Raw genomic sequence first — 57671 nt, forward strand, 5'->3', positions numbered from 1 at the left:
GGCACCTGGAGAAGAACGTCGGCCTGGGCGAGGCCCGCAACATCGGGCTCGAAATGGCACAGGGCGAGTACGTCTGGTTCGTCGACGGCGACGACTGGCTGCCCGACGGCTCGATCCAGGCGATCACGCGGCGGCTTCGCGAGACCCGGCCGGACATGCTCGGCTTCGACCACTCGCGGGTCTACTGGGACGGCCGGGTGACGCGCAGCGCCCATCGCAAGGTGTTCAAGAACCTGCCGGAGTCGGGCGTCTTCACAATGCGCGAGCGGCCGAGCGTGATGGACTTCCTGATGATCGTCTGTAACAAGGCGATCCGGCGGGAGTTCCTGCTCGACCTGGGCCTGCGGTTCGGCGGCGGTTACTACGAGGACATCAACGTCACCTACCCGGTCCTCATGGCCGCCGAGCGCATCACCCTGCTCGACCGGGTCTGCTACTTCTACCGCCAGCGGCGGCGCGGCTCGATCACCAAGACCGTCGGCGAGCGGCACTTCGAGGTCTTCCCGCAGTACGACAAGATCTTCGCCTTCATGGACGAGCGCGGCGCCGAGGTCGACGAGTTCCGCAAGGCGATGTTCAACCGGATGTTCTGGCACCTGTTCATCATCTTCGGCCACGCCGACCGGGTGCACCGCCGCGACCGGCGCGAGTTCTTCAACCGGATGGTGGAGGGTCACCGCAAGTACCGGCCCGCGGGCTACCGGCCTCCGGGCGGCGTGCAGGGCGTGCGGCTCCGGCTGGTCGAGCGGGGCTCGTACCCTCTGTTCGTCGCGTTCCGCCGGTTCAACCTCGTCCGCGTCAGCCTCGGCAAGGCCTCTGCCGCCGTCCGCAGGACGCCCAGGCGGGTGGTCGCCGACGCCAAGGCCCGGTACCGCAGGCTCTACTACCGGATCCAGTGCCGCCTGCCCATGGACCAGAAGCTGGCGGTCTACAGCGCCTACTGGAACCGCGGCTACGCCTGCAACCCGGCCGCCATCCACGAGAAGGCCCGCGAGCTCGCCCCCGACGTACGGGGCGTGTGGGTGGTCAAGAAGAGCGGGGTGAAGACGCTCCCGCCCGGCGTCGACCACGTCGTGGCCGGCTCCCTGCCCTACTACCGGCTGATGGCCCGGGCGAAGTACTTCGTCAACAACGCCAACTTCCCGAACTTCCTCATCAAGCGTCCAGGGGCCGTGCACCTGCAGACGATGCACGGCACGCCGCTCAAGGCGATGGGCCTGGACCAGATCAAGTATCCGGTCGCCGCGAAGGGCACGGACTTCGACGACTTCCTGCGGCGCTCGGACCGCTGGGACTACCTCATCTCGTCGAACCCGCTGTCCAGCGAGGCGTGGCAGCGCGCGGTCCCCTGCGACTACGAGCTGCTGGAGATCGGGTATCCGCGCAACGACCGGCTGGTCAACGCCACTGACCAGGAGGTTGCGGGGCTGCGCGCGGACCTCGGCATCCCCGAGGGTTCCACCGCGATCCTGTACGCCCCGACGCACCGGGACTACCAGCACGGATTCGAGCCGATGCTCGACATCGGCCGGGTGATGACCGGGCTGGGACCCGATCATGTGCTGTTGCTCCGCGCTCACTACTTCTACAACGTCAAGGACGCCGCCGAGCGGTACGGATGGCCGGCCGACCGGATCATCGACGTCTCCGCCCACCCCACGGTCGAAGACCTCTGCCTCGCCTCGGACGCCCTGATCACCGACTATTCGTCGATCATGTTCGACTACGCGAACCTGGACGACCGGCCCATCGTGATCTACGCGAACGACTGGGACACCTACCGGCGGACGCGGGGCGTCTACTTCGACCTGCCCGCTGCCCCGCCCGGCGCGGTCGCGACCGACGAGAACGAGCTCATCGAGGTGTTCCGGAACAGGACCGCCTGGGACGGCGAGGCCGCCAAGCACCGTGCCGAGTTCCGCCGGCGGTACTGCCCGTGGGACGACGGCCAGGCCGCGGAGCGCGCCGTACGGCGGGTCTTCCTGGGGCGATAGCCCCCGCCCTCGCGTGATCGTGGCATTCAGAGATCGACAGGAGTTTGGTTTGCCAGAAGGGAACGCTTTGACCCCGGTGCCGGACGTCAGCGTGGTCGTGATCGTCTACAACGACGCCGCCCGGCTGCCGGCCGCCGTGCGCTCGGTGCTGGACCAGACCTTGCGCAACCTCGAGGTGATCATCGTCGATGACGCGAGCACGGATGGAACGCCCCGTGTCGCCGACGAGCTCGGCGCGGCCCACCCCGACCGCGTGCGCGTCATCCATCTGCCGGAGAACTCCGGTGGGTGCAGCCGTCCGCGCAACGTCGGCATCGACCACGCGCGCGGCACGTACATCATGTTCCTCGACAGCGACGACACCTTCGACCGGCATGCCTGCAAGACACTGCTCGGCACGGCGGAGGAGACCGGCGCCGAGCTGGTCGCCGGCCTGACCGTCCGCGAGATGGTCGACACCGGCAAGGAGGTCCGCTGGTTCCCCGGGCTCTACCAGCGCAGCGCGACATACGCGTCCATCAAGGACCATCCAGACCAGCTGCAGGACATGCTGTCGACGAACAAGCTCTACCGCCTCGACCTGCTCAACCGGCACAAGCTGCGGTTCCCCGAAGGGCTGCTCTACGAGGACATCCTGTTCATCGCGCATGCCTATCTCGTCGCGAACCGGATCGCGATCGTGCCGCACCGGATCTACAACTGGCGGATCGAGCGCAAGAAGGGCAACCTGTCGATCTCGAACCGCCGGGGCGATCTGCGGAACATCTCGGATCGGCTGGAGATCCACCGGCGGATCGACGCGGTCTACCGCGAGCACGGCGCCGACGACCTGAAGCTCCGCAAGGACACCCGGTTCCTCGACCACGACCTGCTGATGCACATACGGGATCTCCCCGGTCAGAACGACGAGTACCGGCAGAGATTCCAGAGCATCGTGCGGGACTATCTCGTCGACCTGGACCCGCGTGCCTATGCCGACAGCCAGAAGTTCAAGGCGATCGCCGGCTACCTGCTGCGGGAGGGGAACATCGCCGAAGCGCTGGCGGCGGCCGACTACACCCCCCCGAAGGGGCAGCGGCCGAAGCTCTCCACCCCGCTGGTGGAACGCGACGGCCGCGTCTACTGGTGTGATCGCCATCTCGACACCGAGGAGGGGCGCCGCGTTCTCGACGTCACCGACCTCGGCGTCCACGAACAGCCGCTGTCGAAGCTGGAGCCGGCCAACGACCTCACGGCGGTCGAGGCGGACGGCGCCCGGCTGCGTCTCGCCGGCGCGATGATCAATCCGATCGGCCGGATCCGTCCCGACGCCGGGCTGAAGTGCGAGCTGGAGTTCTACGACCGGCGGCGGCCCCGGCGCTCGGTCAGGGTCGAGGCCCGCGCCACGCACCTGGGCGACCGGATCGGCTGGGAGGCCGAGTTCGAGCCCCGCCGGTCGCTGCGCCCGCTCGGCTACGTCGATCGGGTCTGGGACGTACGGGTCCATCTCACCGTCGGCGGCGAAAAGATCACGACCCGGCTCGGCACGCACGACGTCGCCCACGGCGGGGTCGCGGTGCCGCTGCGGCCCCGGCTGAGCAGGCTCGCCTCCGACCACCTCGAGTCGTACGTCACCGAGCGTTCGGAACTGGCGTTCCAGCTCGTCGAGCGCGGCCGGCCCGCGCGGGCGACCCGGGCGGTCACCCAGTGGCTCACCGGTACCTCGGTCGGCCGCAGGGTGTGGAGCGGCATCGCCGGGGCCGAGCGCATGGCGCTCAAGGCGGCCGGTCACCGGCGGACCAAGGTGTTCGTGTACGGCGCGCTGCTCCGGCGGCTGCCCATCCGCAAGCGGTCCGTCGTCTTCGAGAGCGATCTCGGCCGCGGGTACGCCGGCAATCCGAAGTACATCCACGAGGAGCTGCGCCGTTCCGGCGCGCCCTACAAGGCCATCTGGTCCTACAGCGGCAGTACCCGCGGCTTCCCGAAGGGCACGAAGCTGGTCAAGCGGGACTCCTGGGCCTACTACCGCGCGCTTGCCCGGGCGGAGTTCTGGGTCGACGACGAGGGCGGCTTCCCGGCCGAGCTGGCCAAGCGCCCACGCACGACCTATGTGCAGACCTGGCACGGCTCGGCCTTCAAGCACCTGGGGCTGGACCGGCCGGACGTCAAGGCGGCCTCCCGCGGCGAGCAGCGGCGCGTGGTGGGCGAGGCGGACCGCTTCGACCACATCCTCGTCCGGTCCGAGCACGATGTCAGCGCACTCACCAGCGCGTTCAACCTGCGCGCCGAGCCGTTGCGCGGCGGCTACCCGCGCAACGACGCGCTCGTGACCGGGGGCGACCCCAAGGAACTGGCGTCACTGCGGCGCGAGCTGAAGCTGGAAGACGACCGTCGGGTCGTGCTGTACGCCCCGACCTACCGCGAGGGCCCCAACGGCAAGCCGGCAGCGCGGTTCGAGATGCCGTTCGACCTGGAGCGGTTCGCCCGCGAGTTCGGCGACACCCATGTCCTGCTGCTCCGCCCCCACCCCCAGACCGCCATCGTGTTGCCGCCCGAGCTGCGGCACGCGGTGCGCAACGTGGGATCCCCCTACGACATCACCTCCCTCATGCTGATCTCCGACGCGCTGATCACGGACTACTCCCCAGTGATGTTCGACTTCGCACTGCTGGGCCGCCCGATGGTCTTCTACACCCCCGACCTCGACGACCACGTCCAGAAGGGACGCGGCTCCTACCTGAACCTGGCCGAGCGGGCGCCGGGCCCGGTCATCCGGGACGAGGACGCGCTCTTCGACGTACTCCGCGATCTCGACGGGGTGACGGAGCGGTACGCGTCCGAGCTGGGCGAGTTCGTCCAGCGGTTCGGCGAGTACGACAGCGGTACCGCGGCCAAGTCGGTCGTCGAGCGGCTGTTCACCACGGGGAGGACCCGATGAGCGAGCAGCGCGACATCCTCCTGGTGTGCGACACCATCGGAGGCCCGGTCGACGGGCGGCACGAGCTGAGCCGCCTCGGCGAGCTGTTCGCCGGGGCCGGCCACCGGGTCCGGCTGATCGCCGTCCGGGCCGGCGGGGACCGGCCGGACCTGCCCTTCGAGACGACCGTGCTGACCGCCCGGCTGCGGTTCGGGGCCCGTGGGCGGGTGACCTCCCGGCTCGGTGAGCTCTTCCGGTCCGCCAGGCCCGGCGGCGTGGTGATCGCGACCGATGCGGCCGCCATGCAGTGGGTCGGCCGGGCCGACACCGCCGGGCTGAAGGTCGTCGGAGTCCACCGGGAGCCCTTCGCGGTTTCGGACGGCAAGCCCGAGCAGGCCCTCGTACGGGACTTCGCGCGCGCGGACCGGTTCGTGGCGCTCACCCGGGAGGACGCCGACCGCTGGGCCCGCGCCGGCCTGTCCAACGCCGACGTCATCCCCGATTGGTTCGACACCCCGCCGGACGCGTCGGCCTCGCTCACCGGGCAGGTCGTGCTCGGGCCGAGCCGGCTGACCCATGACAAGGGCGCGGATCTGCTGCTCGAATCGTGGGCGATGGTGGCGCGGCGGCAGCCGTCGTGGCGGCTGCGGTTCCACGGCGCCGGTCCGGACGAGCCGGAACTGCGCCGCCTGGCGACGAAGCTCGGGGTGGACGGCAGCGTCGAGTTCCTCCCGCCGGAGCAGGACCCCGCCGCCGCGTTCTCGCAGGCTTCGATCTTCGCCCTGCCGTCCCGGGCGGAGGTCTTCCCCGAAGCCCTGCTCGCGGCGATGGGGCACGGCCTGCCGGTCGTCGCCTTCGACGGCTCCCCGGCGGTACGGGAGGTGCTCACGGACGACGTGGACGGCCTGCTCGTCGACCCGGGGCACACCGAGCGGTTCGCCCTGGCGCTCGAGCGGCTCATGACCGATGACGGGCTGCGCGACAAGCTCGGTCGAGGAGGCCGCGAATCCGCCCGGCGCTTCGCCTCCGAGAACGTCGCCGCCCGCTGGGACCGGCTGTTCACCCTGCTCTATCGCTGATCTCAATCGTTAGTCGGAAAGGCTCACATGTCACCTCGGGTCAGCATCATCGTTCCGATTCGGGCGAGCGAACCTCATCTGCGGGAGTGCCTCGACTCCCTCGAGGCGCAGACGCTCACCGACATCGAAGTCGTCCTCGTCGACTGCGGCTTGGACGACCGGCTCCAGGACGTCGCGGACGACCGCTTCCGCGTGACGAAGGCCGAGGGGGCCTCCGCAGGCGCCGCCCGTGACACCGGGGCCGGCATCGCCACGGGTGAGTTCCTCATGTTCGCGGACGCGGACGGGGTGCTCGCCGAGGACGCCTGCGAGCGGCTGGCCGGCACCCTCGCCGCGACCGGCTCGGACTTCGCCGCCGGCAACGTCCACGTGCTCACCGACCGTGGGCCGCGCCAGTCCAAGGGGCACGGCCGGGCACTCGGCCGTACGCGTAAGCGCACGCACATCAGCCGGGACCAGGACCTGTTCACCGACTCCACGGTCGCGGGCAAGCTGTTCCGCAGGACCTTCTGGGACCGGCACGGCTTCGGCTTCGGCGACGGCGGGGGACACGGCGATCTCGCGGTGACGCTTCCCGCCCATTTTCAGGCGTCCTCCGTGGACGTGCTGCACGAGCCGGTCTGCTTCGAGCGCCCCGAGACGGCGAAGCCGCCGTTCGACGACGCCGCCGCCACCGAGGCGTTCGCCGCCGCGGTCAAGGCGCGGGCCTTCATCGCCGCACACGGCGGGGCCGGGCGGCGCAAGCACCTGCGGCACTACGACGAGATCGCCCTGGGCGACCGCCTGAAGTCCTTCCTCGACGCCATGCCCGACGCCGACGAGGCGCTGCGGAGCCGCGTCGTCGAGCTCGCGGCGGGTTTCGTCGCCGAGACCGGCCTCTCGGCACTCGACCCGCTGCCCGCCCTGACCCGGCTCAAGTGGTATCTCGCGCACCGGGGCTTCGTGACGGAGCTGGTCAAGGTCGTGCGGTTCGAGCGCGGCAAGACCAACGTCGAGATCGTGCGGCGGCGCGGCCGCCGCTACGCGCGGTACCCGTACTTCAGCCACGAGAAGATGGCGATCCCGCGCAGCGTCTACCGGGCCGGGGCGGAGCTCGACCTGCGCACCAAGATCCATGACGTGAGCTGGCGGGACGGGAAGCTGCAGATCGCTGGCGAGGCGCACATCCACTCGTTCAGCGAGCGGCGCCGGTGGCTGTCGCTGAAGCTGTTCGTGCTGCGGCAGAGCGGTTCGCGCCGCACCCTGGTGGTGCCCGCCCTGAGCAAGCGCAGGCCCGGCGCGGCCAAGGGCAACGACCCCTACGAGTGGGCCGGCTTCTCGTTCGCCATCGACCCGAAGCGGCTACGGGCGAAGGGCGGCTGGCGGGACGGCACCTGGAACATCGTGGGCGGTGTCGTCAACACGGGCGTCTTCCGCCGGGCCCGGCTGCGCGGCGGCAGCACGGGCGGCGCCGCCCACCCGCCGTACCACTATGTCGACGACGACGTACGGGTGCTCCCCGAGGTCGCCGGCGGCCGCCTGCGACTGCGGGTCGAGACCGTGCGGGCCAAGGCCGTCACCTGCCGTGCGGACGGTGCGGAACTCGTCATCGAGGGCCGGCTCGCCGCGATGGCGGCCGAGCCGTCGGCGCTGCGCCTGACCGCCGGCCGCGACGCCGAGCCCATCACCGTCCCGCTGACCGTCACCGGCAAGAGCGGCGACGGGACCGCCTTCGAGGCGCGGATCCGGCCGGTCGAGCTGCCCGTCGAGGACACCGCGACCGAGACCGCCGCCGCATGGAACATCGCCGTCGTGGCCGGGAAGGAGACGGCCCGGCTGGTCATGGCCGAAGGGCTGGACGACGCCCGGTCGCTCGACGGTGACCGCGAGTTCGTCGCGGGCCGCACGTGGGACGGCTACCTCCGGCTCTCGGCGCATCCGGTCCGGCCGGTCATGAGCACCTGCGAGTGGCGGCCGGACGGCACCCTCGTGCTGTCCGGTGAGCACTCCGCGCTGGACTCCCGGTCCGCCGACATCGTTCTGCGGCTGCGCGGGAGAAGCCAGCAGCACGCCTTCCCCGTCACGGTCGACGGCAACCGCTTCCGGGCCGAGATCAGCGTGGCGGCGGTGACGTCGATGGCCGGTACCCTGCCGCTGCGGGCCGGCACCTGGGACGTACTGTTCCGGCGCACGGACGTCGACGGCGAGGCGCGGGCGGTCGAACTGGGCCGCGCGGCCGCCGAGCGGTTCCCGTCCCACGTCGAGGTCGACGGCCGCCGTTACACCCTCGACCACCACCGCTACGAGCAGGCGCTCATCACCGTGGGCTCCAACGTCCGGCCGGACGAGGCGCACGGGCAGCGCAAGCTGTGGGCGGAGGCCCGCGACCGCGCGGCCCGCGAAGGGCTCAAGGACGCGGTGATGTTCATCAGCTACAACGGCAAGCAGTTCTCCGACAGCCCCCGCGCCATCCACACCGAGCTGATGCGCAGAGGCTCCACGCTGGAGCAGCTGTGGGAGGTCAACGACGGGCAGGCCGCGGTGCCGGACACCGTACGGCCGATCCGCCGGCGCGGCGCGGAGTGGTACGACGCGCTGGCGAGCAGCCGCTACATCGTGACCAACGTGCGGATGCCGGAGTTCTTCACCCGGCGCGCCGACCAGATTCTCATCCAGGCCTGGCACGGCACGCCGCTCAAGAAGGTCGGCCGGGACGTCAAGGAGGTCCACTTCTCCTACGCGCCGGGCATGGCGACGGTGAAGAAGAAGGAGAAGAAGAGCGAGCCCAAGCTGGCGGAGTGGAGTCATCTGATCTCGCCGAACCGGTTCAGCACCGAGATCCTCGGCCGGGCGTTCAAGGGCTCCTACGAGGAGATCCTCGAGGTCGGGTTCCCGCGCAACGACATCCTGTACAGCCCCGAGGCCGACAAGATCGTGGCCGAGGTGCGTGCGCGGATCGGCATCCCCGACGGCAAGCGGGTGATCCTGTACGGCCCGACCTGGCGGGACGACCAGTACTACGGGCGCGGCCGGTACAAGTTCGACCTCCAGCTCGACCTGGACGAGGCCAAGCGGCGGCTGGGCGACGACCACGTGCTGCTGATCCGCCCGCACTCGAACGTCGTCGACGCCGTGCCGCGCGCCGGCGACGGGTTCGTCTACGACGTCGCGGCCTACCCCGACGTCAACGACCTGTTCCTGATCGCGGACGTGCTCATCACCGACTACTCGTCGCTGATGTTCGACTATGCCAACACCGGGCGCCCGATGCTGTTCTTCACCTATGACCTGGAGCACTACCGGGACACGCTGCGCGGCTTCTACATCGACTTCGAGAAGGAGTCGCCCGGCCCGCTGCTGCGGACCTCCGAGGAGGTCATCGACGCGCTGGTGAACATCGACCAGATCGCTCAGGAGTACAAGGAGGCGTACGACAGGTTCGCCGAGCGGTTCTGCGACCTCGACGACGGCGGCGCCGCGGGCCGGGCTATCGACCAGGTCTTCGAGAAGGGCTGACGGCCGCCGGGGTGGCCGCACGGACGGCGTCGAGGTAGCCGCTGATCGCGTCACGGTTCCTGGTGAGACAGCGGATGCGCGCGTCCATCTGCTCGCGGTGGCGTTCGAGGGCCGCGACCAGCTCGGGCGTCGCGTCCGCGACGTGGATCGTGCACGGGTCGTCGAGGCAGGGCAGGATCTGCTTGATGATCTTGGTGGGTACCCCGGCGTCGAGCAGCCCGCGGATCTGCGTGACCCGGTCGACGAGGCCCTCGGCGTAGTCGCGGTAGCCGTTCGCCGACCGGCCGGGCGCGAGCAGCCCCTGCTCCTCGTAGTACCGGAGCAGGCGCGGGGGCACGCCCGTACGCTCGGCGAGCTCTCCGATCCGCACGGTGACCCCTCTCGTCGCGGCTTTCCCTCACACTAGTGTGAACGTTCGAGCATGGCCTCATGACCGTACGGAGACCGCCCGCACCCGCCGCCACGCTCGCCGTGCTCTCGCTGGCGCAGTTCCTCATCGCCCTCGACTACTCGATCATCTACATCGCCTTGCCGAGCATCGCCGGGGAACTGCGGCTCGATCCGGCGCTCGCCCAGTGGATCGTCAGCGCGTACGCGGTCCTGTTCGCGGGGTTCCTCGTCGTCGGCGGCCGCCTGACGGACCGGGTCGGGGCGGGCCGCATGTTCATCGTCGCCGTCATCGCGTTCGGGGCGGCCGGCGCGATCGGCGGTGCGGCCGGTGACGGGACGGTCCTCCTCGCCGCGCGCGGCGCACAGGGCCTCGGCGCCGCCCTGCTGCAACCCGCCGTCCTCGGGCTCATCGGCACGACGTTCCCCGCCGGGCCGCGGCGCGGGCGGGCGCTGGCGGTCTGGGGCTCGGTCGGGGCGTCCGGGCTCGCCGCCGGTGCGATCCTCGGGGGGCTGCTCACCACGGCGTCATGGCGGCTCACCTTCTTCGTCAACGTCCCGCTCACGCTCCTGTGCGCGCTGGGTGCGGCGGTCTGGATCGGCTCTCAGCGCGACCGTACGCCGGCGGGCCGCATCCCCGTGCTCGCCTCGGTCCTCGGCACCGGCACCGTGCTCACCCTGGCGCTCGGGCTCACCCTCGGCGCCGACCGGGGATGGCGCTCCGCGCTGACGCTCGGCTGCCTGGGACTCGCGCTGGTCCTGTTCCTCTGTTTCGTCCGGAACGAACGCCGGTCACGCAACGTCCTGATCGAGCCCGTCCTGCGGCGCACGCCCTCGCTGCGGGCCGGCGCGGCGGCGACCGCGCTCTACATGGCGAGCGTCGGGTCGGAGTTCTACCTCCTCACCCTCCTGCTGCAGTCCGCGAAGGGCTATCCGCCGCTGCGCGCGGGGCTCGCCTTTCTTCCGCTGGCCCTCATGGTGACCGCGGGCAGTACGGCGGCGGGCCGGGCGATGCGGCGATTCGGCGCGGCGTCCGTGCTCGTGGCCGGGTTCGTCATCGCCACGTCGGGCCTGCTCTGGCTCTCGCTCACGCTGAGCGGCGACACGTACGCCGTCGACCTGCTGCCCGGGGTGCTGCTCAGCGGATTCGGGCACGGGGTCGTCTACACGTCCATGTTCGTCATCGGCACCCATGACGTGCCGGCGACGCACCAGGGCACGGCGGGCGCGCTGCTGACCACGTCGCAGTACCTCTCCGGTGCGCTCACCGTCGCCGTGCTGACGCTCGCGCTCGGCCCGTCGCCCGGCCACGGGAACTTCCGGGTCGCCTTCCTGCTCACCACGGCGGCGGCCGCGGCGGGAGCCGTTCTGGTCATGTTGTGGCGCGGTCGCCTCGGGACCCGGCCGGACGCGGGCTCCGCCTCCGGCCGGGTCCCGAGGCCCGGCACGCGCCTCGGGTTCAGGTCATGACTTGGCGTCTCTCCTGCTCAGCAGCCGGCCGACGGGCGGCTCCACCAGCCAGCGCGTGGCGCGGCGTACCGGCTCGGTGGCCAGGACGACCGACAGGCCCACCGCCGCGATGGTCGTCAGCACGAGACCGGCACGTGACTGCACCACGGGCTCGTCGATGAGCTTGGTGTAGTCGAACACCTTGAGTACCAAGGCGTGCAGCAGGAAGACGTACATCGTGCGCGTGCCGAGTTCGGTGAACCACGTCCGGCGCTTCGGGACCAGCGCGAGGAAGGCCGCGCCCAGCGCGACGGCCAGCGCGAAGACCGCAAGCCGTGCGGCCACCCCCATCGGCAGCGACAGCTTCATCTGCTGATAGGTCTCGCACCAGTAGAAGAACGACATCAGCCGGCTGTCGACGGACGAGCTCGTCCCGAAATAGAACACCAGGAACATGCCGAGCAGCACCGGCGCGCCCATCCACCACCGGGCCCGGCGGCGCAGCCGGTCGAACAGGTCGGTGTTCACGGTGAGGCCGAGAACGAAGAACGGCAGCAGGATGATCGTGTGCCCGACGTTCTTGTCCGAGCTGAGCTCCCAGCCGCCCACGACGAGCGCGACCACCACCGAGGTGGTGATGGGGTAGCGCAGATGCCGCCACAGCGGAGCCGACAGCCGCCAGCACACCAGCGCGGCCAGGAACCAGGTGACGTAGTGCGGCTCCAGCCACTGGTCGGCGGGGAAGGGCTTGTCCGCCACGAAATAGAGGTTGGCCCGGGACAGCAGCGTGAAGATCACATACGGCGCGATGACCGTCGGGACCAGGCTGCGCAGCTTGTCGCTCGACCGGACGTAGCCGCGGGAGAAGTACCCGGTGATGAACGTGAACAGCGGCATGTGGAAGGCGTAGATGACCATGTAGGCCGAGTGTTCGACCTGGCTTCCCTGCAGCTGCGCCCAGAGATGACCGACCACCACGAGGACGATCGTCATGAACTTGGCGTTGTCGAAGAAGGCGTCCCGTTGCTTGACCGGCGCCGGTGCCGTGGGAGCCGCGGGAGCCGGAGCGGTGTCCGGCGCCTGAGGTCCGTGGAGGGTGTGCGTCATGGTTCCGTCGGGGGTGCGAGGCTCATTGGACGAGGCTCATTGGACAGGGGGCTCAACTGATGGCGGGCGTCCTTTCGGGCCCGAAGTGCGACCATACCGATTCACGGTCGCCGGCACCGGCGGGATGCCATAAGGTCACCCGGCCCGGCCGCCCCGCGTTCGCCGTCAGCGCTTTGCCCTTGGATGGCGCAGCGGGGTGAACGCCCAGGTCATCCGGGGCTCGAGGGCCCACTGCATGACCCGGACGACCGGCTTGGTGCACAGCAGCGTGCCGACCACCGCGCCGCCGGCCGCGAGCGCGATGACGCCGGGGACGGTATGGATCCAGTCCAGGTCGTACCAGCTGGCGAACTTCATCAGCCGGGTGCCGAACCCGTGCAGCAGGTAGGCGTAGAGCGTGGTGGTGCCGAGCGCGGTGAACCACGTGCGCCGGCGGGGCACCACGGCGAGGAACGAGGCGACCAGGACGGTCGCGACGACGAGCATGGTGAACCGCATGAGGGTGCCCGTCACCAGGTCGACGTTCAACTTCGCGTGGCTGCTGCGCCAGTAGACCCACTCGGTGGCCATGTGCCGGTCGACGACGAACGACGCGGCGAACCCGCCGGCCAGGACGAGCGCGCCGAGCACCCGGGCGGCGGGCCGCTTGAGCAGTTCGAAGTGCTCGGGCCGGAGCAGCAGCCCGAGCACGTAGAACGGCACCAGCCCGAAGACCCGGTGCATGTCGAGCTGGTTCGAGAGCGGGCCCATGTAGGACATCAGCGAGATGGCCACCGCGACCCCGAGCGGCCAGCGGATCTGCTGCCAGACGGGCGTCGACAGCCGCCACATGAACAACGCCATGAGGAACCACGTCAGGAAGTACGGGTCCAGCAGCGTGATCTGCAGGCGGTTCTGGCCGACCAGCCAGTCGTAGGTCGAGTAGGCGACCTCGAACACCACGTAGGGCACGCCCAGGTTGGTGATGAGCTTGCGCGCCTTGCCCCCGGAGAAGGTGAAGTTCCGGGAGAAGTAGCCGGTGATGACGATGAACACCGGCATGTGGAACATGTAGATGAACAGGTACGCGGCGTGCGCCAGGTGCACGTCGTAAAGGCCCTCGATGGCATGGCCCGACACCACGAGCAGGATCGCGAGGAACTTCGCGTTGTCGAAGAACGGGTCTCGCGTCCTGCTCCGCGGCGCGGTCTCGGGAGCCGGCCGGGCCTGGGTGCCCACCGGTTCCCGCCCGTGCGGATCGGAGCCCGGATCCGCCGAGGAGGGCTGGACGGTGGTCTGAGTCATCGGGCGGCGGTCACTCAGGCCTGCTTGCAGATGTTCTGGTTCGCGCGGATCTCACCCTGCAGCTTGGGGATCGAGGTCGCCTTGCGCTTCACGGCGCTGAGGTCCGGGCCGATGATCAGATCGACGACGCCCGGCGTGCCGCCCTGCCTGGGCTTGGCGGTGACGGAGGCGCCGGTGAGCACGCCGGTCAGGGTGGCCGCCTGCTGATCGGCGCCGGCGCCGTACAGCACCTTGGTGGCGTTGACCGGCTGGGGGGCGGTGCCGACCGTGACGACCTGGAAGCCCTGGCCTTGCAGTTGTTCGGCGTAGCGCTGCGCGTGGCCCTGGATGGAGGTGCCGTTGTAGACCCGGACCCGTACCTGGCTCGCCGGCACCTTGGGGGCGGAGGTGCTCTTCTTGGGCTCCTCCTTGATCTCGCGGTCGGCGCGGATCGCGGCGAAGAAGTCGTTCGCGGCCGGCTGCGCGAGCGCCACCCGGTTGGGGTCGGGCGCGTAGGCGCCGTTGGGCACCGTGACGAACCGCAGTTTGCCGGCCGTCATGCCCTGCATGCTGCCGGCGATCTGCCGCATGACGCCGATCGACAGGGCCTTGTCTGTGGTGAGCGACTTGGTGCCCGCGTTGAGCAGGCTGGTCAGCTTGACGGGGTTGCCGAGGACGCCGCCGCTCAGCGCCTTGTTGGCGACCGATCCGAGGAACTGCTGCTGGCGCTTGATCCGGTCCAGGTCGGAGCCGTTGCCCAGGCCCTTGCGGCTGCGGACGTAGGCGAGGGCCTGCTCGCCCTTGACGTTGTGCCGGCCCCTCTTCAGGTACAGCTTGGCCTGCGGGTCGCTGACGTCCTTGGGCAGGCAGATCGGGACGCCGCCCATCGCGTTGACGATGCCCTTGAACCCGGCGAAGTCGACCTGCGCGAAGTGGTCGATCTTGATGTTGGTCAGCGCCTCGATGGTGGCGATCGTGCACGTGGCACCACCCCAGGTGAAGGCCTCGTTGATCATGGCCACGCTGGCCGGGGCCGTGCGCGTGCCGTCCTTGCGCTTGCAGGACGGTCTCGGCACCATGAGGTCGCGCGGGAAGCTGATGCCGACCGCCCCGGTGCCGCCCGGTGACAGGTGCAGCAGGATGGTGGTGTCGGCCCGCGCCGGCTCGTTCTTCATGGCCCGGCCGTACTTGGCGTTGTCGCCCGAGCGGGTGTCGGAGCCCAGCAGCAGGATGTTCAGCGCCGTGTTGAGCTTCTTGGGCCGGGGGCCGACCGCCGCGTCGACGTCCTCGTGCGTGATGTTGCCGTTCAGCTTCCGGTATCCGGCGTACGCGGTGAGGCTGGTGGCGACCATGAGCACGGAGAGTGCGATGGAAACCCAGCCGAGGATGCGCCAGCTACGCCGACGCGCCGGCGGGGACTGCTCCCCGTAGTCGGCGTCGTCGACGTACTCCATGTACATCGGATTGCTGCTCATGGGCTCCACAGGCTATTCACAGAAGGCGGCGTACGGGCCCGGTTCCTGGATCCCATCCGGGTACTCCGGCCACAGCGGTCACGTGCTCCAAAGAGATTCGTCGATCTAGGGCGGCTTTGTCGAGGTTTCGTAGAATTATGACCGAACTGTTAGCAGTGAGAGGTGCCAACAGTGTGACCAGGACGCCCTCCAGTGTGATAAAGGGCAGGTCGGTCAGGATCCGGCTCCCCGCGTCCAGTTGCCAGGTCAGAGCCATCTCGCGGCCGCGGTCCACGAGTTCGGCCGCGGTGAATGTGGTGTTGCTCACAACCAGTGCCGGTTCGTTGGGATTTGTGACTGCGTACGGTACGAAGTCGTCACCGTACGTACGGATATCGGCGGCGTAGTCGACCACACCGGCGGGCGCGGCGGCGAGCGGGGCGCCGAGCGAGTGCAGCGAGAGGCCGACGACTTCGCGCGCGCCGGTCTCGGCCGGCACCTGGGGCAGCAGCGCCTCGGCCGCCACGACGACGTCCGCGTCCACGTCGCCGAGGCCGGCCGCCTCGACCGGGACTGCGACCACCCCGGCCGACCAGCACGCCATCAGCCACACCGCCGTCTGCCAGTGCGGCGGCAGGGCGAGGGCCACGCGGTCGCCGGGCTCGGCATCCAGCCCGTCGACGAGCAGGTTGGCGGTCTTCGCCACCCAGTTGGCGAACGTTCGCCCGGACAGTTCGATCCGCTCGCCGGTCGCGTCGTCGTAGAAGGTGACCAGCGGCCGGGTCGGGTCGGCGGCGACCACCGATGCGAGCAGGTCCGCAGGAGTCGGTTCTGGCATAGGCAGAGCGTAGGGCCAACTCGGCGGCTTTGACGCGGCGCGGAGCGGCGACGGCGACGGCGACGGCACAAGCACATCGCCGGGACCGCTACGGTCGGCGGGGACGGTGACGCTACGCTCCGCTGCGGATGGTCTTGCACGGATGCGTGGTCGTGCTTGGTCACTGTGTACATAGGCGCAGGCTACGGACCGGGGTGGTACATGAGCGCGAGCAACGTCCTCGCGCGCCTCACGGTCGCCCCGGCGCTGCTGCTCGTCGCGTGGCTGGTGGCGGCCCTCCCGCTGCTGCTGACGGGGACCTTCACCATCGGCCCCGCACTCCTGCTGTTCGTGCTGGCCGCCGCCGTCCTCCTCACGCTCGGATTCCGGGGGGTGCGCGCTCGAGCGGAGGTCGCGCGGCCGGAGGCGTCGTGGTGGGCGGTCGCCGGCGTGGTCGCGGTGACGTTGGCCTTTCTCGTCCTGCAGCTGGCGATGTGCTCGGAGCAGATCATCGTCCGGCGCGACCCGGCGTCGTACGTGCAGTTCGCCGCCTGGCTGACCGACCACGGCTCGCTGCCGGTCCGGCAGTGGCGGTGGGCGTTCGGCGGTGGCGATCCATCCCTCACCTACCAGAGCCCGGCGTTCTACCAGCGCGGTGACGCGATCATCCCGCAGTTCATGGCGGGGCTCCCGTTGATCCTGGCCCTGGGCGGCTGGATCGGCGGGATGTACGCCATGGTCGCGATGGCTCCCGTCCTCGGAGCGTGCGCCGTGCTGTCCTTCGCCGGGCTGGTCGCCCGGCTGGTCGGCGCGCGCTGGGCGCCGCTGGGGGCGCTGGCCCTGGCGCTCACGCTTCCCATGCAGTGGGTGTCCCGGTCGACCTACAGCGAACTGCCCGCCCTGGTGCTGCTGCTCGGCGGGCTGGCGCTGCTGCACGACGTCCGCGAGGTGCGTTCGGGGGCGGCCAGGATCGGCGCCCTGCTGGCCGGGCTCGCGCTCGGGCTGACCGTGCTGGTCCGCATCGACGGGCTTCGGGACGTGCTGCCGGTCGTGGTCTTCGCCGGACTGCTGACGGCCCGCCGCCGCCCTACCGGGCTCTGGCTGTTCGCCGGGCTGGCGCTGGGCGTGGGCGCGGGGCTGCTCGAGGGCTTCGTGCTGTCCGGCCCGTACCTGAAGTACCTGCACGCGTCCCTGAACCCGCTGCTGCTGCTGAGCGGCGCCGTGGTGCTCGGCACGGTGGTCATGGTGGGGCTGCTGCGCGCGCCCTTCTCCGCGGTCCGGCTGCGGCGGGTGGGCGTGCGGCTGTCCTCGGGACGGTTGCCCGACGTGGCCGCGGTGCTCACCGTGCTGGTGATGATCGGTTTCGCGGTCCGCCCGTACCTCCAGACCGTCGTGAGAGTGCCGGCCAACGCCGACGACCGGATGAACGCCTCGTTCATCCTGCTGGCCCAGCGGGCGAACGGGCTGCCCGCCGAGATGGGCAGGGTGTACTACGAGAACTCCCTCTACTGGGTCGCGTGGTACATCGGCGTGCCCGCGCTGCTGCTCGCGACCGCGGGCGCCGCGCTGCTCACCCGCCGGATGGCGCGCCGCCGCTCGGCGGAATGGCTCCTGCCGTACGCGGTGATCGCCTGGACGACGGTGACCACGCTGTGGCGGCCGGGCATCACCCCGGACCACCCGTGGGCCTCGCGGCGGCTGATCTCGATCGTCATCCCCGGGCTGTTGCTGCTGGCGCTGTGGGCGCTCGCCTGGGCGGTGCGGCGGATCCCGCGGCTGGGGTACGGCCGGGGCGTGACCGGGGCGGTCGCCCTGGCGGGCGTGCCGTTCCTGCTCGTGCCGATCGGCGTCACCTCGGCCGGGCTGCTGTTCACCCGCACTGAACAGGGCGAGGTGGCCGCCGTGCGCTCCCTCTGCGCACGGCTCGGCCGGGACGCGTCGGTCGTCCTTGTCGAGCGGGTCACCGCCGACCGCTTCACCCAGGTGATCCGTGGCATGTGCGGAGTGCCCACCGCGCGCACCCGACCCGGGACGAGCGAGCAGGACGTGCGACGGGTCATCGGCAGGATCTATGCGGCGGGGCGCCGGCCGCTCGTGCTCGGTGCCGCACCGTCCAACGTGGCGCCGTACGGCGAGGCGCGACAGGTGCTGCACATCAAGACCCGCCAGGACGAGCACTCTCTGGTGACTCCGCCCGACGGCACCTGGGGCCTCACCATAGACGTCTGGATGAGCGAGCCTCTGCGCCCCTGAACCGCTCCCTCCTCGGGAGCGCGCGTCACTTGGGGCGGCCGACCAGGCGGGCCAGCCGGCGAACGCGCCGGGCGCCCCGCAGGGCCGGTGAGGGCGCCGCCGCCGGCTGCTGTTTCGGTTGTGCACCACGCGCCCGCTTCTTGAGGGTCGCGGCCTCCCGCTTCCACTTCTCGGCCTCCGCACGCCACCGCTGTGCCTCACCCTTCCAGTCGTTCGGCCAGGTCGGCGGCGGCACGTCGGCGGCGGGGACGAGCGTCCACTCGGTGCCGTCCAGCCAATGAGATCCGAACAACTCGTCGACGAGACCGTCCAGGTCCTCGTCCGGTGCCCGGAGCGCCACCGCGCGCGCGAATGAGGCGGTGCGCTCGAGCCGGGCAAGTGCCCTATCGTCCACCTGACCGGGCAGCGCCAGCGAGATGAGGCCGTAATAGTGCTCGTCGGCCAGCTTGACGAGCTTGTGCAGACCGCCGGGGGTCGGTACCCAGCCGGCCGGACAGATGAACCGAAAGGGGGTTGGAGCCGCGGTCTCCGGCACGGACTCGACCAGTTGGACACGGCCTTCGTGGCGGTACCGCTCGCACATCAGCCTGGCGTCGAGGAGCGGATCGTCCAGTAGCCCACGCCGCTCTTCGGTCAATGACGACCACGGGCCTATGAGGCTGACCCTGAGATCGTGCAGGCTGCTCGCCAGCACGCCGTCCACGGTCGCCCGCGCGTCCTCGTAGGAACGGTCTCGGCCGTCCACCACGACATCGATATAGGGCACCAGCCATTGCCGGCCCGGGTCCTTGCGCCGGTCTCGTAGCAACGGCACCCGGTTGGCGATGGAGGGCTCGCGGAACCGGGCTCCGTCGTCGCGCTGTCGGATCATCGCGGACATGCCGAGGTGCCAGCTCTTCGCCTGCCGCTCCGGAACGAAGACGGCGCCCGCCTGGGCCGCCCGGTAACCGAACTCGGTGTCTCCGCCCAGGATCAGGTCGGTGTCCATCCCGCCCGCAGCGTGATAGAGCCTTGGCGACAGCGACAGGGTCGCGCCCACGGCGACGGTGAACATGCGATGGGTCGCGGTGCGCAGCTCGTCGTACTTGTCGAAGATGTCCTCGACCCAGTCTCGGCGGCTGCTCTCGTAATCGAACAGATCGTCGCCCGCGTCCGCGACCACGGCGTCGAAGGCCCGCTGCGGCGACAGGTCGCCGGTCGCATATTCGGTGAAGCGCTTGCCACCGAGCACGAGGAGGTAGTCGGCGAGGTGGTGCCAGCGGGCCTGAGCCTCGACGTGCTCGCGGTAGACCAGCATGTCGGCATCGAGCCGGAGGATGATTTCACCGTCGGCCTGCAGCACTCCGGAGTGGAACGCGTGGCCGGATCCCCAGCCGCCCGCGGCGCTCGGCACGATGCGCGTGTCGATCGGGGCGATCTCCGGCAGCCGGAGGGGCGGGTCGCTGGCGTCGTCGACCACGATGACCTCGAGCAGATGAGCCGGATAGCTCTGAGCCGCCAGGCTGGCGAGCGTGATGTCGAGTTTGTCCTGACCTGCGTGAGCCGGGATCACGACGCTGACCGGCAATTCAGGCTTCCACTGACCGAGTGCGGGCGGCTGCAGCACGCCATGGTCGTTGCGCCGGATCCTGGGCTGCCCGGCCATGGCCGGAGATGAACTCGTCGACACTGTTGCCTCTATCGGGTACGGGTCACGGAGCCGCTGATGGGCTCGGAGATGGAGAGGCCTGCCGCGGGCAGAGCGCTCGCGGGCAGGTCGGCCGCCTCGAGCAACGCGCTCGGTCGGAATCCTCGCCACTGCCGGATCGAGCGCCTCAGGAAGTACCCGATGGACTCGGTCCAGGTGTGGCCGGAGCTCTTGCGCCGCAGGACGTAGCCGAGGCCGTGCGTGCGATAGATCTTCCCGCCCGCGGCGTCGATGGCACGCTGCAGGTGGGTGTCCTCAGACCCGGGCAGCGGCCGGAACCCCCCGAGTTCTTCGAAGACCGAGCGTTCGATCATGAGGGTTCCGCCGGCCACCTGCTGGTGCGGGCGCTCGGTGTCGGCTCGCAACCGGACGGTGAGCCCGATCTGCTCCAGATACGTGAATTCGTTGTGGCAGCCGACCAGGTCCCCACCGCTGTAGTGGCGCGCGAGCAGCAGGTCGGCCAGATGCTCGGGGCCGTACCAGTCGTCGTCGTCCATCTTCGCCAGGAACCGCCCAGAAGCGCGGGCTGCGCCACGATTGAGCGCCATCCCGAACGGCACCGTCTCGGGCACCTCGACGACGGACACCGGCCGGCCGAAGTCGGCGATGGCCGCGGTGACCTCGGGAGCGCCGGCGTCCACCCCGTGCAGCGTGAGCACGACCTCGAAGTCGACGAGGCGCTGCCGGCCGATCTGGCCGAACGCGAACGCCAGCATCTCGGGCCGACGTGTGCAAAGGACGACCGACACGGAAGCAGGCGGCGGTTCAGGTACCCCGGCCTGGCGGAACAGCCGCGTCCACCGCGCTCGCGTGCCATGGATGCGCAGCGCGGCCCGTCGCAAGAGGATGCTGTGCTCTTCGCGGACGAGGTCGTCCGCCAGTGCGCTCTCGTCGGTTCCGACGAGCAGCCGTATGAGTTCGTCACCGAGACAGTGCGCCCACGCCGGTATGCGCGTGGCGAACAGCGGAACCCCCGCCGCGGCCAGGCCGGCGACGACGTGGACGGCCGCGATCGGACCTGAGTGCCTGCCCCATTCGACGCGTACGGCTCGCACCTCGCGCAGCTGGGCGACGTCGACGTCGGTGACCGGCCCAGAGCCGGAGAACCGCCCTAGTACGAGTTCGCCGAGCCGGACCTCCCAGGCCGTGCCCTCCTGGGCCAGTACGGCGAATCCGAGTGTGGGCGCCACGACGAAGCCGATCGGGTTCACCGACCGCTCGTCCACCGGCGGAACGATGTCGGGATCGGTCAGGGCGGGCAGGAGCGTGCGTGCGGCGTCGATCCCGGGCTCGCCGAGCCGCCGCCAGCTCAGCTCTGGGGCGGCCGGGCGGTCGACCACGGGTACGAGCGGATCCGGCCACGCCACCGGCTCTCCCACAGTGGTGCGGAGGACCAGGTCGACCGGCGGATTGCGGTTCGGTTCGGTCACCACCCGGTCCGGCTCGACGAGCAGGGCGTTCGGGTCACCTGGTCGCCAGTGAACGGCGCCGACACCCGCGAGCCCCGCCGTGCGGCCCGGTCCCGCATTGAGGGGGTGCCCACCGAGCGCTTTGGCGGTGGCGGCCAGAACCTCACCCGCCGGCCGGCTGGTGGAGGATTGGGTCTCGACCGCCCAGCCGCCGGTCCGCAGTCGACGTACGCGGAGCTCCTCGAGCGTCCGCCAGCGTGGGTGCGGCGCAGGCACGGGAGGCGACCGGTCGGGCGGTGCGTAGGAGGCGATGATGAGGACGTGCCTGGTCTTGGGCAGCATGCGGGACAGCGTCGCGGCCCGCCGTACATCGGTGGGGGTACGGGCGAGAACGACCACCGAACCGATGCGCAGCTCGGCCAGTTCCGGCTCGGCGCCGATTTTGTCCAGATCCACCAACCGGCAGGCCGCGTGCCTGTTCAGGTCGGCGGAAACGGTGCTGATCGGATCGAAGCCCGCGCAGGCGACCAGAACGCTGTCGGGGCCACTGCGAGCCAGCAGGCGACGCAGGAAGTCAGGTATCACGCCCGCCGCCGGACGAAGACGTGCGCACCCTTGTCGAAGCGCCTCGTGCTGCGTTCGAGCTCGGGATGCTCGGCCAGCCAACGGTCACTGAGGGTCTTCTCGTCGTCGCGGTCGGCGTCGTCGAGCACGATGACGGCGTCCGCAGTGCATTTCGGAAGCAGCAACCGCATGGCCGGGAACCGTGCCTCGGAGCCGGTCGCCTGCGGCGGCCCATCGACGAACAGCAGGCCGATATCGGTGAGGTCGGCCAGCGCGTTCCTGTCGTACCACTGGTAGGACCGGTCCGCGTCGTCCCACGTGGTGAGCGGGGCGTGGCGGATCTCGACGACGTCCTCGAGGCCATGTGCGCGGACGAGATCCCGCGAGATCTCGGCGAACCGCTCGTCGTGTTCGAGGGCCACGACCCGCCCCGACGCGGTCTGCTCGGCGAGATAGCCGAGCCAGACGCTCGACGATCCGCTGCCGCATTCGACGACGAGGCCCGGCCGGCTGCGCCACATGGTCTCGGCGAGCAGGCGCATGACGTCCGGAGACGCGGCCCAGTCCCGCAGGGGGGGCATCGGGGCGCGCGGGCGCACAAGTCCCCGCAGGTCGACGTAGGCCTCGAGCTGGCGATAGGCGGTCTCGCCCGCGTGCCCGACCGACTTGAGCCGCTCGGACAATTCGGTGAACCAGGGATCGGGGGTCGAAGCTTTGCTGTGCAGTGCGTCCAGATGTGGTCGCAGCAACGTGACCTCGTCGCTCAGCACCGAGATCAGGGAGGTCACCCGCTCCTCGCCCTTGTCGAGCCGATCGGAGAGGGCGTCGCCCTGCGCCAGGATGGTGAGCCGATCCTCACCCAGTGACGTGAAGAGGTCGTCGATCCGGGGGGCGAGGTCGAAACCGGGAGCCGGAGCGGCGGACCGGTCGCCCTCGGCGTGCTCACGGTGGTTTCGGATGAGCCGCTGAACCTTGGCGTCGACCCGGCGCAGACCGATGAACAGCAGGAACGTCATGCCGAGGACACCGAGGACGAGGGCGAGCACGATCGCCTCTGACAAGGTGAGGACGTCCAGGATCCCGAGCACGAGCACGCCCGTGACGGCCATCGCTGAGCTGACGGCGGCGTACAGCGTCAACTGCCTGGGTGAGGGCGCACGCATCGAACAGCCTTCCGGCAAGAGATCATTGTGCGCGTATCTTAGCTGCCTGGATGATGCTGCTTTATGGTTTATGCGGGGGGTGATGCGTCCGCTGGGCGCAGGTCGCGATATGTGATCGATCTGTGGCCTGACGGATATCGTCGGACCCGGGTTTCCTCCCCGAAGTATCACGTGGTGAACAGGAGCGGCCGATGTCCTTCGGGGGCGGCAGGGTGACCGTGGCCCGGGTGTCGCATCCGGCTTTGGTCGGAGCGGTGGTCGCCGTCGTCTGGTTCGTCATCGCGGCCATGCCGGGTGGTGGCACCTCGACCGGCCGGCAGGGCAAGGAGGCCGGCCGATCCGTGGCCGAGCGGGCGCTCGCCGCCATAGGCGCGGGCAAGGCCTTCCGGGTCTACCTCCACCCACAGGGTTCCGACGCCGCCAACGGCGTCACGCCGGGAACAGCGGTTCGCAGTCTGGCGGCTGCGCAACGGGTGATCGCCGCGGCGCGCCCGAAGAGCGACGTCGAGGTCCGCGTCGCCCAGGGGGACTATGTCGCCCCACCGCTGAAATGGACGACCTTCGTTCCCGGGCATGCCATCACCTTCCTGCCGATCGACTACGAGATCGGGGAGAGCGCCGACGGGATCGCCGGACGGCCGGTCTTCCGGGGCGAGGGAAGCCCTGGCTTCTGGTTCAGGGCGCTCTTCGAGCAGGGCGGCCACCGGGGCGACACGCGCCTGCGCTTCTTTTTCCTGCGCGTCGAGGGATATTCCGAAGGCGGCATCACTTTCGACGGCGGCACGGCCGTGAACAACGCGAGGATGGTGATGCCGGCGTCCGGCGGCATGAACGGCAACACCGTTCACGGGATGGTGTTCCACGAACTCGGTTCGAAGCACACCGGCAGGGGTGTGGGCTATGGCGCGATCGATCTGATCAACTCGCGCGACAACCTGATCCAGGACAACGAGTTCACGCTGCTGGAGAACTCCGGCGGTTCGGGCAACGAAGCACTGATCCATGGCGTCTACCTGTCCCATCACAGCAGCGCCAATGTGATCAAGAACAATCGGTTCTACCTGGTGAGCGGGGACCCGATCAGGACCCGCAATGCCAGCGACGCCAACAAGGTGTTCGGCAACACCTTCCGGCGCACGGGTGCCAACGCGTACATCTCCGACTGGTTCGTCGACGGCGCCAAGCAAGGGTCCGATGGCGCCGCCGAGTGTGCCTCGAAGGGCAACGTGTTCTACGACAACAGGCTGATCTCGGGCTACCGTGCGGGCGTCGAGACCTGGTGGGTCAGTCCCGGTGGCGCCGGCTATCCCGGCCGCGGATGCGGCCACGGCGGGGACAAGAGGGTTCGCAGCTGGGGCAACCGAGTCGAGTAGCCGGCCGGCGCCCCAGCGCGCTGCGGCGGGCGTCTCACCCCAGTGGCCGCCTCCAGAGGACGACATGCTCGGCCCGGTGGTCGGTCGTCACTCCCACACCGAGCAGCCGGCCGCCGCTCACCGTGATGCCGCGGATCTCCTGGATACCAGGTCCGGAAAGTGCGGTGCCGAGTGAGCCGGAGAACTGCCAGGACGTCCCGTTGGCGGAGGTCCACAGGACCACGTCCTTTTCCCGCGGGCGGCCCGTCGTACCGACCGCGGTGAACCCCTTCGGCGTCATGACGAGGGACGTGACGTCGTTGGAAGAGCCAGGCCCTGTCGTGGGCGCCGGTATGGCCGTCGCACGCCAGGTGACGCCCGCGTCGTTGGAGCCGCCCGTGAACAGCCGCCGTCCGTCGGCGAACTTCGCCACGCCCAGCGCGGTCACGGTCCCGCCCTTGGCCGCGACATGGGTGAGATAGCCGGACGCCGCGCCGTCGGGCAGCGACATCCGCTGCGCGGACCACCGCATGCCGTCGGTGGAGGTCCATATCCCGGGCATCGACTGGTCGCTCGGATCGCGCCCCGGGTCGGCCGAGGTCCCGACGGCGACGTAACCCGAGGAGGTCGCGGTGACGCCCAGAAGTCGGCGCCAGGCACCTCCCTTGAACTCCAGGTCACGGCGGTCGGCCGATCGCCAGTTCCGCAGGTCGGAGGAGGTCAAGACGATGGCCGACGATCGTGCTTCGCTGGCGATGTCACTGCCCACGATGACGTAGCCCGCCGGACCGAACGCCACGGCGTTCAGATTGAGCGTGCGGCCCCGGGCCGGTGTGAAGACACTGCCGTCCACCCGCTGCCAGGCGCGACCGTCGGTCGAGACGGCGGTGAACGGTTTGACACCGCTCCATCCGATCGCCAGCCATCCCCGCGTGCCGTGGGTCACCTTGGTGAGGACGCTGCTGACGTCGGACCCGCCGAGGGCACTCGTGTCGGCCCGGTTCCAGGTCGTTCCATCGGCGGACGTCCAGGCGGCGGCCGTGCCGTTGGCGCTGCCCACGGCCACCGTCAGCCCGTCCGCGGTGGCGACGTCTCGTACGGTTCGATCGGCGTTGACGGCGTCCGGGACCTTCGACATGTCGACCTCGGCGGCCCGGCCTGATCCGTCGACGACCGAGAGATAGAAGTCCTGGTCGGGGCCGAGTCGTGTGCCGCCGACCGCGATGGCGCCGTTCGCGACCGCCACGCCGTTGGTGTTCCGCTTGGAGTCGACTCCGAGATCCGCGGCGAGCTGCCAGGTGGTGCCGTCACCACTGCGATGGAGGACTGTACGGTCGCCCTGAAGCTTCATGAGCAGGGCGAAGCCCTGGCCGCCGCCGGCCAGGTGAAGAAACTCCGCCGACTCGCCGCTCGAAGTGATGATGCGGCCGGCGGGCTGCCATGCCGCCCCGTCGGTGGAGCGGAAGGTGACCCCGAAGCGGTCCTCACCGGACTTGCCCTCGCGCAGGGCCAGGAACCCGGACGTCCCCGAAGAGAGGTGCACGGCGCCGAAGGCGCCACTGCCGTTCGGCGATTCGACGTTCCGCCACGTGCGGCCGCCGTCCGTGGAGCGCCAGAGGCCGGCTAGGACACCATCGCCCTTGACGATGTCGCCTGCGATCATCACCACGTCGCTCGAGGCCGCGACATATCTGAGCCGGCTCGCCGAACCCGAGTCGGTGGGCAGTTTCAGCTTGCCGCCGTCGAGACGCTGCCAGGACCTCCCGTCGGGCGAGATCCAGACGACGGGCCGGGCTGCGCCGCCGTTCGCTTGCTCTCCGACGGCGACGAAGCCCCGGGTCGTGCGCGCGATCTGCTCGATCTCGTCACCCGCGCGGAAGGCGGAGATCTGGCCGCCGACCTGGACCCAGTCCATGCCGTTCGTGCTGGTCCAGGCGACCCGGAAGTTGCCCTCGCCGCCGAGTGCCACCCACGCGCCCTCGGCGCCGACGACCGCGTTCGGCGCGCTGCCGGACGGCGCGCTGCCGTCCTCGGTTTTGATCTGGGCGACCCGCCATGTACGGCCGCTGTCGGACGACACCAGGAACCGCGGGCGCGGGATCGCGCCTCCGTCCTCGCCGCCGACCGCGACGAAGGTGCCGCCCACGGCGGCCACATCTCTGATCGACTGTTTCGTGCCGTCGCTCTGGGCGTTCTGGCCCGCGGTGAACGATGTGTCGGCGATCTTCGCCTCGGACTTGTCCGCTGTGGGCTTGTCCTCACCGGTCAGCAGGGTGAAGAGCCCGAAGCCGCCGGCGGCCACGATGAGCACGCTGACCACCACGAGGACCGGGATGGTCGGGAATCGGCGGCGCCGGCTGCCCTGGACCACCCACGGCTCGTCCCCACGCGGCACGTTCGGAGCGAAGGGCTGGCCCGCGGGCGCGCCGTGCTGCTGGAACCGCTCCAGGTGGCCAGAGGGACCGCCGGCGGCCTCTGGTGAGGACCTCAGAGTCATGGACGGCGGCGGAGGGACGGCGCCACCGAAGGCCTCTGAGCGCGGTGTCGGGTCACCGTACGCCGGTGGCGCGGCCGGGTCGTTGTACGCGGCCGGCGCGGCCGGGTCGTTGTACGCGGGCGGCGCCGCGGGGCCGCCGTACGCGGAGGGCACGGCCGGGTCGCTGTGCGGGGGTGGTGCGGCGGGGTCGCCGTACGCGGGTGGTGGTACCGGCTGGGCGAAGGCCTCCGGCTGGGCCGCCACGCCCGCGTCCGGAGGAGGGACCGCGGGCTGGGCCGGTGACTGCTGCTGCGGGCCGGACGAGGCGAAGGCGTCCGGGGGAAGCGCCGGCGGCGCCGCCCATGGGTCACCGAACTCGTTCGGCGGACCGTACTGCCACGGCGGGGCCGCCGGCAGACCCGGCATGGGTCCGGCCGGGTCTGCCGGCCTGCCCGGTGCCGGCTCGTCCTGCCCCGTGGCCTCCGTGGCCTGGGAACCGCCCCACGCCGGTGGCGGTGCCGGAACCTGATCCCACTGGTCATCCTCGGGGGGAGGCTGATTCGGGTCGTTGTTCTCTGGTTTGCCAGCCCCGTTCACGGCGCCCCTCCGGCCATACGTCTATCCAATTTGCCTAATTCGTTACGAAGAACACTAGTGTGCGCGCAAGCTCACGTTGGCTTGTGCACGGCGTGTCCGTCAACCAGCGGTTCCCGGGGGCTCGGCTGATGAGCCCATTCCCGCAGTTGGTTCACGAAGACGCTCCCGTGGTGGGGCCAGTGGAAGCGGCGGCGAGCCGCCTCGTGTCCCCGGTCGGCCATTCCGGTGCGCATCACCGGGTCGTCGCGCAGCCGTAGCACCGCGGCCGCGGCGGCCGCCGGATCCTTGTACGGCACCACAAGGCCGCATCCCGCCTCGGCCACGATCGCGGCGGCCGGCGGGACCGGTGTTGTCACGACCGGAATGCCGTGCGCCATGTACTCCACGACCTTGGTCGGCACTGAATGCCGGTAGTTCGGAAGGTCGTGCAGAAGAGAGAGCCCGGCCAGCGCCCCCTGCACCATGACCAGGGCGTCCCCGTTGCTCTGGTAGCCGTGCCACTGGACGAGGCCGGTGCGGTGGGCGTCACGGAGCAACTCGGCCGACTGCGCGTCGGCGCCGCCGATCAGCTCGGTGGTGATGCCCTCCGGTTCGAGCAGCCGCGCCGTTTCGATGAGGTCTCCGACGCCGCGAGCGTCCGTGAGATGCCCGAGGTAGACCACCCGATCGGCGCTGGGCGGTGGCGGCGGGGTGGTGGGCACATACGTGGTGTTCGGCACCACCGGGTGATCTCGACGGAACCGGTCGCGGTAGCCGTCCTCGGCGAGCAGCAGCCGCAGCCGCCGCTCGGCGAGCATCTCACCCGCCCGCACGAGCGGGCGCAGCACCGTCCGCAGCGGACGTGGCAGCCAGGGCTTGCTCACCAGTGCCGACGCGGTGTCCTCGTGCACGTCCCAAACCGTCACCGGACGCCGCCGCAGGAACGGCAGGACGAGCAGGAGCTCGGGGTCATGGACGAGCAGGACGTCGGCGTCTCGTGCGTGGCGGCCGAGCGCCCGCCACGCGCCCCACAGGGCGGCGATCCGGCGCAGGCCGCGTGCGCGTGGAACGTCCACACCGGTCAGGGAGGGCCACGGCGACGCTCCGGAGGCACTGAACGGCGCGAGATAGGTGACCGTCTCACCCGCGTCGAGAAGGGCCTGTATCTGCCGGTGCAGGATGCGGGCGTCCTCGGCATGGTGAACAACGGTGCACACGCAGACGCGCATCCTTCATCGCTCCAGACCGGCGAGGATCATCATCAGACAGACGCCTGGCCGCCTGTCCGGGATTACACGTATGAACCGGAATCTCGGGCCGGTCACGGCGAAGGGGTTCCCCCTTGGGCGGTTAGAAGGCGTTCCAGGGCCCACCTCCGCCGGGCCTCCCCTTGAACCGCCGTGGTGTGGGTGCGGCTGCTCCGTACATCGCGACCGCACCGGTCAGTGCAGCGCACTGACATGACATGCATCTCAACGGAAGTGTTACAGGGGAGTTTTTGGGATTTAGGTAAACTTCTCCGGGGGTTCGGGCGTCCTGCCTGTGAAGGGCAAGGACATCGCCTTTGTCCTACCTGATGAGGCGTTGGAGAACCTGCATGGTCAACGGTGATCGCACGGCCGGGCCGGCAGACGGGGAGGAACCGAAGATGGCCGCAGAGCCGCAGGACTCCCAGGCACGGGACGCCGCCTACGACGCCGTGACCAAGATGCTGCACGACGCCGAGAGCCGCCTGCGCGATACCGAGAAGCGCCTGCGGGACGCCGAAGGCCGCCTCAAGTACCAGGCATACAAGACCGAGTACGTGAACTGGCAGCTCCAGTCCTCGCTCTCCCGGCGCTGGTGGCGGCTCGGCCAGGCCATGTGGCACGTCAAAGAGCGACCCGCGTACATCCTGCGGCTCCCGGCGGACCTGTTCCGTGCGGCCCGCAAGTCGGCCATGCCCGCCCCGCCGCAGCGCCCGGGCGCCAAGTCCGCCACGGAGCGCACGCAGGGCTCCGGCACGGCGAAATCGCCGCACGACAGCCGTACCGCCATGCCGGCGATTCCGGACCTTCCGCTGCCCGACGGCCCGGTGGCACGGCCCGACCTGACCGTCGCCGTCATCCTTGACCGGTTCTCGGCGATGGCGCTGCGGTACGAATGGAACCAGGTCGAGCCGGGCCCGGACGACTGGCGGGAGGTACTCGACCGGGAGCGCCCCGACCTGCTGTTCGTCGAGTCGGCGTGGTTCGGCAACGACCGGCGGTGGGGCGGCCACGTCAGCGGGCCCGGGGGCCCGAGCGAGGTGCTCGCCGAACTCGTCGCGTGGTGCCGCGAGCAGGGCATCCCCTCGGTGTTCTGGAACAAGGAGGACCCGCCGAACTTCGACGTCTTCATCGAGACGGCGAAGCTGTTCGACCACGTCTTCACCACCTGCGGCGAGGTCGTCCCGCGCTACCACGAGATCCTCGGCCACGACCGCGTCAGCGTGCTGTCCTTCGCCGCGCAACCGCGCATCCACAACCCGGTGAACGTGCCCGGTGGCCGGGCTCATGACGTCGCGTTCGCGGGCACCTACTTCAACCACAAGCACCCCGACCGCGCCGAGCAGATGCGTACGGTGCTCGAGCCCGCCCGCGGGTTCGGCCTGCACATCTTCAGCCGGATGCTGGAGGGCGACAGCCGGTTCCAGTTCCCCGCGCAGTACGCCCCGCACATCGTCGGCACGCTTCCGTACGAGCGGATGCTCAGCGCCTACAAGGCCTACAAGGTCTTCCTCAACGTGAACTCGGTGCTCGACTCGCCCACGATGTGCGCGCGCCGCATCTTCGAGCTCTCCGCCTGCCGCACGCCGATCCTGTCCGGCCACTCCCATGCGGTCGAGCGGTTCTTTCCCGGTACGGTCTCCATCGCCCGGACGGCCGCGGAGACGCAGACCATCCTGGCCGGCATGCTCGCCAACCCGGAGATGCGCGACCGGCAGGCCCACCTGGCGATGCGCGAGGTGTTCGCCGAGCACACCTTCGGGCACCGGGTCGACACGGTGCTGGAGTCGATCGGCCTGCCGGGCCGGCGGCCCGAGCCGACCATCTCCGTCATCATGGCGACCAATCGGCCGGGACAGCTGGCCCACGCCATCGACCAGGTGGCCCGCCAGCGCTATCGGCGGCTGCAGCTCGTGCTGGTGCTGCACGGCCTCGACCTCGACCCGGAGGTCGTGCGAGACAAGGTCCTCGCCGAGGGCATCAGCGATGTGGTCGTGCTGACCGCCGACCGGTCCCTGCCGCTGGGGGAGTGCCTCAACCTGGCCGTCGACGCGGCGGACGGCGACCTGATCGCCAAGATGGACGACGACGACATCTACGGCGAGCACTACTTGTCCGACCTCGTCCCGGCGTTCTCGTACACCGACGCCGACATCGTCGGGAAGCGCGCCTGCTACGTGCAGCTGAAGGCGATCAACGCGACGCTGCTGAGCAAGCCCGAGACCGAGAACCGCTACGGCAACCTCGTGAGGGGCGGCACGCTGCTCGTCACCGGCGACGTTCTGCGCCGGCTGCGCTTCGACCATGTGCCGCGCGGATCCGACACCCGGCTGCTGCGCAAGGCCAAGGCCGAGGGGATCCGGATCTACTCGGCGGACCGGTTCAACTACGTCTACGTCCGGAGCGCGGACCCGAGCGACCACACCTTCCAGGTGAACGACGCCGAACTGCTCAAGCAGGCCCGGGTCGAGTTCTACGGGGCGCCCGAACAGCACGTCTGCATCTGACCTCAGGAGGACGTCGGCCCATCCCCGAGCGCGCTCGAACCACTCGCCGATCGATGACCGCATGTGGACGAAAGCTGCTGTCGGGCTGGTCGAACGAGCGCTGAAGCCGTGGATCTTGCCAGGTCCGACGTCTGCGGGGCCTCAGACGCATTCGGCGCGCTTGATCAGAAGGGCCCATTGTCCGGAAATCCGCTTGACCCTCGGATGCCGTCAGGTGATGATCACCGAGGTTGTCCGCTAGTCATACGTAGATAGTTGTATGTAGATGTTTGTGCGGTGCGTCCTGGAATGGGAGTGTGGCCTTGCCCGTACGTCCTGGTGTCTGGATGGTGTCGGTGATGGTCGCCGCCGCGCTTCTCCAAGTGTCGTCCCTCGTACTGCCGGAGTCCGCGTACGCACAGGATGTCTCGCGCGCTCATTCCGCGAATCCGAGGCCGGCTTCCGCCCTGGCCCCGCCTACCGTGTCATCGACGGACTATCCGGATGACGGCCAGTGGCGCGACGGAGTCGGCAGGTACGGGGACTTCGTCATCGACGACCCTGACGACCAAGCAGTGCGGTACGAACTGCGGCATAACAATGAGCCATTGATCACGCTGGAGACCAAGGCCGGGAAGCCGGTGACCGTGTCGCTCCTTCCGCGTCGCGCTGGACCCAATCTCCTCAGGGTTCAGTCCGTTAACGGCGAGGGCACTTGGAGCGCACCGACGACGTACGACTTCTCAGTCAAGGCGGGAACCACGTCCAAGGCCCATTGGAAGCTGGACGAGGCCGCTGACGCCACAGTGCTTCAGGCGGTGACCAGGGAGAACGAGGCTGAGATCTCCGCGCAACCGCACGGCGGCGTGACCCTGGGTGTGGAGGGTCAGCGCGGTACGGCGATGGGCCTTGACGGCGTCACCGGATACGCCGCCACCAGCGGTCCGATCGTGGATAACAGGAAGAGCTATTCGATCTCGGCCTGGGCACAGCCGGCGACAACGGCCGATGGCGTGCTTGTATCGCAGTCGGATGACGATGTCACCGGATTCGGCCTTTCCGCCTCGGCCGGCCATTGGGTTTTCGACACGAGGTCGTCCGATGACGCGGCACCGGCACGCGCGGTGTCGGATGCGCAGGTGCAGGTAGGTGAGTGGTCACACATCGTCGGCGTCTACGACGCGACGGCACAGGACCTCACGGTCTACGTCAATGGAATCCGCGCCGGTGAGGTGTCGTTCGAGAAAAGCGCGCTGAACGCCTATGGTCCGCTCCGGATAGGAGCCGGTTTTTCCGACGGCGAGCCGACGGATCTCTTTCGCGGCCAGATCGATGACGTCCAGGTGTTCGACCGAATTCTGGTGCCGGATGAGGTTCGGCAGCTGTCGGACCGGCCCGTGGTTCGGAAGGGGCGTTGGAAGCTCAATACCGACGGCAGTGACGACACCGGGCACGGAAATCATCTGACGCTGCACGGGGGTGCGGTGATCGATCCTGACTCCGGGTTCTTCTACGGGATGTCGCCGGCGGGTCTGCTGCTGAACGGGACCGACGGTCACGCTGAGACGGCGGCACCGGCGGTCCGCACGGACCAGAGTTTCACGATCGCAGGGTGGGTGAATCCCCCGAGCCGCCCCACCCAGGCAGCGACCGTGTTCTCCCAGGCCGGAACGGCCATCAACCGGTTCGCGCTGCGGTACGTCCCCGGGGAGGATCCGGCTGTTCAAGGCGAATGGCGGCTTGAGATGGCCGACGAGGATTCGGCCTCCTCGCGGACGACCGCAGTCCGGCATCCGCAGTTCAACGAGGGCTCCTGGGAGCATCTCGCACTTGTATATGACGCGGCCGGCGACACCATGAGCCTGTACGTCAACGGACGGCCGTACGCGGACGAGTCCGCGAAGGCCGGAGTGTTCGGTTTCAATGCATCGAACGGCGGCCTGCAGGTGGGTCGTTCGAAGCTCGGTGACCCCGAGTACTGGCCTGGCGCCATCGATGATGTTTGGGCCTACCAAGGTGCCCTCAGCCAGGAACAGATCGCCATCCTGGCCGTACCGAGTGAACTGGAGACTCAGGAGGGTCCCTGAGAATCGTGGGATCTGACCAAGTTACGCTGAATAGAGCACGGTTCTCGTCCTGAAGCTTCTTTCATAACATGCAAGGTACACTTCATGTTATGAAAGCTTCGGCGCCCATGCTGTTGCCTCTGCTGCGCTCGTCGTTCCAGGGTGAACTGCTGGCCTGGCTGTTCCTGCATCCCGAAGGTGAGTTCTCGCTCGTCGAGCTGGCCAGGCGGTTCGAGGTCTCCGCCGCCACCGCCACTCGGGAGGCCGATCGCTTCGTGGCCGCCGGTCTGCTCGCCGAGCGCCGGCAGGGCAATCTTCGGTTCGTGCGGGCCAAGACCGACAGCGTTGTGGCCGGGCCTCTCGCGGAGTTGCTCGCCGTGACCTATGGTCCAACCGCCGTGCTCGGCCCCCTTCTGGCCGAAACACCGCAGGTCGAAGAGGCATATGTGTACGGGTCGTGGGCCGCCCGTTACCGGGGGCGGCCAGGTGAGGTGCCGCGGGACGTGGACGTGCTCGTCATCGGTGACGCGGACGAGGATGACCTCTACGAGGTTTCCCGTAACGCAGAGCGCATACTCGGTCGCGAAGTCAACATCCGACGCGTGCCTCGAACGCTGTGGCGGAACCCTGAGGACGACGCATTCCTCTCCGCGGTGCTCAGCCGCCCCCTCGTACCGTTGAATCTCACATGAGGTGGGAGCAGGGGCGCGCGGACATCGAAGGCATGCTGCAGCGCGGTGAACTGGAACGCGTGCCGCCGAGCCGCAGCCACGCCGATGAGCTGATTGCCCAGGCTCGCGCCCATCTGGTTTCCGCCAAGGTCGTGGCGGAGGCGGACGCCGTGGGGGCATTCCAGTTGCTGTACGACGCCGCGCGGAAGGTCCTCTGTGGGGTTCTGGCCAACCAGGGGTTGCGGGCGACCAGCCGAGGAGGACACATCGTCGTGTACGAGGCACTTGCCGCGCAACTGGACCCGCCACTCGGACCCGCGCTGAGACCGTTCGACCGAATGCGCCGACGTCGTAATCACGCCGAGTATCCGCAAGTTGAGTCTCCGCAGTTCACGACGGATGAAGCGCTGCGTGAGGCTCCGAAGGTGGAGAAGATCCTCGATCTGGCCGTGCGGGTCACCGACCAGATGAGCCCTTACTGAGGGTTGACCGAGATCAGCTCGACGCGCTCCCTGGATGCGCCGGCACCCACGTCCAGCTCACCGGCTGGTCACCGTGACCGCGATCGAGTGCCGCTCGGATGCCTGTCGACGAGAGCGGGAGCCGGGCGGCGTACATGCTCGGCCTGGATCTCGTGTGGCTCGACGGGGGCGAGTGTCCGCGGTAGTACCGGGTCCGCGCCGGTACGGCCACCGGCGATCGAGTGATGTTGATCAAGTATCGAGGTGCACAGAGGTGCTTCGATGCTTGATCGACATGGGTGCTGTGGGTGGTTCCTACCCGGGGCGTCGCCCGGAGCCAGCCAACCTGTACAGACTTCGCGCCATCATGTGCCTATACCTATGGCATGAGCACTAGGCCGTTCACCGACGCGAGGAATCATCTGTCGGAGTTGATCGAAGAGGTTCGGCGTACCCACGAGCGGGTGGCGATCACGCGGCACGGCCACCCGGTGGCGGTATGGATCTCCCCTGATGATCTGGCGGCTCTGGAGGAGACCCTCGACGTTCTGTCCAGTCCGGCGGTGATGCGCCAGCTCGCCGAGTCGCAAGAGGCGATCGAGGCCGGAGACGTGCTCGACGCCGATGAGCTCGCGGTGTTGATGGCCAAGCGTGCTCGCAGGTCGGCATGACCGAGGATGCCCAGGGGTCGGCCGACGACCCGCTCGAGACCTACGCCTTAAGGGTCACGGGTCCGGCCGCGCGTGTCCTCGCCTCCCGGCTACCGGAGAAGGTGGCCACCGTCGTCCACGAGTTCATCACCACGACGCTCCTGGAGAACCCGTACCGGATCGGCAAGATGCTGTTGCTTCCTCCGTACGCCGGCACTCGGTCCGCCCAGCGCGGTGCGTACCGAGTGCTTTATGAGATCGACGACGAGAATCGGCTGGTCACCGTGACGCGGTCGAGCACCGCGCCGACGCCTACCGGCCGCGCTGACAGCGGGGCTCGCGCCCATGAGCCGATTCTGCCGCGCTGAACCGGACGACCGGGGCCGTGATGACACGTTATGTCGCCGGGGTCGGGCGGCGCCGCCGTCAGCCGCTCAACGTGGCGACCTGGGTGGCCGGTGGTGTCTTGATGAGTACGGGCTCGCCCCAGCGCTCGTAGCTGGCGGTGTGCGTGGCCTTCACGCCGGCCGGGCTGAGCAGGGTGGCCTCGAACTTGCGGGGCAGTCCCTTGTCGTCCACCCACAACTGCCAGCTCACCTCGGGCAGCCCGGCCTTCGCCATCTGGTCGAAGCTCGGATCGGCCGCCGCCATCGCCGCCGTCTTGGTCGTGCCGGTGTAGTGCTGGACCTGGACGCCGTTCACGGCATCGGTGCCGACCGGTCGCGTCAACGTGCCGTTCCGTACAAGCGCGAGCCCGGTGTCGGCGGACACCTCCCGCAGCGACTTCTCGGTCTCGTTGTAGATCGTGGAGAACACTCTGGCGAACGGGCCGAGTTGCGGATTGCTCAGGTCCTGGCGGGACAGCCGGATCCACGGCTTTCCGGGCGCCTGCTCCACGCCGTCGACCCTGGTGTAGATGACGCCATCGGTCACCACCGCCTCCGTGGTGGTGGGTTTCGCCTTGTCCGACTCGATGATCGTCATCTGGGCGGTCGGTGAGGGCGCGTCTGTACGGACCTGCGCCGTCACCTTCTCCTGCTCCTTTTGACTTGTGGCCGCGGATATGACCACGTGCGCGTGAAGCGTACGGGCGGACTTCACCTGCCGAGAGATCACGTCGACCAATGCCACAGGCTGGTCGGGCAGGGTCACCTGCTTGAGCGCGGCTGCCGGGACGGCGGGCTCTCGCCGTGGTCCTTCGTCGTCGGAACATGCGACCGAGCCCAAGATGATGAACGCACCGATGGTCCCGATCGCTGTGAGTCGCCTCATGGCGGGCAGCTTAAAGAATATTCCGGTGCATCGTCAGCTCTAGCGCGGCCCAATGTTGAATTGGGCCTTTAGGCCCATTCGCTGGGTCGTCAAGCTTGGTTGTGTCGAGTTTTACTCGATGGCATAGGGGTTCTGGTGATCGGTGGGCGATGGGACCGAGGGGAGGGGCCGGCCGCTCATATCGCGCTGGTCGCGGCGGTGGTGGCGTCGCTTGTGGCGGTGGGAGTGTGCCGCAGAGCAGCAAGGGGATCGTCGCGCTCTTCGCCGAAGATTGCGTGCGCCTCCTACGGCCCTCGATTTCCGGCGAGGCGAGTCAGGCTCGGCCGAGTGGGCGATGTGGCCCGCCGATATCCGTGAAGGGGGCGGTTGGGTCCTAGGGCCTGTTTCGAAGTGGGCGGAGCCATTCGTTGATGGCGGCGATGTCGAGGGTGGCCTGGTAGCGGATGGCGAGTTTGTCGAAGCGCGTGGCCATGGCGCGGTGGTGTTTGAGGCGGTTGATGCCGCACTCGACGGCGTGACGCTGCCGGTAGATGGCGGGGTCGAACGCCGGTGGCCTGCCGCCGTTGGAGCCTTTGGCGCGGCGGGCGGCGTCTTGGTCGGTCTTGCTGGGGATGGTGGCCTTGATCGCGCGGCGCCGCAGGTAGGCGCGATTGGCGCGCGAGGTGTAGGCCTTGTCGGCCAGGACCCGGTCCGGCCGGGTCCGGGGCCGGCCACCACCGGTGCGGGGAACCCGGATCGCGGCCAGGACCGGGATGAACTGCGGGCTGTCCCCGCGCTGCCCGGCGGTCAAGAGCATCGACAGTGGCCGTTGGCCTTGCTCGCAGGCGAGGTGAAGCTTGGTGGTCAACCCGCCGCGTGAGCGGCCCAAGGCGTGGTCGGCCGGCTCGCAACCCCTGCCGCCGGGAGGTTCCCTTTGCTCCTGCGGGCGTCTGCGGGCACCGGCGGCGTGCTGGTGCGCCCGCACGATGGTGGAATCCACGCTGACGTCCCAGCCGATCACGGCGGCCGCATCAGCGCGCGTCTGCAGCCTGGTCAGGATCCGCCGCCAGACACCGGCCCGCTGCCAGCGGCGGAACAACCCGTACACCGCTGTCCAAGAGCCATAGCACTCCGGCACATCCCGCCACGGCGCACCGACCCGCACCCGCCACCGGATCCCATTGATGAGCTGCCGCTTGGTCCACTTCGACGGTCGGCCTGGCCGCTTGGGCACGGGCAGCAACGGTTCCAAAACCGCCCACTGCGCGTCAGTCAGGTCGAACCGCCTCGTCACCGCTAGGGTGGCCACGAGGTCTCCGGTGTCAGGTTCTTCTTGGTCGATGAACCATCTACCGGAGACCTCACTGCTTAACGATCACGACACACCGCCCACCCCGACCAGACTTCGAAACACGCCCTAGGGCCCCTTCTTCGGTGAGAGGTGCGCTTGGGCCCTGAGGCCCTTTTCTCCGATAGATCCCTTTGGTTGGCTCGGGTTCTTCATATTGAGGAGGGCCGAATGCGTGATCGTCGATGGGACCGGGGAGAGGGGCCGGTCGGTTATATCGGTGTGATCGCGCTGGTCGCGGCCATGGTGGCGTCGCTAGTGGCGGTGGGGGGTGTGCCCGAGAGCGTCACGGGCGAGGTCAAGGCCGCGTTGTGCAAGGTCGGTGGGGAAAAGGACTGCGACCCGCGCGGTGGAGCCGGTGTGGTCCGTCCGTCGCGGGTTCCGGATGGTGGTTCGCCGACCGGCCAGGCGCTTCCGACCGGGCAGGCGCTTCCGACCGGGCAGGCGCCTTCGACGGGGCAAGTGCCTCCCGCCGCGGGAGGGCAGGCGGCGGCCATCGCCGCGCCTGCCCCCGGTGATTCCGTGGAGCAGGAATTTCAAAAAGCCGTCGATAACGCGGGGGAAGCGCAACTGGAGGCGGCCAGAGTCGAGCAGGAGTTCGGAAAGTTCGACGAAGAGGTCAAGTCGTTCCTCGCGGATCTGATCGGCATCACGGACGCGCAGAACTGCCTGACCAAAGGGGATATCGCGGCATGCTTGACGGCCGCCGCCGGGTTCGTGCCGTGGGGCAAGGCTTTCAAGATCTTGAAATCACTGCCCAAGGCGTACAAGCTCTGGAAGAAATTCGAGGCCCTCTGGAAGCGGCGCGCCCCAGCCCAGAAGCGGAACGAAGCCGCACAAAAAGGGCTCGAGAAGGCGATAAAAACCTGCGACAACAGCTTCGTCCCCGGCACGTTGGTGCTGCTCGCCGATGGTTCGCGAAAACCGATCGAGGACGTCGTCATCGGTGATCGTGTGTGGGCGGCCGATCCACCGCGCGGCGACAGCGGGTCACGGGTGGTGACCGCGCTGATCACGGGCATGGGCCACAAGCGACTGGTCGACATCACCATCGATTCCAACGGACTCCCCGGCGGGCCGCGCGCCATCCTCACCGCGACGGACCGGCACCCCTTCTGGGTCGCCAACGCCACCGCATGGGTCGACGCCCGGGATCTGTCCCACGGTGACACTCTCATCACGCCTGACGGCGAAGCCAGGTCGGTGGTGGCCACCCGCGAATACTCACGGGTGCAGCGCGTGCACAACCTCACGATCGATGACCTGCATACGTATTACGTAGAAGCAGGGGACACGCCGGTCCTGGTGCACAACGCCGCCCCTTGTTTCAACATGGTACCCATGCCTTGGATTCCTGGGGGAATGCGATCCCCTGCCGGTCTGGATTACCTCCCTGGATCTCCACATGGCCATCGATTGCGACATGTGCTGGCTCATGGCTCGCGTACACAGCCGGATCCCAGCAAATTGATCAACACTCAGTTCAAGAAGTATGGCCGGGAGCTGCTGCGAGAGGTCGACGAGGCCTGGGCGAAAAGGGACCTGAAAAAGGGGCCGACTTTTAATAATGCTAGCAACAAGACCGACGAGTGGGTGATCGACATGGGAAGAGTGGTCGGTTCGCGGGGAGAGCGGAAGATCAAGATCGTAGTGAAGCAGGGTACGAAAGAAATCGTGACAGCGCATCCTGTGTCATTCTGATGTCGGCGCGTGTCGTAATCACGTGCAGCGAGACCGTCGAACACTTCACAGGGTGGACATGAAGAGATACTTGTGCGGGCAATGCCGGGCCGGCTGGGTCGGTCGGTATCAAATAATCCGGACCGGGCTCATGGTGTGGGTGTGTCAGGAGTGCGATTCGCTCTGGCTGGACGACCAGAGGGTGGGGAAAGGTGAGAGCCTGGGAGCCCCTGGTGTCCTGCTCGATCAGATATCGGCTCCGCCCGACAGCAATCTGTACATGTACGTTGAGCGGTACGCCGGCCCGGGGACGCCGACGGATTGGGAACAGATCAAGCCCGTCGACGACGAATCGTAAGCGGTCAGGTCTTACCGAGGCCGGCCCTACTTGCAGATGTTCTGGTCGGCGCGGACCTCGCGGGCACCGGTGGGCCCCTCGCCCTCGAGACCCTTCCAGTCCTTACCGATGACGAGGTAGACCACTCCGGCCGGGACGGAACCGCGTGCCTGGGGCTTCACGCCGGGGACCAGCCGGGCCAGCGTGGCGGCCTTCCGTTCGGCTCCTCTGCCGTACAGGATCTGGGTCTTGGCGGTGCCGCCGTTGCCGAGCGCGCTAGGCGTGCCGACGATCGTGAACCGCTCCTCCTTGAGCCGGCGGGCGACCTCGGCGGCGTCGGCGGCGGGGCCCGCGCCGTTGTAGACGCGGACCTTCACGAGGTCGCGGCTCACCGGCTGCTCGGTGATGGCCGTTGTCGCGGCGGCCCTGGTGGCGTTGGCCTTGGTCGCGGTGGCCTTGACGGTCGGCGTCGGTGCCGGCTCGGGCACCTTGGTGTCTTTGCGGATCGCCTCGAAGAGAGGCTCGGCCCTGGCCCGGTCCAGCGAGACCCGGTTCGGGTCCGGCGCGTAGGCGCCGAAGGGGACGGTCACAAAGCGCACTCCGCCGGCGTCCATGCCCTTGAGGCTGCCCGCCAGCTTCCGCATGTCGCTGACGCTGAAGTCCTCGTCGGTGCTGATGGACTTCGTGGCCGCGTTGAGGAACCGGACGAACTTGGTTGGGTCGGTCAGCATGTCCGAACTGCTGGCCTTCTGGACCACTGCGGACATGAACTTCTTCTGCCGGTCGATGCGGTCGAGGTCGGAACCGTTGCCCAGGCCGCCGGTACGGGTGCGCACGTAACCGAGGGCCGCGTCGCCCTGGACCGTCTGACGGCCCGCCGGAAGGTTCAGCCTGGCCTTGCGGTCGTTGACGGCGTGCGGGAGGCAGATCTCGACGCCGCCGAGCGCGTCCACCACGTTCTTGAAGCCCACGAAGTCGATCACCACGAAGTGATCGATGTGGATCTGGGTGAGCTCCTCGATCGTCTGCCAGGTGCACGAGGGACCGGCGAAGGCGAACGCGGCATTGATCATGCCGAACTGCGCCGGGCTGGTCGGGGCGTTCTTCCTCTTGCACGCGGGAATGTTCACCATCAGGTCGCGCGGGAAGCTGATCCCGATCGCCTTGTCGCCGCCCGGTGACAGGTGCAGAAGCATCGTGGTGTCGGCGCGGGCGCCGTCGAGCGCGCCATAGGCGGCGTTGTCACCGGCTCGGCTGTCAGAGCCGATGAGCAGGATATTGACGGCCTTGCTCTGTTTCTTGGGCCGGTTCTCACCGAGCAGGCCATTGACGTCCTGCTTGTCGATGTTGCCCTGGAGCGACCGGTAGTAGGCGTAGGCGCCCCCGGCTCCGGCGATGAGGATCACCGCCATCGACAGCGCGGTCCACTTGAGAATGCGCCGTGCCCTGCGGCGCTTCCGCGGGGGAGCGCCGTCCTTCGACGGCGTCTCTGCGGCGGCACCGGTGGCGGACTCGGCCGGCGTGCCGGGTGCCTCGCCGGAGATCTTGTCCGAAGCCGGCTCCGAGACCGCTCCAGACGCGCCGCCGTTCTGCTCGCCGCCGTCGGGCACGTCGTCACCGCTCTTCGATGAGTTCGATGAGTCAGTCATGCGAGTGCCATTCAACGGCCGCTTTCACAGTGGCTCCCCGGTGTAGAACGCTGTGCCAATTATGCCGGAACATCGATTCCCCTGGACCACGGCCGCCGGCGCGTCGCCTACCGGACGGTCACGCCCGGTATCCTGCCCCACCGTGAGTACCGACGCCGTGCACGTGACGATCGTACTGCCCTGTTACAACGAACAAGATCATGTAATCGACGAGGTCGAGCGTATCTGCAAGGCCATGGACGCGAGCGCCATGACCTATGAACTGCTCGCGGTCGATGACTGCTCGACCGACGAGACGCTGGCCAGGCTCGAGGAGGCGGCTCCCCGCTTCCCCACCATGCGGGTGATCCCGTTCCGGCACAACAGCGGATCCGGCACCGTACGGCGCATCGGTTCCCAGCAGGCCCGCGGCGAGATCGTCGTGTGGACGGACGCCGACATGTCCTACCCGAACGAGCGGATCCCCGAGCTGGTCGAGATCCTCGACAACGACCCCTCGGTGGACCAGGTCGTCGGGGCGCGGACCACCGAGGAGGGCACGCACAAGGTCCTGCGCGTGCCGGCCAAGTGGTTCATCCGCAAGGTCGCCGAGCGGCTGGCGAGCTCACAGATCCCCGATCTCAACTCCGGCCTTCGGGCCTTCCGGCGGTCGGTCGCGGAGCCGTATCTCAAGCTGCTGCCGCCCGGCTTCTCCTGTGTCACGACGATCACGCTGGCGTTCCTGTCCAACCAGCACACGGTGCGGTACGTGCCGATCGACTATTTCACCCGGGCGGGCACGTCGAAGTTCCACTTCACCAAGGACGCCTACCGCTACATCCTTCAGGTGTTGCGGATGGTCATGTACTTCAACCCGCTCAAGGTGCTCATGCCGCCCGCGATCTGGCTGATCATGATCGGCCTCGTGAAGGGCGTGGTGGACATGTTCCGGCACCCGTTCTACTTCCCCGCGAGCACGGTCATGCTGATCCTCTCCGGGTTGATCATCGGGTCGCTCGCCCTGCTCGCCGACCTGATAGTCCGCTCCAGAGGCGCCTGACATGCGGATCGCGATCGTCGGGCCCGCCTATCCGTACAAGGGCGGCGGGGCACAGCACACCACGGAGCTCGCCCACAGGCTCGCGGCCCTGGGTCACGACGTCGCGATCGAGTCCTGGCGCGCGCAGTACCCCTCCTTCCTGTACCCCGGCCGGCAGACGATCTCGGCGCCCGAAGGGGAGCCGTTCCCGAACGTCCGGCGCGACCTCGACTGGCGGCGGCCCGACGGGTGGGTGCGCTGCGGCCGGCGGCTGCGCGGCGCCGACCTCGTCGTCCTCGTCCTGCTCAGCCCGGTGCAGGTGCCCGCCTATCTCGGCATCCTGTCCGGACTGCGCCGGAAGACCCCGGTCGTCGCGCTCTGTCACAACGTGCTGCCGCACGAGCGCAAGCCGTACGACCGGCCGTTGGTAAAGGCGCTGCTCAGACGGGCGGACCGGGTGCTGGCGCACTCGGAGGAGCAGGCGGGGCTCGCCAGGGGGCTCGCGCCGGCGCCGGTGACCGTCGCGGCCCTGCCCCCCCACCTGCCCGCAAGAGTGAGGGTCGAGGCCGTCGGCGGGGTACGGAACCGGCTGCTGTTCTTCGGCATGGTCCGCCCGTACAAGGGGCTCGACCTGCTGCTCCGCGCCCTGGCCCGGCGCCCTGACGTGTCACTGACGGTGGCCGGGGAGTTCTGGGGCGGCCTGGAGGAGACCCGCGCCCTGATCGCCGAGCTGGGCCTCGGCGAGCGGGTGGAACTGCGCCCGGGATACGTCGCCGCGGAGGACGTGCCGGCGCTGTTCGCCGGGGCGGACGCGCTCGTGCTGCCCTACCGCTCCGCCACGGCCAGCCAGAACGCCTGGCTCGGCCACGAACACGGCCGGCCCGTGATCGCCACCCGGGTGGGGGCGCTGGCCGATCACATCACCGACGGTGTGGACGGGATGCTCGTCGAGCCCGGCTCCGTCGACGCGCTGGCCGAGGCGATCGGCCGGTTCTACGCGGAGGGCGAGCCGGAGCGGCTGCGCGAAGGCGTGAAGGCCGTGGACCCCGATCCCTACTGGGCGACGTACACCGCCGCCCTCCTCTCGCCGGGCGGTTGACGGCCGGCCCGCGGCGAGCCGACGCCGGGCTCGGCGGCGAGGGCCGTCACCGCCGCGGGCACAGTAGTGTTAGGCGGCGTGGGAAGGGAACGCGCGGCGCAGCTCGAGTACTCCGAGTTCCAGGCCGCGATGCTCGACGAGGCCAAGCGACGCCGCAAGGCCGCCAAGATCATCGCTGTGCTCGCGCACTTTCTCGGCCGTGACCCGGGCTCCGACGGCGATCGTTCCTCGGTGCTCGACGGGCTGACCGTCGCCGACATCGGCTGCTCGGCCGGGTTCATCGCCGACGAACTCGCCTCGGCGGGCGCCCGCTGTGCACTAGGTGTGGACATCGACGTGCCGGGGCTGCGCAAGGCGGCCGACCGGTTCGGCGACCGGGTCGAGTTCGTCTGTGCCGACGGCTCCGCGCTGCCCTTCGCCGACGGGTCGATCGACGTCCTCGTCTTCAACCACATCTACGAGCACGTGGTCGACCCGGACGCGATCGTGGCGGAGATGCACCGGGTGCTCGCCGACGACGGGGTGCTCTACCTCGGCCTCGGCAACCGGCTCGGCGTCATGGAACCGCACTACAAGCTGCCGTTCCTGTCGTACCTGCCGCCCTCGCTCGCCGACCGCTATGTCCGTATGTTCGGGCGGGCCGACCAGTACTACGAGCGCTACCGTACGAGACCCGGGCTGCGGCGGATGCTCGGCGACTTCCATGTCTGGGACTACTCGTTCCCGGTCCTGGCGTCGCCGGAGCGGTTCGCCGGTGGGGAGCTGTTCGCCGGCGCAGCCGGTCGGGCGGCCCAGGGCACTCTGGCGCGCACTCCGCGGGTCGCGCTGCGGGCGCTGCTGCCGGTCGTGCCGACCTACCTGTGGATCGCCACCAAGACACCACGCAGGCCACTCGGGCCGCGGCTCGCGCGGCCCCCCGAGCCCGTGCGCACCCCGTGACCGGTCGCCCGCCCCGCCGCCGGTCCCCGGTGAGCGCCCGGCCCATGACCCGTGAGAACGCCCGATGACCCGCAAGAAGCTCATCCGGCTGGGGTTCCTCGTGGTCGCACTGGGATTCGGGGCGTGGGCCATCGCGGGCCGGTGGGCGGAGGTCTCGGACGGCCTCACCAGGCTCTCCTGGCCGCTGCTGGCCGGGTCCCTGGTCGCCGTGCTGGCCGCCCTGGTGGCGGGAATGCTGATGTGGCGGGCGCTGCTGGCCGATCTCGGCTCGCCGCTCCCGTTCACCGACGCGGCCAAGGTGTTCTTCGTCGGGCAACTCGGCAAGTACATCCCCGGATCGCTCTGGCCGGTGCTCGCCCAGATGGAGATGGGCAAGGACCTCGGCGTCCCGCGTCCCCGCAGCGCCGCCGCGTTCTTTCTGACCTACCCCATCTACCTGGTCAGCGGTCTCGCGACGGCCGTCGTGACCCTGCCCGCCTTCGCCGGCGACTCGGTGGCGCGCTACGCGTGGCTGCTCCTGCTGCTGCCGGTGCTGGTCGTGGGGCTGCATCCCCGCGTCGTCAACGCCGTTCTCGGGTATGGGCTCAGGCTGCTCAAGCGACCGCCCCTGGAGCGCCCGCTGACCCGGCGGGGCGTGCTGGCCTCGGTGGGGTGGGCGTTCGTGGGCTGGGCCGCGTACGGCGTCCACCTGGCGCTGATCGTGGCCGGGCTCGGCGCGACCGGCCCACAGGCGATGATCTTGTCATTCGGGGCGTTCTCGCTGGCCTGGTGCCTGGGCTTCCTGGTGGTCGTCGCCCCGGCGGGGGCGGGCGTGCGCGAGGTCGCGATGGTGGCGGCGCTCGCGCCGGTGCTCGACGGCGGCTCGGCGATCGCGGCCGCCCTGTGCTCGCGGCTCGTCGTGTCGGCGGGCGATCTCGTCTGCGCCGGACTGGCCGGACTGGCCGCGCGCCGTACGAAGGCCCCCCTCGCGGAGGCCGGCGAGGCACGGAGCTGAGCCGGCCGTCCACGGAGCTGACCAGCCGACTTACGACCGGCCGAATTGTCTTGATCCACGCGCGGACGCGTTTCTGACCCCACGAAAGTCGTGACCGGCGTAGGCTGCCGGATTGGGGAGTGATCCCCGCCACCGACCAGCCTGGGGAGGATCGTGGCGCTTGGGGTTCTCGTCGACGCGACCGCTGTACCCGCCGACCGCGGGGCGCTCGGCCGTTACGTCGACGGACTGATCGCCGCCCTTTGTGCCGCCGGCATCGATCTCACGGTCGCCTGCCAGCGGTCCGATGAGGAGCGGTACGGCAGGCTCGTCCCTGCGGCCCGCGTGGTCGCGGGTCCGGCCGCGATCGTGCATCGCGCGACGCGGCTGGCGTGGGAGCAGACCGGACTTCCGCGGATCGCCGCCCAGGTGGGCGCCGACGTGATCCACCTGCCCTACTACTCGATGCCGATCCAGGCGGGCCGGCCCACCGTCGTGACCATCCACGACGCCGCTTTCTTCTCCGAGCCCGAGGCGCACAACCCGGTGCGGTCGACGTACATCAAGTCGGCCACCCGCACGGCGTGCCGGCGCGCCACCCGGATGATCGTGCCGTCCAAGGCGACACGGGACGAGCTCGTACGCCTGCTCGGCGCCGACCCCACCCGGATGGACGTCGCCTACCACGGCGTCGACCACGACGCCTTCCACCGGCCGAGCGACGACGAGAAGCGGCGGTTGTCCGACCGGCTCGGCCTCCGCGGCCGCCCGTACATCGCCTTCCTGGGCGCCCTCGAGCCGCGCAAGAACGTGCCGAACCTCATCCGCGGCTGGGTACAGGCGGTGACCGGGCTGTCCACGCCGCCCGTACTGGTCCTGGCCGGCAGCGGCGGCTGGGACGACGAGGTCGACGGCGCCATGGCGACGGTGCCACTGAACCTGCAGGTGATCCGGCCCGGTTTCCTGCGGTCGTCGTCGCTGCCCGGTTTCTTCGGCGGCGCCCTCGTGGTGGCCCTGCCCAGCCGGGGTGAGGGCTTCGGGCTGCCGGTGCTCGAGGCCATGGCCTGCGGCGCCCCGGTGCTCACAACGCGGCGCGCCTCGCTCCCCGAGGTCGGCGGCGACGCGGTCGCCTACACCGAGCCCGACGCGGCCGGTATCGGCAGGGTGCTGCGCGAACTCATCGACGACGCGGGCCAGCGCGAGACCCTGGCCGACGCGGCCTACGCGCGATCCCAGGAGTTCACCTGGGCGATCTCGGCCGAGGCCCACCTGGCTTCGTACCAGCGCGCCGTCGAGCAGTGACCGGGGGCGGCGGCCGCCGCACGGCAATGTTCAGCGTTGCTTACCAATCCATTGCAGAACTATTCGCTGGACCTGAACGGTCGGCGGGCGCACACTGGAGGACGCGAGCGAGGACAGGGCCCGATCGGGCCATCTGACCTCAGGCTCGCCCCGCGGGAAGTCCCGGGCCGTGGCCACGGCCCACCGCCCCGAACGTCTTCGACGTCCGGTTTCGACCGGCAAGGACCCTCCCATGTCATTCGTTCTCGTTCTCGCTCTTCTCGTGGTGCTCGCGGCACTGGCCCCGATCTTCGGTACGGACAGCCGGGACGGCCTCGACTGGGCGCCGGGCCACTTCTGGCTCCGCCGCCGTTCAGGGTCCCGTTCAGGCACACGCTCGGGCACCGGCTCAGGCGTCCGCTCCCTCAGAACGAGCGGTAGTCCCGAATCGACATCCGCGGACCCCGCCGTGGCGGCGAAGTGCCGGACAGCTCCAGTAGCCGGGTGACCCGGTAACGATGCCCCGCGTACGGTTCCAGCAGCTCCAGCATCCCGGCGTCGTCCACCTTTCGGTCGGCCAGCGACCAGCCCACGAGTGCTGGCAGGTGGTAGTCGCCGACCGAGACGGCGTCGGGATCGCCGAGCGCCCGCTGCCGGATCTCCGCCGCCGTCCACACCCCGATGCCGGGCAGCGAGCGGAGCCGCTGCTCGCCGGCGTCCTCCTCCAGACGTGACGCCACCCGGGCCGCGTTCATGATGGTGCGAGCCCGTACGGCCTCCGCACCCGACCGGTGCCACTCCCACGACGGGATGCGGGCCCACACGGCGGGTGCCGGCGGGACCCTCATGCGCGGCGCTCCCGACGGGCCCGGCGCCGGATCGCCGAAGCGCCACAGCAGGTGGCGCCAAGCCCGCCACGCCTCCTGCCCCACCACCTTCTGCTCGAGGACCGCGGGCACGAGCGCCTCGAACACCCGTCGCGTGCGGCCGATCCGCAGGCCGGGCCGCTCGGCCGCGGCGTCCCGTACGACGGGATGCGCGGGTGCCAGGGACGCCGGGTCGTCATCGGCCCCCAGCAGCGCCGGAACCCCGTCGAGCAGCCACTCCGCCCCCTGACCCCAGGCGGTCGCCTCGATCACCCCGAGGTCCGGGCGCGCGCTGAGCCGCAGCGTGCCCGGGCCGTCGGGGCTCATGACGGCTCGCCAGACCGCGCCGTCCGAGGCGACGCGGAAGGCGGGATCGCCCGAGCCGCGCCGGTGCGGTGACAGGGTCAGCCGCACGTTCACCGGCCACGGCGGCCGCCATTCCCTCGAGGGCATGCGTTCAGTGTGCCGCCCGCCGGCGGGTGCCCGGGCGGCCGGGCCCGCGTTCGGTCGCATCGCTCACGTGCGGCCGACCTGGCCGGACGGCCTGCCGGGAATAGATCCACTTCGCCCAGCGTATGGTTCCGACATGAGTGATCTCGCCGCGATCCCCCCGTCGAACGCCCCGTCGGCAACCGCCCTGCGCCGGGCGCTCGCCCGGGCCAGAGACGGAAAGACGCTGGACCTCGACGAGGTCACGAGGCTGTTGCACGCCCGTGGCGAGCACCTCGACCGGCTGCTCGAACACGCCTCACGCATCCGTGACGCGGGACTGCGGGAGGCCGGACGGCCGGGGATCATCACCTACAGCCGTAAGGTCTTCATCCCGTTGACCCGGTTGTGCCGGGATCGCTGCGGCTACTGCACGTTCGCCACCGTGCCGCACCGGTTGGAAGCCCCCTACCTCAGCCCCGACGAGGTACTGGAGATCGCCCGCCAGGGTGCCGCCATGGGCTGCAAGGAGGCGCTGTTCACCCTCGGCGACCGCCCCGAGGACCGCTGGAGCGCGGCCCGGGAATGGCTGGACGCCAACGGTTACGACGACACGCTCTCGTACGTGCGGGCGATGGCCGTCCGGGTACTCGAGGAGACCGGGCTGCTGCCCCACCTCAACCCCGGAGTGCTGAGCTGGCGCGACTTCCAGCGGCTCAAGCCGGTCGCCCCCTCGATGGGGATGATGCTGGAGACCACCGCGACCCGGCTGTTCACCGAGAAGGGCGGCCCGCACTTCGGTTCGCCGGACAAGGATCCGGCCGTACGGCTGCGCGTGCTCGAGGACGCGGGCCGCACCAACGTCCCGTTCACCACCGGCATCCTCATCGGCATCGGCGAGACGATCGAGGAACGCGCCGACGCACTGTTCGCGATCCGGCGGACCATGCGGGAGTACGGCGCGATCCAGGAGGTCATCGTCCAGAACTTCCGGGCCAAGCCGGACACGAAGATGCGCGACACCCCGGACGCCGAGCTGGAGGAGCTCGCCGCCACGATCGCGGTCGCCCGGCTGGTGCTCGGCCCCAAGGCGCGGATCCAGGCTCCGCCGAACCTGGTCGACGCGCAGTACGAGCTGATGCTTCGGGCCGGGATCGACGACTGGGGCGGTGTCTCCCCGCTCACCCCCGACCACGTGAACCCCGAGCGCCCCTGGCCGCAGATCGACGAGCTTGCCGACCGCACCGCCGCTGCGGGGTTCACGCTGCGCGAGCGCCTGACCATCTACCCCGAGTACGTCCGTCGCGGTGAGCCCTGGCTGGATCCCCGGCTGTCGGCCCACGTCGCCGCGCTGGCCGACGAGAGCGGTCTGGCGCGCGAGGACGCGCGACCCGAAGGGCTGCCCTGGCAGGAGCCGGACGGCGGATTCCCGGTGTCGAGCGGCCGTACGGATCTGCACGTCGAGATCGACACGACCGGCCGCAGCGGTGACCGCCGGGACGACTTCGATGAGGTCTACGGCGACTGGGAGGCCCTTCGCGACCGGCTGCCCGGGTCGGGCGATCCGACGGGCGATCCGACGGGCGCTCGCGGCGGGGGACCGGTGCGCCGGTTCGCCGGCGACGTGCTGGCGGCGCTCGCGAGCGCGGAGCGCGCCCCCGGGGCGATCTCCGACGACGAGGCCCTGGCCCTGTTGCACGCGGACGGGCCGGAGCTCGACGCGGTCGAGCGCCTGGCCGACGACCTGCGCAAGGACGCCGTCGGCGACGAGGTGACCTACGTGGTCACCCGCAACATCAACTTCACCAACGTCTGCTACACGGGCTGCCGGTTCTGCGCCTTCGCGCAGCGGCGGACCGACGCCGACGCCTACACGCTCTCTGTGCAGCAGGTCGGCGACCGGGCTGACGAGGCCTGGGCGGCGGGCGCCACCGAGATCTGCATGCAGGGCGGCATCCACCCGGATCTGCCCGGCACGGCGTACTTCGACCTCGCCCGTGAGGTCAAGCGCCGCGCACCCGGCCTCCACCTGCACTCCTACAGCCCGATGGAGGTCGTCAACGGCGCCAGCCGCAGCGACCTGTCCATTGAGGAGTGGCTGATCGCGGCCAAGGAGGCGGGCGTGGACTCACTGCCCGGCACCGCCGCCGAGATCCTCGACGACGACGTGCGATGGGTGCTCACCAAGGGAAAGCTGCCCGCCGAGCAGTGGATCGAGGTCGTCACCACCGCGCACGGGCTCGGGATCCCGACGACGTCGACGATGATGTACGGCCACGTCGACACGCCGGCGCACTGGGTCGGGCACCTCAGGGTGCTGCGCGGGATCCAGGAGCGCACCGGTGGCTTCACCGAGTTCGTGCTGCTGCCGTTCGTCCACCACAACGCGCCCATCTACCTGGCCGGGCTGGCCCGGCCGGGTCCCACCGCGAGGGAGAACCGGGCCGTGCACGCGCTCGCGCGCATCATGCTGCACGGCGCGATCGACAACATCCAGTGCTCGTGGGTGAAGCTCGGGGACGAACTGTGCGCTCAGGTGCTCCAGGGCGGGGTCAACGACCTCGGGGGCACGCTCATGGAAGAGACGATCAGCAGGATGGCGGGCTCGGGGAACGGTTCGTTCAAGACGATGAGCTCGCTGGAGGAGCTCGCCGCCCGAGCGGGCCGCCCGGCCCGGCAGCGCACGACGACGTACGGCCAGGTGCCCGAGGAGCGCATCGAGGCCGCCCGCCGCACCAACGGCGTCGGCCACTTCCTCCCCCTCGTCACCTGACGCACGTCAAAGCGCGCAGCCGCGAGCGGGCGCGCGGGGTCTGGACTGACGAGTGAGCGAGTGCCCTGAGCGGGCCGATGGTGGCTGGACTGAGGAGCGCAGGGAGCGAGGTACGAGCGACCGGAGCGACGAGGGAAGCCGCCATCTCAAGGGGCCCGCGAGGCGCCGCGCGGAGCGCGGCCGAGGGCAGGAACGAGCGCTCGGGAGCGAGGAGGGAAGACGCCGCGACAAAGCGCCCGCGAGCCGCCGCGCGGAAGCGCGGCCATGAACGCAGCGCGGCCGTCAACTCGGTCAGCGGACCTCGATGAAGGCGTCGGGCTCGCGCGGTGGGCGCTCGCGGGGCGGGGCGGCCGCGTGGCCGACGCCGACCGCGCCCATCGGGTCCCAGGCATCCGGCAGGTCGAGAGCCTCCCGTACGACGTCGGCGCAGAACATCGTGCTCGACACCCAGCAGGAGCCGAGCCCTTCGACGGCGAGCGCGACGAGCAGGTTCTGCACGCCGGCGCCCATCGACACGAGGAACATCTCCCGCTCGGCACGCGCCCGCCGCGCGTCCGGATAGGCGTGTGAGCCCTCGCTGACCAGGCACGGCACCACGAGGTACGGCGCGCGCCGCAGCACATCGCCGCGCTTGACCCGTCGCGCGATCGACTCCTCGGAGAAACCGTCCCGGCGCAGGTCGGCGATCCACGCGTCGCGCATCGCGTCGAGCAGCCGCAGCCGGGCCGGGGCCGACTCCAGCAGGACGAAGCGCCACGGTGTGGTGTGGTGCGGAGCGGGCGCCGTGATGGCCGCCGCGACCGCCCGACGTACGGCGCGCGGATCGACCGGGTCGGAGGTGAACTCTCGAACGGTGCGCCGGGCGTGCAGCACCTCGGCCGAGCCGTACCGGAACATGTCCTCGGCCGCGGGCCGCACGAGCGCGCGGGCGCCCGGCCCGGCCTCGTCGGTCACGAGGTGGCCCAGGCCGCGCACGATGCCGACCGGCACGTCGGACAGCTTGCCCTTGACCAGTTCGGCGGCGGCGGCGATCTCGTCGGCGATCGCGGTGATCGTGGCGTCGAGACGGTTGCCGAAGGAGTCGGTGCGGCCGCGCAGGTCGTCGAGCGGCCGTACGCCGGCGATGCCGATGGCGGCGTCGACGACGCCCATCCGCCAGGGCCGGCCGAGCGTGTCCGAGACGATGACGCCGACGTTCACGCCGAGCCGGTCGCTGAGCCCGGCGCGCAGCCGCCGCGCGGAGGCGTCGGAGTCCTCGGGCAGCAGCAGCACTGTGCCGGGTGAGGTGTTGGACGCGTCGACGCCGGCGGCGGCGAGGACCAGCCCGTGCCGGGTCTCGACGATCCGGGTCTCACCGCCGGGGTGGGTACGACGCGCGACGACGCGCACCGTCTCGGCATCGATGGCCTTCTCGCGGTCGTCGGCCTGGAGCACGCGCCCCTCGGCCTTGCTCACGACCTTGGAGGTGACCACGACGATGTCGCCGTCGCGCAGCGCGCCGCCGGCGGCCTCGGACTCACCGGACGCCGGTGGCGAGGACGGCAGGGCGGCGGCGATGAGCGCGACGAGATCATCTCCGGCGCCGACCTCCGGCAGGCCCGGAATCCCGAAGATCTCCACGTGTGTCGTCAACGACCGTCTCCTTCTGGGCTGAACGCGGAACCTCGACCCCGGCCACGCCCTCGCGGTCGCTCGTCGCGCCCGGGGGCGCACGACCGCGAGTTCGCCGCGGGAGGCTTGTTCACCGTAGTTCGGCGGCGAGCTCGAGGGCGGCTCGGGCGATGTCGGCGGTGGCGTCGACGTCGGTCATCAACAGCGGTCGGGCCCGTACGGTGATGCCCGCCACCGCCGCGTCGGCGTCGGGCGCGTCGGCCGTGTCGACCAGCCAGCCGTCGAGCAGCTCAGGGCCGTAGTGGGCGGCGACGGCCAGGGCCGACGTCTCCACCCCGATGGCGGTCAGGCAGGCGTCGGCCATGCCCCGGACCGGCGCGCCACCGATGATGGGCGAGACGCCGACGACGGTCTTCGCGGCCATCGCCGGGCGGATGCCGGGCACGGACAGGATCGTGCCGACGCTCACCACCGGGTTGGAGGGCGGCAGGATCACCGCGTCGGCGTCGGCGATCGCGTCGAGCACGCCGGGGGCCGGCTTGGCGTCCTCGGCGCCCACAGCCACGATCGACTCGGCCGGAACGGAGGCCCGCAACCGCACCCACCACTCCTGGAAGTGAACGGCGCGCCGCCCCTGTGCGTCGGTGATGACGACGTGCGTCTCGACGCGGTCGTCGCTCATCGGGATGAGTCGCAGGCGCTGGTCGTCCGCCGGCCCCAGCCAGCGTTCGCACAGCGCCTCGGTGACCGCGGACAGCGGATAACCGGCGTCGAGCATCTGGTTCCGCACGATGTGGGTGGCGAAGTCGCGGTCGCCGAGGCCGAACCAGCCCGGCCCCACGCCGTAGCGCGCGAGCTCCTCCTTCACCGAGAAGGTCTCGTCGTCGCGCCCCCAGCCCTGCTGCTCGTTGATGCCCCCGCCGAGCGTGTACATCACGGTGTCGAGATCCGGGCAGACGCGAAGCCCGAAAAGGCTGATGTCGTCGCCGGTGTTCCCGATGACGGTGATGTCGGCGTCCGGCGCGGCCCGCTGGAGCCCGCGGAGGAAGCGCGCCCCCCCGATGCCACCCGCCGGTACCACGATTTTCGTGATGGGGCTCGTCTCCTTGCGCATGCGTGTCAGTCTGGCATCCCGCCCTGACGTGCCCTGACGCCGGTGCCCATCTCCGTTCGAGTCTCGGTCGGGCCACGAGCACGGATGGGGTATGGAAAGCTTGAGCCGAAATCGGCTTATCTCTCTCTGGAGTCTCTCGTGAACAAGGAAGCCGTCCAGCGCCTGCGCGAACCGGCCGCCGGGGCCCTCCTGGCGTCTGCCGGCCTGCAGCTCCTCGCCGGGATCGTGATGTTGCTCGCCGGGGGTGGCAAGGACGTCACCCTGCCGGGAGGCGGCGAGGTGTCGACGGGCCTCCCGTTCAGCCTGCGCGCGCTCAACGAACTCACCGGCGGACAGCTGCTCACGAGCGTGACGGTGGTCGGCCTGCTGGTCATCGCCGTCCTGCTGGCCGTCCACGGCGAGACGCCGACCCCGAAGGCCCGCAACATCGTGATGGGCGCGCTCGGGGTCATCGGCGGCATCGCGCTGTTCAGCGTCATCGTCCTGCTGTCCGCGCTCGGCGCCGAGGCCCCGGCCATGGTGAAGTTCGCGGGGTTCCTGTTCGGCGTGGCCAAGCTCGCCGTGGTGGGCATCGGCGGATGGTTCATCTTCACCGTCTTCAAGGGGCTGCAGCCGCCCCGCCCCGCACATCCGCAGGGCGCCGTGCCGCCGGGCTATGGCGAGTACGGCTACCAGCAGGGTCAGGCCCAGGGGCAGCAGCAGTACGGGTACGGCCAGGAGGGCCAGCAGGCCTACCAGCAGCAGCAGTACCCCCAGCAGGGGCAGCAGCCGCAGCAGGGCTACGAGCAGCAGGGCTATGACCAGCAGGCGTACGAGCAGCAGCGGTACGAGCAGCAGTACCCGCAGCAGGGTTCGCAGCCGCAGCAGGGTTACGAGCAGCAGTACCCGCAGCAGCAGGGGTACGGTCAGCAGGACTACTCGGCGCAGGGCAGGCCGCCCGCCGAGGGCGAGAACGAGCCCGGTCAGTGGACTCAGGCGTACGGTGCGGGCGACGATGCGCAACACGGCGGACAGCATGGCCAGGAATACGGTCAGCGGTATGCTCAGCCCGAACAGCGAGAGGCCGATGAGGGGACCTGGTACCGCGATGACCGCGGTCGTCAGTAATCTCAGCTCACGACTGGGTCAATATCACGCCTAGACACCCCATTCGTACCCCCGAAATTCCTTCCCGCTTGACGGGTGGCGCATGACACGCGTGTAATTTCAGAGGTGTAGTTCTACGCCTTCCCAGGGGGACGGAGCTCGAGGGAAGGCTGACCAAGGGGCTCCAGGGGGCTAGGAGGTGCGCTGTGAGCGAGGTGCTCATCCCGCTGGCGCACGGCACAGACGGTGAAGAGTTGGGCTGGCAGGAGCGCGCACTGTGCGCGCAGACCGATCCGGAGGCTTTCTTTCCGGAGAAGGGCGGCTCGACTCGCGAGGCCAAGAAAGTGTGCCGGGCTTGCGAGGTTCGTGCGGAGTGCTTGGAATATGCGCTCCAGCATGACGAGCGTTTCGGCATTTGGGGGGGTATGTCGGAACGGGAGCGCCGCAAGCTGAAACGGCAGGTCGTCTGACCACAGTCGGTCGGGCGGGTGACGCGGGGGTTCGCGGGCACGCCGCCCCGGCCAGGGAGCTTGGCGTACAGTGGTCAGCCGTGCCGACCGGTTCGGTCGGCGCGGCCGACCACTGACGCGCCGCTTGGCGCACAGGCTGACGCCCAGCCTGAGACACAGTTCGAGCGGACCATTGTCGCCCTCTCTCGATCGTCATGTCGTCACCGCGGTCCTCGTCGCCCACGATGGTGCACGCTGGCTGCCCGAGACGCTCAAGGCGCTGCTGACCCAGACGCGGCCGGTGCAACGGCTCGTGGCCGCCGACACCGGCAGCCGAGACCGCGGCCCCGCCGTGCTCTCCGAGGTCGTCGGCCCGGGGAACCTGCTGCGGCTGCCCCGTACGACCGGATACGGCGAGGCCGTCGCCGAGGCGCTACGGCATCCCGCCGCGGCGATGCCCGTCCCGGCCGGTGAGTCGGGCGAGCCGCAGGTCGAATGGGTCTGGCTCATTCACGACGACTGCGCGCCCGCGCACGACGCGCTCGACCGGCTGCTGGTGACGGCCGAGTCCGATCCCAACGCGACCATCCTCGGGCCCAAGCTGCGCGACTGGCGAGACCGCCGGATGCTGCTCGAGATCGGCGTGTCCATCGACGGGGCGGGCCGCCGATGGACCGGCATCGACCGGGGCGAATTCGACCAGGGCCAGCACGACGGCGTGCATGACGTGCTCGCGGTCAGCTCGGCCGGCATGCTGATCCGCCGGGACGTGTGGGAGGACCTCGGCGGGTTCGACCTGGAGTTCGGGCTCTTCCGCGATGACGTCGACCTGGGCTGGCGGGCGCACGCGCACGGCCACCGCGTCATCGTGGTGACGGACGCCGTGGCCTACCACGCGGAGGCGTCGGCCCGTGGCCTGCGCGAGACCGGGATGAGCGCCGAGCGCGGCCGCCGCCGCGACCGCCGCAACGCGCTCCATGTCCTGCTCGCCAACCTCCCGCTGCCGGCGATGCTGGCCGCGCTCGCCCGCAACACCGCCGGCTCGCTGCTGCGCGCCCTGTTCCTGCTGCTCGCCAAGCGGCCCGTGGCGGCGCGCGACGAACTGGGGGCGCTGGGGGACGTGCTGCGCGCTCCCGGCCGGCTGCGGCGCGTCAGGTCGAGCCGTACGCACAATCGCAAGCGGGTCTACCGCAGCATCAGGCGTTTCCAGCCCCGTGGGGTCGCGCTACGCCGGCTCGCCGACCAGATGGCCGCGCTGCTGACGCCCGACGCGCGCGGCCGCCACGGTGCCGACGAGGAGACGGAACCGCTCACCGACACACCGGGACCCGTACGCCGCCTCCTCGGTCATCCCGGGGTGATCGTCGTGCTGGCCCTCGCGGGCGTCGCCATCGCCGCCGAACGGTCCTTGCTCTTCACCGCCGGGCGGCTCGGCGGCGGCGCGCTGGTCCCCGCGTGGGGCGGTGCGAGCGACCTCTGGGCTCAGTACGCCGCCGGCTGGCACCCGGTCGGCCTGGGCTCCGGCACCGGTTCGCCTCCCTACATCGGCGTCCTCGCGCTGCTGTCCACGCTGCTGTTCGGCAAGCCGTGGCTCGCCGTCATGGTGCTGCTGCTCGGCAGCGTGCCGCTGGCCGGCCTCACCGCCTACGTCGCGGCGCGCGCGCTCGTGCTCGACCCGCCGCCGACCGGCCGTCGCGCGCTCGCCGTACGCCGGCGGATTCCGGTTGCGGCGGTGCGGGCGTGGATCGCCGTGACCTACGCGCTGCTCCCCGCGGCGACCGGTGCGGTCTCCGGAGGCCGGCTGGGCACCGCCGTCGTCATCGTGCTCCTCCCGCTGATCGGACTCTTCTGCGCGCAGATGTTCGGCCTGCCCCGGCGCGTCACCGGCGCCGCTCAGGCCGGTGAGGGCGGTACCCGCCCCGGCCGGCCAGGCCAGGCCCGGCCCGTCTCCGCGCCCGCGCGGGCGCGGAGGGCGGCCTGGACCGTCGCGCTGCTCCTCGCCGTGGCCATGGGCTTCGTGCCGCTGATCTGGCTGCTCGCCCTCATCGCCGGCGTGCTGGCCTGGGTGGCCTTCGGGGTCGCGGGCCCCGGCGTCGACCGCAACCTGCTGATCGCGCTGGGCGTGCCACCGCTGCTGGTCCTGCCCTGGACGATCGGTCTGCTCCTGCACCCGTCGCGGTTCCTGCTCGAGGCGGGGCTGCACCGCCCGGAACTCGTCGACGCCCCGCTGACGGCCCTGTCGATGCTCGCGCTCGATCCCGGAGGGCCGGGCACACCGGCGATATGGGTCACGTTCGGCCTGCTGGTGGTGGCCGTCCTCGCGCTGCGCCTGCGCAGCCGCCGCACCGCCGTCCTGGCGGGCTGGATGCTCGCGCTCTTCGGGCTGCTCGTGGCGATCCTCATGAGCGCGCTCACGGTCACCAAGGGGGCCGACCGGGCGCCCGCCTGGCCCGGGACGGCGCTCACTCTCGCCGCCGCGGGGATCATGCTCGCCGCCACGGCCGCGATATCGCGCGCCGTCGAGATCCTCGCCGGCCGGCATCTGGTGTACCGGGCGGCCGCCGCGCTCGTCGTCCTGGTCGCGCTCACCGCACCCGTTCTCGCCGCCGCGAGCTGGGTGGGAACCGGGGCCGCCGGCCCGCTCGCCGAGGTCAGAACCGAGGCCGTGCCCGGGTTGAGCAGCAGTGTCACCCGGCCGCGCACGCTGGTGCTCAGCCGCGACGCCCACGGGCGAGTGTCCTACTCCGTGGTGCGCGGCACCGAGCC

39 protein-coding genes (2 of these 39 cut by a window edge) are annotated in these 57671 nt (G+C 69.9%); 23 read left to right on the forward strand and 16 right to left on the reverse strand.

Annotation, left to right across the window (positions count from 1 at the left end; all coding sequences use genetic code 11):
• The 4 genes in view from HKK74_RS41265 to HKK74_RS04645 are tightly spaced (at most 49 nt apart) and all read left to right on the forward strand, a layout consistent with a single transcriptional unit that may run on beyond the window.
• Positions 1-1994 carry the 3' portion of a bifunctional glycosyltransferase/CDP-glycerol:glycerophosphate glycerophosphotransferase gene (locus HKK74_RS41265; RefSeq protein WP_222721853.1) on the forward strand. Its footprint begins 190 nt before the window's first position, so the window shows 1994 of its 2184 coding nt (coding positions 191-2184); its start codon lies beyond the left edge, outside the window; it ends in the stop codon at positions 1992-1994.
• A 49-nt stretch (positions 1995-2043) separates the two neighbouring features.
• The gene (locus HKK74_RS04635; protein ID WP_222721854.1) at positions 2044-4911 is read left to right on the forward strand and encodes a bifunctional glycosyltransferase/CDP-glycerol:glycerophosphate glycerophosphotransferase; all 2868 of its coding nucleotides are present in this window, start codon (positions 2044-2046) and stop codon (positions 4909-4911) included.
• Positions 4908-5969, forward strand: coding sequence for a glycosyltransferase (locus HKK74_RS04640; protein ID WP_187241769.1), 1062 nt, complete (start codon positions 4908-4910; stop codon positions 5967-5969). Before HKK74_RS04635 ends, HKK74_RS04640 begins: the two co-directional genes overlap by 4 nt.
• Positions 5970-5996: 27 nt before the next feature.
• Positions 5997-9464, forward strand: coding sequence for a bifunctional glycosyltransferase/CDP-glycerol:glycerophosphate glycerophosphotransferase (locus HKK74_RS04645; RefSeq protein WP_187241770.1), 3468 nt, complete (start codon positions 5997-5999; stop codon positions 9462-9464).
• Here the strand turns inward: HKK74_RS04645 and HKK74_RS04650 are convergent.
• Positions 9436-9834 (reverse strand): MerR family transcriptional regulator, encoded by a 399-nt coding sequence (locus HKK74_RS04650; protein WP_187241771.1) that lies wholly within the window; start codon positions 9832-9834, stop codon positions 9436-9438. The two genes, HKK74_RS04645 and HKK74_RS04650, sit on opposite strands and share 29 nt — an antisense overlap.
• A gap of 59 nt (positions 9835-9893) precedes the next feature.
• Here HKK74_RS04650 and HKK74_RS04655 point away from each other — a divergent pair, with 59 nt between their 5' ends.
• The gene (locus HKK74_RS04655) at positions 9894-11321 is read left to right on the forward strand and encodes an MFS transporter (protein WP_187241772.1); all 1428 of its coding nucleotides are present in this window, start codon (positions 9894-9896) and stop codon (positions 11319-11321) included.
• Here the strand turns inward: HKK74_RS04655 and HKK74_RS04660 are convergent.
• The 4 genes from HKK74_RS04660 to HKK74_RS04675 all read right to left on the reverse strand — a co-directional run bounded on the left by HKK74_RS04660 (position 11316) and on the right by HKK74_RS04675 (position 15962).
• Positions 11316-12407 carry an acyltransferase family protein gene (locus HKK74_RS04660; protein ID WP_187241773.1) on the reverse strand — a complete coding sequence of 364 codons (1092 nt, stop codon included), beginning with the start codon at positions 12405-12407 and terminating at the stop codon, positions 11316-11318. The two genes, HKK74_RS04655 and HKK74_RS04660, sit on opposite strands and share 6 nt — an antisense overlap.
• A 165-nt stretch (positions 12408-12572) precedes the next feature.
• Positions 12573-13691, reverse strand: coding sequence for an acyltransferase family protein (locus tag HKK74_RS04665; RefSeq protein ID WP_187241774.1), 1119 nt, complete (start codon positions 13689-13691; stop codon positions 12573-12575).
• A gap of 14 nt (positions 13692-13705) precedes the next feature.
• A complete protein-coding gene (locus tag HKK74_RS04670; RefSeq protein ID WP_187241775.1) occupies positions 13706-15145 on the reverse strand; it encodes an LCP family protein in 1440 nt (479 codons plus the stop codon).
• 16 nt (positions 15146-15161) lie between these two features.
• Positions 15162-15962 (reverse strand): TIGR03089 family protein, encoded by an 801-nt coding sequence (locus HKK74_RS04675; protein WP_222721855.1) that lies wholly within the window; start codon positions 15960-15962, stop codon positions 15162-15164.
• Positions 15963-16163: 201 nt separating this feature from the next.
• On the opposite strand from HKK74_RS04675, the gene HKK74_RS04680 reads away from it, so the two are divergent.
• The gene (locus HKK74_RS04680) at positions 16164-18194 is read left to right on the forward strand and encodes a hypothetical protein (protein WP_187241776.1); all 2031 of its coding nucleotides are present in this window, start codon (positions 16164-16166) and stop codon (positions 18192-18194) included.
• Positions 18195-18219: 25 nt separating this feature from the next.
• Here the strand turns inward: HKK74_RS04680 and HKK74_RS04685 are convergent, their stop codons facing one another.
• Genes HKK74_RS04685 through HKK74_RS04695 form a run of 3 tightly spaced genes read right to left on the reverse strand, consistent with a single transcriptional unit; the run spans position 18220 to position 23017 of the window.
• The gene (locus HKK74_RS04685) at positions 18220-19839 is read right to left on the reverse strand and encodes a glycosyltransferase family 2 protein (protein ID WP_187241777.1); all 1620 of its coding nucleotides are present in this window, start codon (positions 19837-19839) and stop codon (positions 18220-18222) included.
• 32 nt (positions 19840-19871) lie between these two features.
• Entirely contained in the window at positions 19872-21875 is a 2004-nt protein-coding gene (locus HKK74_RS40705) for a glycosyltransferase family 2 protein (RefSeq protein ID WP_187241778.1), read from the reverse strand.
• A complete protein-coding gene (locus HKK74_RS04695; protein WP_246491177.1) occupies positions 21872-23017 on the reverse strand; it encodes a class I SAM-dependent methyltransferase in 1146 nt (381 codons plus the stop codon). Before HKK74_RS04695 ends, HKK74_RS40705 begins: the two co-directional genes overlap by 4 nt.
• A 191-nt stretch (positions 23018-23208) precedes the next feature.
• On the opposite strand from HKK74_RS04695, the gene HKK74_RS04700 reads away from it, so the two are divergent.
• Positions 23209-24390 carry a right-handed parallel beta-helix repeat-containing protein gene (locus HKK74_RS04700; protein ID WP_187241779.1) on the forward strand — a complete coding sequence of 394 codons (1182 nt, stop codon included), beginning with the start codon at positions 23209-23211 and terminating at the stop codon, positions 24388-24390.
• Between the two features lie 34 nt (positions 24391-24424).
• Here HKK74_RS04700 and HKK74_RS04705 read toward each other — a convergent pair whose 3' ends face one another.
• On the reverse strand, positions 24425-27442 hold the full coding sequence (locus HKK74_RS04705; protein ID WP_187241780.1) for a hypothetical protein: 3018 nt from the start codon (positions 27440-27442) through the stop codon (positions 24425-24427).
• 71 nt (positions 27443-27513) lie between these two features.
• The gene (locus HKK74_RS04710) at positions 27514-28650 is read right to left on the reverse strand and encodes a glycosyltransferase (RefSeq protein ID WP_187241781.1); all 1137 of its coding nucleotides are present in this window, start codon (positions 28648-28650) and stop codon (positions 27514-27516) included.
• 419 nt (positions 28651-29069) lie between these two features.
• On the opposite strand from HKK74_RS04710, the gene HKK74_RS04715 reads away from it, so the two are divergent.
• The 6 genes from HKK74_RS04715 to HKK74_RS04740 all read left to right on the forward strand — a co-directional run bounded on the left by HKK74_RS04715 (position 29070) and on the right by HKK74_RS04740 (position 35370).
• A complete protein-coding gene (locus HKK74_RS04715) occupies positions 29070-31175 on the forward strand; it encodes a glycosyltransferase family protein (RefSeq protein WP_187241782.1) in 2106 nt (701 codons plus the stop codon).
• Positions 31176-31636: 461 nt separating this feature from the next.
• Positions 31637-33241: a LamG domain-containing protein gene (locus HKK74_RS04720; RefSeq protein WP_187241783.1), complete on the forward strand. Its 1605-nt coding sequence runs from the start codon at positions 31637-31639 to the stop codon at positions 33239-33241.
• Between the two features lie 89 nt (positions 33242-33330).
• Positions 33331-33912, forward strand: a complete 582-nt coding sequence (locus HKK74_RS04725; protein ID WP_187241784.1) for a nucleotidyltransferase domain-containing protein — start codon at positions 33331-33333, stop codon at positions 33910-33912.
• Positions 33909-34373 carry a hypothetical protein gene (locus tag HKK74_RS04730; protein WP_187241785.1) on the forward strand — a complete coding sequence of 155 codons (465 nt, stop codon included), beginning with the start codon at positions 33909-33911 and terminating at the stop codon, positions 34371-34373. Before HKK74_RS04725 ends, HKK74_RS04730 begins: the two co-directional genes overlap by 4 nt.
• Positions 34374-34738: 365 nt before the next feature.
• Positions 34739-35023, forward strand: a complete 285-nt coding sequence (locus HKK74_RS04735; protein ID WP_187241786.1) for a type II toxin-antitoxin system Phd/YefM family antitoxin — start codon at positions 34739-34741, stop codon at positions 35021-35023.
• Entirely contained in the window at positions 35020-35370 is a 351-nt protein-coding gene (locus tag HKK74_RS04740; protein WP_222721856.1) for a type II toxin-antitoxin system RelE family toxin, read from the forward strand. The genes HKK74_RS04735 and HKK74_RS04740 overlap by 4 nt, the downstream gene beginning before the upstream one ends.
• Before the next feature lie 58 nt (positions 35371-35428).
• Here HKK74_RS04740 and HKK74_RS04745 read toward each other — a convergent pair whose 3' ends face one another.
• Both HKK74_RS04745 and HKK74_RS04750 read right to left on the reverse strand, forming a co-directional pair.
• Positions 35429-36274, reverse strand: a complete 846-nt coding sequence (locus tag HKK74_RS04745) for an SCO4651 family lipoprotein (RefSeq protein ID WP_187241787.1) — start codon at positions 36272-36274, stop codon at positions 35429-35431.
• A gap of 373 nt (positions 36275-36647) precedes the next feature.
• Complete coding sequence (locus HKK74_RS04750; RefSeq protein ID WP_312881269.1) at positions 36648-37547, reverse strand: IS5 family transposase; 900 nt, start codon at positions 37545-37547, stop codon at positions 36648-36650.
• Between the two features lie 225 nt (positions 37548-37772).
• On the opposite strand from HKK74_RS04750, the gene HKK74_RS04755 reads away from it, so the two are divergent.
• Positions 37773-39302 (forward strand): polymorphic toxin-type HINT domain-containing protein, encoded by a 1530-nt coding sequence (locus tag HKK74_RS04755; RefSeq protein WP_187241789.1) that lies wholly within the window; start codon positions 37773-37775, stop codon positions 39300-39302.
• Between the two features lie 363 nt (positions 39303-39665).
• On the opposite strand, the gene HKK74_RS04760 is transcribed toward HKK74_RS04755, so the two are convergent.
• Entirely contained in the window at positions 39666-41267 is a 1602-nt protein-coding gene (locus HKK74_RS04760) for an LCP family protein (RefSeq protein ID WP_187241790.1), read from the reverse strand.
• Between the two features lie 142 nt (positions 41268-41409).
• On the opposite strand from HKK74_RS04760, the gene HKK74_RS04765 reads away from it, so the two are divergent.
• From HKK74_RS04765 to HKK74_RS04785, 5 genes are all read left to right on the forward strand, one after another.
• On the forward strand, positions 41410-42306 hold the full coding sequence (locus tag HKK74_RS04765) for a glycosyltransferase family 2 protein (protein WP_376771505.1): 897 nt from the start codon (positions 41410-41412) through the stop codon (positions 42304-42306).
• Between the two features lies 1 nt (position 42307).
• Positions 42308-43384, forward strand: coding sequence for a glycosyltransferase family 4 protein (locus HKK74_RS04770; RefSeq protein WP_187241792.1), 1077 nt, complete (start codon positions 42308-42310; stop codon positions 43382-43384).
• Between the two features lie 78 nt (positions 43385-43462).
• Positions 43463-44323 (forward strand): class I SAM-dependent methyltransferase, encoded by an 861-nt coding sequence (locus HKK74_RS04775; RefSeq protein WP_312881245.1) that lies wholly within the window; start codon positions 43463-43465, stop codon positions 44321-44323.
• A gap of 64 nt (positions 44324-44387) precedes the next feature.
• Entirely contained in the window at positions 44388-45317 is a 930-nt protein-coding gene (locus HKK74_RS04780; RefSeq protein ID WP_187241793.1) for a lysylphosphatidylglycerol synthase transmembrane domain-containing protein, read from the forward strand.
• Between the two features lie 153 nt (positions 45318-45470).
• A complete protein-coding gene (locus HKK74_RS04785) occupies positions 45471-46598 on the forward strand; it encodes a glycosyltransferase family 4 protein (RefSeq protein WP_187241794.1) in 1128 nt (375 codons plus the stop codon).
• 404 nt (positions 46599-47002) lie between these two features.
• Here the strand turns inward: HKK74_RS04785 and HKK74_RS04790 are convergent, their stop codons facing one another.
• The gene (locus tag HKK74_RS04790; protein WP_187241795.1) at positions 47003-47896 is read right to left on the reverse strand and encodes a DNA-3-methyladenine glycosylase family protein; all 894 of its coding nucleotides are present in this window, start codon (positions 47894-47896) and stop codon (positions 47003-47005) included.
• Positions 47897-48029: 133 nt separating this feature from the next.
• Here HKK74_RS04790 and HKK74_RS04795 point away from each other — a divergent pair, with 133 nt between their 5' ends.
• Entirely contained in the window at positions 48030-50645 is a 2616-nt protein-coding gene (locus tag HKK74_RS04795; protein WP_187241796.1) for a bifunctional FO biosynthesis protein CofGH, read from the forward strand.
• A 291-nt stretch (positions 50646-50936) separates the two neighbouring features.
• On the opposite strand, the gene HKK74_RS04800 is transcribed toward HKK74_RS04795, so the two are convergent.
• Together HKK74_RS04800 and cofD are read right to left on the reverse strand one after the other, a co-directional pair.
• Positions 50937-52277: a coenzyme F420-0:L-glutamate ligase gene (locus HKK74_RS04800; RefSeq protein ID WP_187241797.1), complete on the reverse strand. Its 1341-nt coding sequence runs from the start codon at positions 52275-52277 to the stop codon at positions 50937-50939.
• A 109-nt stretch (positions 52278-52386) separates the two neighbouring features.
• Positions 52387-53370: a 2-phospho-L-lactate transferase gene (gene cofD / locus HKK74_RS04805; RefSeq protein ID WP_187241798.1), complete on the reverse strand. Its 984-nt coding sequence runs from the start codon at positions 53368-53370 to the stop codon at positions 52387-52389.
• A gap of 138 nt (positions 53371-53508) precedes the next feature.
• Between cofD and HKK74_RS04810 the strand changes: the two genes are divergently transcribed.
• The 3 genes from HKK74_RS04810 to HKK74_RS04820 form a co-directional block, all read left to right on the forward strand.
• Entirely contained in the window at positions 53509-54477 is a 969-nt protein-coding gene (locus HKK74_RS04810) for a hypothetical protein (protein WP_187241799.1), read from the forward strand.
• Between the two features lie 185 nt (positions 54478-54662).
• Complete coding sequence (locus HKK74_RS04815; RefSeq protein ID WP_312881246.1) at positions 54663-54926, forward strand: WhiB family transcriptional regulator; 264 nt, start codon at positions 54663-54665, stop codon at positions 54924-54926.
• 172 nt (positions 54927-55098) lie between these two features.
• Positions 55099-57671: the 5' portion of a glycosyltransferase gene (locus HKK74_RS04820; RefSeq protein ID WP_187241800.1), read on the forward strand. It continues 925 nt past the right edge of the window; 2573 of the gene's 3498 nt are visible here — the first part of the coding sequence; the start codon lies at positions 55099-55101; the stop codon falls past the right edge of the window.

Origin of the sequence: Actinomadura alba (assembly GCF_014323705.1) — a bacterium.
GTDB lineage: Bacteria > Actinomycetota > Actinomycetes > Streptosporangiales > Streptosporangiaceae > Actinomadura_C > Actinomadura_C alba.

Bases quoted from the DNA above. Each gene is read 5' to 3' on its own strand.
- HKK74_RS04790 (WP_187241795.1), bottom strand. From the start codon at position 47,896: ATGCCCTCGAGGGAATGGCGGCCGCCGTGGCCGGTGAACGTGCGGCTG.
- HKK74_RS04645 (WP_187241770.1), top strand. From the start codon at position 5,997: ATGTCACCTCGGGTCAGCATCATCGTTCCGATTCGGGCGAGCGAACCT.
- HKK74_RS04760 (WP_187241790.1), bottom strand. From the start codon at position 41,267: ATGACTGACTCATCGAACTCATCGAAGAGCGGTGACGACGTGCCCGAC.
- HKK74_RS04740 (WP_222721856.1), top strand. From the start codon at position 35,020: ATGACCGAGGATGCCCAGGGGTCGGCCGACGACCCGCTCGAGACCTAC.
- HKK74_RS04710 (WP_187241781.1), bottom strand. From the start codon at position 28,650: ATGCGCGTCTGCGTGTGCACCGTTGTTCACCATGCCGAGGACGCCCGC.
- HKK74_RS04665 (WP_187241774.1), bottom strand. From the start codon at position 13,691: ATGACTCAGACCACCGTCCAGCCCTCCTCGGCGGATCCGGGCTCCGAT.
- HKK74_RS04695 (WP_246491177.1), bottom strand. From the start codon at position 23,017: ATGCGTGCGCCCTCACCCAGGCAGTTGACGCTGTACGCCGCCGTCAGC.
- HKK74_RS04745 (WP_187241787.1), bottom strand. From the start codon at position 36,274: ATGAGGCGACTCACAGCGATCGGGACCATCGGTGCGTTCATCATCTTG.
- HKK74_RS04700 (WP_187241779.1), top strand. From the start codon at position 23,209: ATGTCCTTCGGGGGCGGCAGGGTGACCGTGGCCCGGGTGTCGCATCCG.
- HKK74_RS04640 (WP_187241769.1), top strand. From the start codon at position 4,908: ATGAGCGAGCAGCGCGACATCCTCCTGGTGTGCGACACCATCGGAGGC.
- HKK74_RS04730 (WP_187241785.1), top strand. From the start codon at position 33,909: ATGAGGTGGGAGCAGGGGCGCGCGGACATCGAAGGCATGCTGCAGCGC.
- HKK74_RS04680 (WP_187241776.1), top strand. From the start codon at position 16,164: ATGAGCGCGAGCAACGTCCTCGCGCGCCTCACGGTCGCCCCGGCGCTG.
- HKK74_RS04735 (WP_187241786.1), top strand. From the start codon at position 34,739: ATGAGCACTAGGCCGTTCACCGACGCGAGGAATCATCTGTCGGAGTTG.
- HKK74_RS04655 (WP_187241772.1), top strand. From the start codon at position 9,894: ATGACCGTACGGAGACCGCCCGCACCCGCCGCCACGCTCGCCGTGCTC.
- HKK74_RS04795 (WP_187241796.1), top strand. From the start codon at position 48,030: ATGAGTGATCTCGCCGCGATCCCCCCGTCGAACGCCCCGTCGGCAACC.
- HKK74_RS04725 (WP_187241784.1), top strand. From the start codon at position 33,331: ATGAAAGCTTCGGCGCCCATGCTGTTGCCTCTGCTGCGCTCGTCGTTC.
- HKK74_RS04715 (WP_187241782.1), top strand. From the start codon at position 29,070: ATGGCCGCAGAGCCGCAGGACTCCCAGGCACGGGACGCCGCCTACGAC.
- HKK74_RS04770 (WP_187241792.1), top strand. From the start codon at position 42,308: ATGCGGATCGCGATCGTCGGGCCCGCCTATCCGTACAAGGGCGGCGGG.
- HKK74_RS04755 (WP_187241789.1), top strand. From the start codon at position 37,773: ATGCGTGATCGTCGATGGGACCGGGGAGAGGGGCCGGTCGGTTATATC.
- cofD (WP_187241798.1), bottom strand. From the start codon at position 53,370: ATGCGCAAGGAGACGAGCCCCATCACGAAAATCGTGGTACCGGCGGGT.
- HKK74_RS04675 (WP_222721855.1), bottom strand. From the start codon at position 15,962: ATGCCAGAACCGACTCCTGCGGACCTGCTCGCATCGGTGGTCGCCGCC.
- HKK74_RS04670 (WP_187241775.1), bottom strand. From the start codon at position 15,145: ATGAGCAGCAATCCGATGTACATGGAGTACGTCGACGACGCCGACTAC.
- HKK74_RS04660 (WP_187241773.1), bottom strand. From the start codon at position 12,407: ATGACGCACACCCTCCACGGACCTCAGGCGCCGGACACCGCTCCGGCT.
- HKK74_RS04685 (WP_187241777.1), bottom strand. From the start codon at position 19,839: ATGGCCGGGCAGCCCAGGATCCGGCGCAACGACCATGGCGTGCTGCAG.
- HKK74_RS04780 (WP_187241793.1), top strand. From the start codon at position 44,388: ATGACCCGCAAGAAGCTCATCCGGCTGGGGTTCCTCGTGGTCGCACTG.